Origin of the sequence: Corallococcus sp. AB011P (genome assembly GCF_003611605.1) — a bacterium.
In the GTDB taxonomy this organism is placed as follows: domain Bacteria; phylum Myxococcota; class Myxococcia; order Myxococcales; family Myxococcaceae; genus Corallococcus; species Corallococcus coralloides.
In genome coordinates this window covers 1-56856 of sequence record NZ_RAVX01000018.1, presented here as the reverse complement: position 1 = coordinate 56856, position 56856 = coordinate 1, and the positions used below count along the sequence as shown (strand labels likewise).

Sequence of the window (56856 nt, the reverse complement as noted above, 5' to 3'; positions counted from 1 at the left end):
CGCGTCGTTCGCGTTGTCCTGGCGCTGGCGCGTCTGCTGGAGCAGCTCCACCGCGCTCTCACCCGTGGGCGCCACCAGCTCGTAGCGCTGGTCCTTCGGGTGCGTGAGCGTCACCTGGTAGGTGAAGGGCTCGCCGATGTGCACCGTCTCCGGCTCCACCCGCGCGGACGCACCCGTGGGCGCCACCGTCTCCAGGGCGACGGGGGCCTTGGGCGCGCCAGGAGCTGAGGCCGGGGCCTGGGCCCAGGCGGACGGCGCGCTGACGAAGAGGACGGCCGCGAGGACGAGCGCGTGTCTCATGCCGCCATCCTCCGGGCCCGCGCGCGGAAGAAGCTCGCCAGCGCCTTGCCGTGATCATCCCCGGCGCGCAGCTCCACGTGGTCCAGCTCCAGCTTCTTGAACAGCTTGCGGCGCTCGTCGCGCTGGGCCTGCATGGCGCGCATGAACCTGCCGCGCACGACGGTGGAGCTGGTGTCCACCACGAAGCGCTCGCCCGTCTCCGGGTCCTCCATCTCCACCAGGCCGTGGGCGGGGAAGCGCTGCTCCAGCGGATCCTCGATGACCACCGGCACCAGGTCGTGGCGGCGGCCCACCAGGCGCAGCGGCTTTTCGTAGCCCGTGGCCATGAAGTCCGACACGAGGAACGTCACGGCCTTCCGCTTGGACACCTGCGTCAGGTACGTGAGCCCCGCGGACAGGTCCGTGCCGTGGCCCTTGGGCTTGAAGGTGAGGATGTCGCTCACCAGCCTGAGCACGTGCATGCGGCCCTTGCGCGGCGGGACGACCTTCTCCACCCGGTCCGAGAAGAGGATGAGCCCCACGCGGTCGTTGTTCGCGATGGCGCTGAAGGCAATCTGCGCGGCCACCTCCGCGGCGACCTCCGCCTTGGTGCGGTCCTTGGAGCCGAACTCGTTGGAGGCGGACACGTCCACCAGGAGCATCACCGTGAGCTCGCGCTCCTCGGTGAAGACCTTGATGTAGGCCTCGTTCATGCGCGCGGTGACGTTCCAGTCGATGAAGCGGATCTCGTCGCCGGGCTGGTACTGGCGCACCTCGGAGAAGGCCATGCCGCGGCCCTTGAACACCGAGTGGTACTGGCCGGCCAGCATGTCGGAGACCACCTTGCGGGTGCGGATCTCCAGCTTGCGGATGCGGCGGATGAGGTCCTTGGGCAGCACGGGCGCGCTCTTACCGGGGCCTTGTCAGGGGACTTCCACGCGGTCGAAGACGCGCTGGATGATCTTCTCCTGGGTGAGCTCCTCGGCCTCCGCCTCGTAGGTCATCGCGATGCGGTGGCGGAGCACGTCGAAGGCAATGGCCTTCACGTCCTCCGGGGTGACGAAGCCGCGGTGGCGCAGGAACGCGTGCGCGCGGGCCGCCTGCGCGAGCGCGATGGTGGCGCGCGGCGAGGCCCCGAACTGGATGTAGTCCGCCAGGTCCTTGAGGCCGTAGCGCGCGGGCTCACGCGTGGCGAACACCACGTTGAGGATGTACTCCTTCACCTTCTCGTCCATGTAGATGGCGTGGACGAGCTCGCGAGCGCGCACCAGGTGCTCCAGCGCGATGACCCGCTGGACCTTGGGCGACGAGCCACCGGACATCCGGTCCATGATGATCTTCTCCTCATCACGGGTCGGGTAGCCCACCTTCACCTTGAGCATGAAGCGGTCCACCTGCGCTTCGGGGAGGGGGTACGTGCCCTCCTGCTCGATGGGGTTCATCGTGGCCAGCACGAGGAACGGCGAAGGCAGGCCGAAGGTCTGGTCGCCGATGGTGACCTGGCGCTCGGCCATGGCCTCCAGGAGGGCGGACTGGACCTTGGCGGGGGCGCGGTTGATTTCGTCCGCGAGGACGATGTTCGCGAAGATGGGCCCCTTGCGGACGGTGAACGCGGCCGTCTGCTGGTTGTAGATCATCGTGCCGACGAGGTCGGCCGGCAGCAGGTCGGGCGTGAACTGCACGCGCATGAAGGTGGCGCTGAGCGAGTCCGCCACGGTGCGCACGGTCAGCGTCTTGGCGAGTCCGGGCACGCCCTCCAGGAGGACGTGGCCGTTGCACAAGAGGCCGATGAGGATGCGTTCGAGCATGTACCGCTGCCCGACGATGACCTTGCCGGTCTCCTGGTTGAGGACCTCGACGAAGCTGCTTTCCTGCTGCACGCGTTCGGTGAGCGCGCGAATGTCGGTGTTCATGTCCCCTCTGTCGGCCTGGGCGGCGGGCAGCCTAGGGTTCCCGGGCGTCCGGCTCAACACCGCTGTACGCCGGACATTCCGTCAAGCCGCCCTGTCCCGTAAAGGGTCATCCTCCCATGTCCCGCCCGCCCCCGCCCCGCCGCTCTCCCCTCCCCCCTCGCTGGGACGCCGCCGGCCGCCCCGGCGCCCCGGGCGCCACGCCTCCCGTGGGCCCGGTGGAGACGGGGCTCCTGGCCCAGCTGGCCCCGGCCGTGGTGCCCCAGGTGCACTGGCTGCCCGGGGGGGGCGCTGTGCGGATCCTCGAAGGGGGCCCCCCCGAGGGCGCCCGCTCCACGGTCGTCTTCCTCCATGGACGTGGGAACGCGGCGACCCACTGGTTCCCGTACCTGACGGCGCTGGCCCGGCATCACCGGGTGCTGGCCCTGGACCTGCCCGGTTTCGGTCAGTCCACCCCGGCCGACATGCACGTGAGGTCCGCGGAGGACGCGGTGCGCTTCTTCACTGCGCCGGTGGAGGAGGCGCTGGGGATGGTGGCGCCGGGGCCGGTGTCGGTGGTCGGCCACTCGCTGGGCGGACTGGTGGCGCTGGAGCTCGCGCTGCGCGGCGCGGTGCCGGTGGAGCGGCTGGTGCTGGTGGACGCGATGGGGCTGGGTCCGGAGATGCCGCGCGCCTCGCGCCTGTTCTTCCGAGCGGGGCCCGAGCGGCTGGCGCGCAACCTGGGCCCCTGGGCGATGGCGCGGATGCTGCCACCACCGCCCACGCCACTGGGAGAGAAGCTGGGGCAGCTGGGCTACGAGCTGTTGAGCGTGCCCGGCGGCAGGCCCGAAGCCGCGCAGGCCTTCAACGCGCTGGTGCCACTGACGGGGCCGCTGTTCCACCGCCGCGAGCGGCTGGGCGAGGTGAAGGTCCCCGTGCTGCTCATCTGGGGTGAGCGCGACGAGACGCTGCCCGTCTCGCTGGCCGACGAGGCCGCGCGCGGGCTTCCCCAGGCCCGGGTGGTGCGCGTGGCGTGCGGACACAGTCCGCAGTTGGAGCATCCCGAGCGCGTGCTCCCCGAGCTGAAGGCCTTCCTGGACGCGGAGCCCTCCAGTCCGTGAGCTGGCGCGGTGTCCCCGGCGTCACTTGAACCGGGTACAGTCCCCCGCCGTGCCGAAAGACTTCCTTGATCTGGAGGCGACGCCGGAGCGGCTGCACGCGCTGGCGGACGCCGGAATCCTGAGACCGAACGCGTACGGGCGCGCGCTGCACCTGGCGGTCGCCTCGCCGTCGCGGCCCGCGTGGCACGCGTTCCTGTCCACGACGTTGATGGCCCTGGGCTCGCTGCTGGTGCTGGCGGGCGTGGTGTACTTCTTCGCCTTCAACTGGGCGGAGCTGGGGCGCTTCTCGAAGATGGGCCTCATCTGCCTGGGCATGGCCGGAGCGGCGGTGGGCGCATGGCGGCTGGGCGACCGGCCCGCGGGCCAGTTCGCGCTGCTCGCCGCCGCGGTGCTGGTGGGCCCGCTGCTCGCCGTGTACGGACAGGCGTACCAGACGGGCGCGGATCCATACGAGCTGTTCATCGGCTGGGGCGTGCTCATCCTCCCGTGGGTGGCGCTGGCGCGCTTCACGCCGCTGTGGATGCTCCAGCTCGTGCTCGTCAACACGGGCGTCATCCTCTTCTGGGGCCAGCGCATGACGCGCTTCGGCTCCTACGAGGCGCGGCTCGCGCTGGTGTTGGGGCTGCTCAACGGGTTCGCCTGGGCGACGTACGAGCACTTCGCCAACCAGAAGGTCTCCTGGCTCCAGGGGCGGTGGATGCCCCGCGTGTTGTCCCTGATGACGCTGGCGCCGCTGGTGACCCTGGGCATCCTGTTCATCGTGAGCAGGCACGACCGCTCGCTCGAGTCCGGCGTGTCCCTGCTGCTGGTGGCGGGAGCGCTGGTCGCCATCTACGCCCTGCACCGGCACCTGCACGGCGAGCTGTTCCTGCTCACCGTGGGCGCGCTGAGCGTCATCACGCTCGTCACCACGGCGGTGGGCTACTTCCTCCTGGAGGTGACGCGCGCCGACGAGCTGACCCTCTTCATCCTGCCGCTGGTGCTCATTGGCGAGGTGAGCCTGGCGGTCTACTGGCTGCGCCACGAGTCGCAAGCCACGGGCGTTTCGGAGGAGACCTGATCATGGCCCTACGACCGACCATTCAAGACGTGCTGGCGGGGCTCAAGGCCGAGGGCCACGTGGATGAGGGGGTGGACGCGCGCGCCCGCACCACCCTGGAGATCCGGCAGAAGACGCTGGGGGCCTCGCCCTGGTTCGTGAAGGCGCTGGCGGGCGGCGGCGCGTGGCTGTCCGCGGCCTTCATGCTCAGCTTCTTCGCCTGCGTGGGCCTGTGGAAGGAGGAGGTGGCGCTCACCGCCATGGGCCTCGTGCTGACGGTGGCGGCGGTGCTCCTGCGCCGGACCAGCCAGGGCCCCTTCCTGGAGCAGCTCGCCCTGGCCCTGTGCATGGCGGGCGTGGGCGCGTTCCTCGTGGGGCTGGCGCAGCTGGACCAGGGCACCCTCACCATCGCGTTCGCGGGGGCGGTGGCGTCCCTCGTGCTGCTCGCCGTGTACCCGGACCTCATCCTCTACTTCCTGGCGACGGTGGGCCTCTGCGTGTCCGTCGGCGTGTTCGCGCTCGATGCCGTGGGAGGCGCGGGCGTGGACGTGTGGATGCTCCTGTGCGCCGCCGCGCTCTCCGGCATCCTGCTCTTCGAGCCGATGCTGCGGCGCGGGCAACCAGGCCCTCGCGTGGGGCCCATCGCCTTCGCGCTCGCGTGCGCCGTGCCCGGGTGGCTGCTGTTCCGCAGCTTCGAGAGCTCGCAGGAGGGCTTCCGCTACGTCTTCCGCTTCGAGAGTCAGTTCGTCCCGAGCGCGTACCTCTCCATCCTGCTGGCGATGCTCCTCGTGTGGACGGGGTGGCGGGTGCTGCGCGAACTGGGGCTGGCGCGGGAGCAGCGCGTCTGGATTCCCGCGGTCTGCGCGCTCATGCTGCTCACGGGGATGACGCTGAACACGCCGGGCGTGCTGGTGGCGGTGCTGATGCTGACGCTCGGCTTCCACCGCCGCAGCCGCGTGATGCTGGGGCTGGCGGTGGCGTTCCTGCTGACGTTCGGCGCGTACTACTACTACGACCTGCGCATCACGCTGCTGGCCAAGGCGCTCGCGCTCACGGGCAGCGGCCTGGTGCTGCTGGGCGTGCGGCAGTTCTTCCTGCGGCGGCAGTCCGCCGTCCTCACGGAGGCCCGATGAAACGCGGCGCCGTCATCTTCGGTGGGCTCGCGCTGGTGTTCGTCGCGCTCGCCTTCCTCGTCGTGCAGAAGGAGACCGTGCTCGCGCGGGGGCAGCCCGTGCTGCTGCGGCTGGCTCCGGTGGATCCACGCTCGCTCATCCAGGGCGACTACATGGTGCTCGACTACGCCATCAACCAGGGCTGGCGCGAGGGCCGCGAGCAGCCCCAGGAGGACGGCAACGTGGTGCTGCGCCTGGACGAGCACGACGTGGGCGAGTTCGTGCGCTACGAGACGCCGGGCACCCCGCTCGCGCCCGGCGAGGTGCGCCTGCGCTTCCGCATCCGCAACTCGCAGATGCGCCTGGGCGCGGAGGCCTTCTTCTTCCAGGAGGGCCACGCGGAGCGCTACGCGAACGCGCGCTTCGGCGAGCTACGGGTGACGGACAACGGCACCAGCGTGCTCGTGGGCCTGCGCGACGAGAACTACCAGCCGCTGGGCAGCGCCATCCGCTAAAAGGCGCGCCCCCCAAGTCAGTCCGCGTCCTCGTTCTCCAGCAGGTCGGAGAACGGGGAGCTCTCCTCGCCCAGCGCCTTGTAGAGGCCGTCCACCTTCTCCAGCTCGCGCTTGAGCGCCTTGTGGTGGTTGCGGTTCTTCACCAGGCTCTCGCGGCCCAGCAGGCGGAAGGCCTCGTCGCGGCCCACCTGGCGGATGGCCAGGCCCAGCACCAGCCCGCGGAAGCCGTCCGCGTAGTCCAGGTCCAGCGGCGTGCCGCGCCGGCGCGCCTCACCGACGAAGGCCTGCGCCGCGGCCCGCAGCGCTTCCGGGAGCGGACGGCCGCCGGGGGACTGTTCGTAGTCCAGCGCCCGCGCCACGTGCTTCTCCAGGAGCACCAGGTCGCCCGTGCTGCCCGCGTGCTCCACCATCGCCAGCGTGTACGCACGTCGCACGATGTTGTCGAGCTGCCGCAGGTTGCCCGGCCACGAGCTGGTGGTCAGCAGCAGCTCCGCCTCCGGCGCCAGCCGCGCCGAGCCCTCCGGCAGCCGCTCGCGGTGACGGCGGTTCACCATGTACCGCGCCCAGAGGGGAATCTCGTCCTGGCGGTCCTGCAGGGGCGGCATGCGCACCGGCAGCACGTTCACGCGGTAGTACAGGTCCTCGCGGAAGCGGCCGGCGCGCACCTGCGCGAGCAGGTCCGCGTTGGTGCCGATGATGAAGCGCACGTCCGCGAGCTTCTCGCCGGTGCCCTCGCCCAGCGGCCGGTAGCTGCGCGACTCCAGCAGGTGCAGCAGGCCCGCCTGCGCCTTCAACGACAGCTTGTCGATTTCGTCGATGAACAGCGTGCCGCCATCCGAGCGGGCCACCACGCCCGGCGCGTCGCGCACCGCGCCGGTGAAGGCGCCCTTCTTCCAGCCGAAGAGCTCCGCCATCTGGAGGTCCTCCGGCACCGTCACCAGGTCCAGTGTCTCGAAGGGCTTGCCCCGGCGGCCGGAGCGCTCATGGCACCAGCGCGCCAGGCGCGACTTGCCCGCGCCCGTGGCCCCGCTCACGAGGATGGTCTCGTCCTGGAGCGCGAAGGTGCGCAGGATGGGCAGGAGCTCCGCCATGGAGCGGCCCACCACGGGGAGGAACTCGTCCACCTGCGGCGTGGCCACCGGCCGCTGCGGCAGCGCGGTGAGGTAGGGCGCGGCGATGTCCGTGAGCAGCTGGAGCAGGTCCCCGGCATCGCGCCAGACGAACTCCTGCCCCATGGCGGCCAGACAGTCCGCCTCCAGCGAAATCATGCCCTCCATGCCCGCGGGCGTGCGCAGGGGCAGCACGCACACGTGCGTCGCGTGGCGGCCCAGGAAGCGCTGCTTGCTCTCGTTGCTGTGGAAGCCCGCGAGTCCCGGGTCGCCCGTCACCGGCGCGTCCGGCGCGTGCGGCTGCACCGTGCCGATGTTCACGTCGATGGACACCGCGCACCGGTGCTCCACCACCGCGCGCCAGGCCGTGGCGGAGGTGAAGAAGGGCGTCCCGACGCCCGCGTCCGTCACCTCGCGCGCGCCCACGTCCAGCGCCGCCAGCCGGCGGTACGCTTCGCCGGGACGCAGGTGGACGATGCCGCGCAGGACCCGGGCCCGGCCCGCATAGCGGCTGGCCGCCACCGCGGCGTCCGCCACGGACAGCATCCGGCGCAACGTCGCCGCCGCCGCGGTCTCGAAGTCCCTGGAATCCCGAAGCGCAGCCATGAGCTGCGCCAACTCGTCTTGCATCCCCTCGCCTCCCGTGCGGAAGCCGCGCCACCGCCGACCGGCGAAGCCGTCCAAAAAGCAGACGCGGACTCTATCGGAGATGGCGGGGAGGTGCGGATTCAGATGGAGAGCGCGGAAGGAGCGGCCCCTCCTTCCGCGCTCCGGGTGCAGCTGGATGCGGTACACGCCGTTGCCGGCGTATGGCCAGACGCTTTGCGGATGTCGTGCCAGCAGGGGGAGTTCAATGATTTCGCGGGGTCACGAGGAATACCCCGGCGAACATGCGTCCCACTGGAACGCAGACGCGTCCGGACAGGACGCAGACCCCCCTGACGTTCGAGCCCCAATGCCTGACGAACCGCGCCTTCCGGACAGGCAGGCAGCCGGGTCATTCCATACCAGTCAGGCCTTGGAGGACGTGTCCGGCTTCAGCACGAAGACGCGATCCAGGCGCGGGCTGCCGCGCCCCACGGGCGAGTCCAGGTCGTAGTCGAAGTCGAACGTGGCGGTGACACGCAGGCCGGACTTGCGGAACAGGCGCTTCACCTGGGCCTCGTCGTACGTGCGGAAGTACCACGTCGTCTCGATGAGCCAGTCCTTGTCGGGCCCGGTGACGCGCAGGCGGTTGCGCATGGGCGAGCGGCGCAGGCGCTGCTCCGGCAGGCCCTCGTGCGTGTTGCACACGACCTTGTCCGCGCCCACCTGCCCCACCCAGCGCTCGTGCTCAGGGCCCGAGCGCGCGTAGTCCGTGAGGTGGAAGCCCAGCACGTAGATGCCGTCCGGCTTGAGCAGGCGACGGGTGCCGGTGAGGTGCTCCACCGCGGCCTTCTCGCTGTCCAGGTAGCGGAAGGTGGAGACCAGCGTGTGGGCCAGGTCCACGCGCCCCTCCAGCGCCGGGTCGAAGAAGTCCTCCATGCGCGCCTGGGACAGCTTCACGCGGCGGCGCTCCGCGGGGGTCAGGCGCTTGCGCGCGTGCGCGAGCATGGCCTCCGACAAGTCATAGCCCGCGACCTTCAGGCCCCGGCGCGCGGCCTCCTCCACCAGCCGGCCCGCGCCGCACGCGGGCTCCAGCCACTGGTTGCCTCCCGTGCCGAAGCGCCGGCTCAGCTCCTGGAGGAAGTCCGCCTCTCGCACGGTGTCCGTGCCGAAGATGGCCTCGTAGTACTCCGGGTGCTCGTACCAGTCCTTGCGTCGTTCCATGGTGCCGTCAGTGCTCCGTGTGTCCCAGGACGCGCGCGAGCACGAACATCACCAGCAACCCGGCTGCCAATGCCACCAGGTTGCGTCCGGGCTTGTCCCGGCCGTGCTTGTTCACGTGCGGGAGCAGGTCCGACACGGCGATGTAGAGGAAGGTGCCTGCGGAGAAGGCCAGGGCCTTGGGCGCCAGCGACTGGAAGCTCAGGACCGCGTCGAAGCCGAAGTAGAGCACCGCGCCCACCGGCACCATCAGGCCGTACAGCGCGGTGTACGCCAGGATGGTGCCGCGCTTCTTTCCCTCCGCCTGGAGGATGGACGCGAGCGACAGCGACGAGGGCACCTTGTGCGCGGTGATGGCCAAAAGCGCCATGGCGCCCACGCCCTCCTTCACCGAGGAGCCCAGCGCGATGCCATCGAAGAGCGTGTGCGTGGACAGGCCCAGGAACGCGCTGAGGCCCAGCGCGTGGCCGTGCACGTGCTCCGCGCAGTCCGGCGGCTCCTCGCAGGCGTGGGCCACGAGGTAGCGCTCCAGCACCAGCACGAAGAGGAAGCCCATGGGCACGAGCGCGAAGGCCCACCAGCCGCCGCCCTCGTACGCCTCCGGGAGCATGTGGAAGAAGGCCGCGCCGAACATCACGCCCGCCGCGAAGGCCAGGAACGTCACGAGCCGAGTGGAGCGGTCATTGAAGATGACCACGCCCGCGCCGGCCAGCGCGCTCACCACGACGATGAAGGAGTACAGGAGGACTTCGGCTACGACCGGCGACATGGGGCGCGCACCCTACTCCCAAAACGACGCCGTCAGTAGCTTCGCACCACCAGCACCTCCACCCGCCCCGGCTTCACCTCCACCAGGTGTGTGGTGGGCCGGCCCGGTGCATCCACCTGGACGGAGTGTTTTCCCGGAGGAAGCCGGAAGCGCGCCACCTGGAACTCCGCCGGCAGTGAAAGCCAGGAGCGCAGGTCCGCCTGGTTGCCCGCGTTGAGCAACAGGAAGGTGAGCACGCCCAGCTCCTTGCTCTTGGTGAGCGCGCCCACGCCCGCGGCCACGCCCGCCTTCGCCACCGCGCCCGCGAGCTGCTTCGCCAGCATGCGGCCGATGCGGTCGTTCAGGTGCACCTGGGCCACGCGCGACAGCGACGTCACCGTCACCGCCTGCTCCGCCTGTCCCTGCACCGACACGCGCACCGGCGGTGTGCCACCGCGGTCCCGGTACACGGGCACCTCAATCAGGTCCCCGGAGTCGCCGTAGTCGCGCGATGCGCGCTCCTTCTGCGGCGCCAGGCCTGCCTCCACCACCACGACGAGCTGCCCTTCACCGGGGCCCACCGCGTCGTGCGCCACGTTCGGGAACTTCTGGGAGAGCATCTCGTAGGCGTCGTCGCGGCCCGTCTTCTTCGCCAGCCGCAAGAGGGGCTCCACCAGCCCGCCCAGCCGGGGCTCCAGCTCGTACGCCTTCATGTAGTCGATGAAGGCCGAGTCCCACTCGCGCTGGTCCTCGTACAGCACGCCGCCCAGGTAGCGCGCGATGGCGAGCTGTTCGTACGGCTTCTTCTCCTCGGTGATCATCTTCTCGATGCGCTCGTTGACGCGGCGGACCTCCACGAGCGCGTCCTCGTCCCGGCCCAGCTCCGCGTAGTTGAGCGCCTGGAGGACGGAGATCATCAGCTTCTCGAAGTCCTCCCCGCGGTAGGCGCGGCGCCGCTCGTTGCTGAGCAGGATGCCGGCCTCTTCACTCACGGAGGTGATGTCCAACTGCGAGCTGAGGTCGTCCGCCTGGGCCAGCACCTTCGTGCTCTCCTCCCACTGCCCGGACGCGTGCAGCACCATGCCCTTGTCCAGGAGCAACAGGAGCTGGTCGCGCTCGGGGGCCTCCTTCTGCTCGCCATCCAGCTCACGCAGGGCGCGCGGATAGTCGGAGGACTGGTACGCGGAGCGCGCGGAGGCCGTGCGCGCCACGTAGTCGCTGGCGCAGCCGGTGCCGAAGCCCAAGGCGCTCAGGGCCAGGACGAACAGCAGGCCCCAACGCGCCGCCGCCGGGGAAGCGGCGGGGACGCGCGGGGCCTGGGATGCGATGTCGAGGAGGTTGGACACGGCGGACGGCTACCAGCTCACGCCCTGCTTCTCGAACTTCTTGCGGATCTGCTTCTCGTCCGTCCACGCAATCGTGCCGGTGCGCACGTCGTTCAGCTTCGCCGTCATCTTGTAATAGACGAGCTTGTCGCGGCCGACCTCCTGGATGATGGACGCGAGGTCGCCCGTCATCAGGAAGTCCACCGACGCCTGCTGGCCCGGGGCCTTGGCGGCGTTCGGGTTCACGTAGCCGGACTGCTGGTACTCGTACTCCTCCGCGATGTCCTGGCGCGCCTGCTGGTCCACCAGCGCGAAGCGGCCCGTCTGCGCGAGCGCCGTTTGAATCTTGTCCCCCAGCGAGCGCATGTCGATGTGCTCACTGGTGCTGTTGCGCAGCTTGCCCACGAGGACGATGGGCAGGGCCGCGCCCTGCGGCGGGGCTTGAGCGAAGCGCGGGGAGTTGGCGAGCGACTCGGCCATCTTCTTCGCGATGAGCTGCAGGTCGTTCTCGTTGAAGCGGTCGCCCAGCATCTCGATGGTGTTGGGGTCCTCGTAGGTGCCGCGCGTGAAGGCGCGGGGGCCTCCACAGCCGGCGAGCGACACGGCGACGAGGGCGGACAGCAACAGGCGGCGGGTGTTCATGGTCGGGTCGACTCCTAGTTCCATTCGCATTCGAAGCGGCTGCCTTCGAAGTTCCACTTGTAGGCAAGCACCGCGTCGCGGCGGTAGCCGGCCGTCAGCCGGCAGAGGCTCTGCAAGGACGCGCGCGGATAGTCGAAGGTGTACGTCTGCGCCTTCGCGCGCTCCTGCGGGGTCAGCTGCGAGGGGTGCGTGAGCGTGGGGCTGGCGCTGGCGGCCACCATCACGCGGTGCGCACCGTACGTCTTGAGCGGCACGTGGCCCGCGAGCTGGATGCGGCGCACCGTGCGCGCCACCATGATGTCGCTGCGGTCCACCATGGTCTCGTGGCTGTTGCGGCGCTGCAGCAGCTCCGGAAGGTTCGCGGAGAACACGCGGGTGATGTCCCCGTCGTCCACGAAGAAGTAGAGGAACGCCTCGCGCGCGGTGCGGCTCTCCCCGGTGAAGTCCAGCGTCACCAGGATGTCCAGCTGCCGGTTGGGCGCCAGGCCATGGCGCGACACCGCCGCCAGCACCGTCTTGTCCACGCCCGCCTTCTTCAGGCGGATGAGGCCGTCCGCGCTCGCGTCGCAGGCGCAGCGGCGCTCTTCAATCATCTTCACCAGCTGCGCGGGCTCGAAGCCGGCCTGCGACAGCTTGGTCAGCTCCTCGTCGGTGAGCGGGAGCTGGTCCGACCGCTCATAGATGCGCGGCAGCGCGTTCGGGTCCCACTGGATGATGTTGTAGGTCTGCACGTCCCCCGACGGGAACGGCAGTGCCACGGACGGCGAGGCGGCGCGAGGCGCCTGGGCCGTGGTCAACGCGACAGCGGCGGCGAGCAGTTGAGCGATCATGGCGTTTCCGTCAGAACCGGTATCCGACGTTCATGAACAACCGGTTCGTGACTCCTCCTCCCCCAATGGGGATGTCCGGCGAGTAGTGCAGACCCATGAGCACGCGGTCGCGGCGGTCCAGGAAGAGCTCCGCGCCCACCTGCGGCGACAGGGCGAAGCGAAGGCCCTCGCCCTCCGGGATGACGATGGCGCCCGCCTTGAGGCCGAGGGTGAAGGCCAACGGCCAACCCCAGGTGCGGAACGTGGGGCCCACGTTGCCGACGAAGCGCCCACCGTCGAAGACGTACGCGCCGCTGACGTCCAGGCGGTACCAGTCATCACCCCAGAGGGACACGGTGGCGCCCACGAACAGCGGCGGGCCTTCCGGCGCGCCCCGGGGGTTCTCCCCGGAGTTGATGGCCGCGCCCCAGTCGAACTGGAGCGACACGCCGCGGCGGTTGTCGCCGTAGCCACCCTTGCCGTACTCCGACTCCTCGGGCCCGTCGGTGCGGCCCCGCTCCTGGGCGCTCGCGGTGAGCGGCGCGGCGACGGCCAGGAGCGCCAGGGCTCCGCACAACGTGACAGGACGCTTCATCTGATGGACTCCCCAGCTTGGGTGCGAGTGCTCTTACGCGCGTCATACGCCGCGTGGGCCGACATATTCATCGCGCGGCGAGCGTCCGTGCAAGCGCCCGTTTTCCCAGGCGCTCTTCTTCAGGATCGGGGCTCGGGAGCGCCCTGGATGGCGTCCTCCTGGTCGTCCCGGGAGGGCGGGGGCTGCGCGGGACGGGACTCGCTGCGAACCATGGGCAGCCAGTGGGGCTTCGAGCGCAGGAAGACGACCAGCCGCTCGCGCACGAGGAAGCGCAGGTCGCCCAGCTTGCTGGAGTTCGCCGCGCTCACCAGGGCGCGCACGGTGAGGGTCTTGTCCATCACGTCGAAGACGACCAGCGTCTTCACCCGCCCATCCCACAGGTCCTTCGCCTCGTTGGCGAGGATGCGGTCCAGCTCCGCGCGCAGCGCGTCGATGTCCGCCATGTAGTCCACCTGGAGGATGACGGTGCCCATGATCTCCGGGGACCCCTTGCTCCAGTTCTGGAACGGCTTGTCCAGGAACTGGTTGATGGGGATGACCATGCGCCGCTGGTCCCAGATGCGCAGCACGACGTACGTGAGGGTGATCTCCTCCACCGTGCCGAACTCGCCCTCCACCAGCACGTTGTCGCCAATGCTGACGGGCTGGGTGATGGACAGCTGGATGCCGGCGAGCAGCGAGGACAGCGATTTCTGCGCGGCGAGACCGATGGCGAGGCCGGCGATACCGGCGGAGGCGAGCAGCGACACGCCCACGTTGCGCACCACCTCGAACTGCATGAGCAGCAGCGCGGCGGCGATGACGTAGGTGGCGACCTCGAAGACAGCGCGCAGCACGGCCAGCTGCGTGCGCAGCGAGCGCGCGCGGCGGTGGGGGCTGGACTCGGAGGTGACGCGGCTCTGGACGTAGGCCTCCGACACGCGGAGGAAGCGCAGGATGAACCACGCCACCGCGACGATGGTGAGTGAGTAGCTCACCCGGTCGCTCAGCAGCTTCAGCTTGGGAGGCAGGAGCAGGAACGAGGTGCCCAGCGCCAGCAGGATGGCGAAGAAGGGCAGCCGCAAAGGTCCCCGGCCCGCGTTGACGATCTGGTCGTCCCAGGAGATGCGCGTCCAGCGCGCCACCCGCAGCGCCGCGGCCAGCAGGAGCTTCTCCAGGAGATAGGAGAGGACCCACGCGCTCAGGAGCGTCACCACGAGTCCCAGCCACTGCCACGGCTCCAGCCCCAACACCGTGCGGTCGAAGAAGACGGCCGGGAGCGTTTCGGTGAGCAGCGGGCCGTACTCCTCGAAGAGCGGGTCCACCATCTTCACGGTGGGCTCCGACACCACCCAGGTGGGCGTGCCCTCCACGGCGATGCGCTGCAGCCGGATGGGCACGCTTTCGCCCTTGAGCGGGATGGCCCCCAGCGACACGAAGCGCGAAGTGGGGGACTCGCCCTCCGGCGTCTTCGGCAGGACGGACGTGTCCACCGACAGCTCGCGGTCCAGGACGAACTTCAGCTTCCGCGCGAGCTGGGCGCCCTGCGCGGGCTGCTCGGCCGCCGGAAGGTGGTCCAGGTATAGGTAGTGGGCGGCGCGGGGGTAGTCCCCACGATGCACCGCGTCCAGGAAGCCCTGGGCCGTGGCGCGCGGCGACGTGCGGTCCAGGTCCTGTGGGACCTGCCCCAGGCCGTTGTTGAGGGCCAGCACTGGGAGGCCACCGAGGACGCACCCCAGGAGAAGGAGGACCACCAGGACCCGGGAGGCATGGCGCTTCATGGGCGCCTCCATACTCCGTGTGCGGTCGGTTGTCCGGGAAAGACGGTGGGTGTTTCCGAGCCCGCCCGGCCGCTGGGAAGCCCGGGGCCGGGGACAGAAAACCCATGCTGGAACGCGACACGGGAAAGCATTGGTGCGCCGCTGGGTGGTGGGCTAGAACCGACCCCCAAGGAAGGTCGCCGTGTCCGAAGAGAAGCGAAGAATCCTCCTCATTGACGACAGCGAGATCACCCTCGCCATGGAGAAGGCCGTCCTGGAGGCGCGGGGCTATGAGGTCGTGGCCACCTCCACGCTCATGGAGTTTGAGAAAACGCTTCAGAGCTGGCGGCCGGACCTCATCCTCACGGACATCCACATGCCCGAGGCGAAGGGCACGGACATCTGCCGCACGCTGAAGAACGAGTACAACACGCAGGACATCCCCATCGTGTTGTTCTCCAGCCTGCCGGACGACGAGCTGTCGAAGCTGGCCGAGCAGGTGGGCGCGGACGGCTCGCTCTCCAAGGTGAACGGCCTGGAGGCGATGGGCGAGAAGATCGACGAACTGGTGCAGAGCATCCTCTGGTGATGACGATGCGCGCGGCCGTCCTCGCGGTGCTCGTGAGCGCGCTCCTCACCGGTTGCAGACGCCAGGAGCCGCGCGCCCCGGAGAGCGGCGCGGGCAGCGCTCCCGGGCAGCAGCAGGCTGTCTCCCCCACTCCCGCCGCGCCTCCGGGCGCCGTGCTGTTCATCTCCGCGGACACGCGGGGATACCTGGGCCCGTGCGGCTGCAGCGAGAACATGCGCGGCGGCATCGGCCGGGCGGCGTTCCAGGTGCAGCAGGCGCGCCAGGGCGGCCAGCCGGTGCTGTACATCGACGGCGGCAACAGCCTCTTCGGGGAGACGCACCTCAAGGCGGAGCAGGTGCCGCAGGAGGAGCTCAAGGCGAAGGCGCTCGCGGACGCGTTCCGCACCATGGGCATCGCCGCGCGCGCCACGGGCGAGCTGGACGACACGCGCGGCGCGGCCTTCCGCCAGGGCCTGGGCCTGCCGGAGCTACCGGCGGGCGGCGTGAAGGTGCTGGACGCGGGGACGCGCAAGGTGGGCGTGGTGGCGGCGGCGTCCGGCGAGGCGCTGGTGAAGGCGAGCCAGCAGGCGCGCGAGCAGGGCGCGGACTTCGTGGTGGGCCTGTTGGACCAGCCGCTGGAGGCCGCGCAGGCCGCCGCCGCGTTGCCGGGCCTCGCCGCGAACCTGGTGGTGGCCACGCACAGCGCCGGTGAGTTCTCCGCGGAGGAGAACCGACTGGTGCGCTCCGACGTGCCGGTGGTGGCGCTGCAGAGCAAGGGACGCTCGCTGTTGCGCGTGGACCTGACGTACGCGCCGGCGAAGGGGCCCTTCATCCCGCAGCGTTCGCAGGGGGACGTGGAGCGGGAAGTGACAGCGCTGGAGCAGCGCATCGCGCTCCTGGACAAGGAGATCGCCCGGCCCGGCATCGACCCGAACCTGAAGACGCTGAAGCAGGGCAAGCGCGACGAGCTCTCCGCGCGCAAGCAGGGCATGCTCACCGCGCCGCCCGCGCCCACCGACGGCGTCAACGGCTTCGCGCTGCGCTTCCTGCCGCTGGAGTCGAACCTGCCCACCGCGCCGGACGCGCAGGCGCTGGTGAAGGCGTACGACGCGAACGTGGGCCAGCTGAACCTCGCGTGGGCGAAGGAACACGGCCAGGACTGCCCGGCGCCTCCGAAGGGCCAGGCGGGCTTCGTCGGCAGCGCGGTGTGCGCGGACTGCCACCCGGACGCGACCGGCGTGTGGGAACGCACGAAGCACCACCACGCATGGGAGACGCTGGAGGAGGTGGGCAAGCAGCACCACCTCAACTGCGTGGGCTGTCACATCACCGCCTGGCAGAAGCCCGGCGGCGTGTGCCGGCTGGACAAGGTGGCGGGCCGCGAGGACGTGGGCTGTGAGAGCTGCCACGGTCCAGGCTCCAAGCACGTCGACGCGCCGATCCCGGCCACCATCGTGGGCAAGCCGGGACAGGCCGTGTGCGTCACCTGCCACAACACGGAGAACTCGCCGCACTTCGACTTCGCCACCTACCTGCCTCGCATCCTCGGTCCCGGCCATGGCGGAACGGGGAAGAGCGGGCAGGCAGGAGAGCCCCCGGCTAAATAGGGTCGCTCGCTCCTACGGTGGGTCCTTCCCGGGGGCATACCGAGCGACTTGTTGTTTGACTGTCAAGAAAGCTGGCGAATACTGCGAGCTTCGCCTGCTTCTGGGCGACCTCGCCTGGCGTTCCCATGCCGCTTTCTCTGCTCCTGCTTGCCCTGGCCTCGGTTCCCTCCTCGCAGGGCGTGGCGCCGTCACTGGTGCCGCCTCCCGGCGTGCGTGCGGTGCCCTCCTCGCAGGCCCCCTCGCTGACGGCGGATGGCAGCCTGGCCACGCCCCCCGCTCCCCTGGAGGAAGGCGAGGAGACGGAGGAGGTGGAGAACGAGTCCGCCGAGTTGGAGGAGCTGCGTGCGCTGGAGGGCGCGACGCTGGACCCGGAGGCGAAGCCGAACGCGGAGATGATGCAGTCGCTGCGGCGACTGGGCCTGACGAACCCGTTGCGGCTGCGAATGTTGGACGCGCTGGAGGAGCCCACCTTCCGCGAGGACGACACCGCCCCGCCGCTGGCGCGCATCACCGACCTGGCGAGCTTCGATATTTCGCAGGTGAAGGACCGCTACGACATCCCCGTGGACATGCAGCCGCGGGTGGCCGAGTACATCCAGTTCTTCCAGGGCCCCGGCCGCAAGTGGTTCCGCAAGTGGATGGCGCGCTCCACGCGCTACCTGCCGGTGATGCAGCCCATCCTGGAGGCGAAGGGCCTGCCCCGGGACACGGTGTACCTGGCGATGATTGAGAGCGGCTTCTCCGCGAACGCGTACTCGTGGGCGCACGCGGCCGGGCCGTGGCAGTTCATCTCCAGCACGGGCAAGCAGTACGGCCTCAAGCAGGACTTCTGGGTGGACGAGCGGCGCGACCCCATCAAGGCCACGCACGCGGCGGCGTCATACCTGAAGGACCTCTACGGCGAGCTGGGCCACTGGTACCTGGCGTGGGCGGGCTACAACACGGGCTCGTACCGGGTGCGCAAGATGGTGGCGCGCTACGGGACGAACGACTTCTGGGTGCTGGCGGAGGAGCCCGGGCTGGCGAAGGAGACGAAGCACTACGTGCCCAAGCTCATCGCCGCGGCGCTGGTGGCGAAGAACCCCACCGCGTTCGGCTTCTCCGAGGAGGAGTTCCAGTACGAGTCCACGCTGGAGTACGACGAGGTGAAGCTCACGGACGCGACCGACCTGGACGTGGTGGCGCGCGCGGCCGGGGTGAGCGTGACGGACGTGCAGGAGCTGAACCCGGAGCTCAAGCGCTGGTGCACGCCTCCGGCGACGGCCGCGAAGCCCTACACCCTGAAGCTGCCTCGCGGCACCACGACGCTCTTCGCGCAGAACCTGGCGAAACTGTCACCGGCGGACCGGCTGACGTTCCGGGTGCACACGGTGAAGAAGGGCGACACGCTGTCGCAGATTGCCCAGAAGTACGGCACGGCGGCGGAGGCCATCCTCCAGATGAACCGGCTGAAGAGCGCGCGGGTGTTGAAGGTGCGCGCGGAGCTGGTGATTCCGGTGCCGGCGAACGGCCGGGGTGGCAGCGGTGACGCGGGGGTTGGCGGCGCGCTGGCGGCGAAGGTGGCGCAGGCGCGGCGCAGCGGCGTGGTGGCGACGCGGCCGGAGGACGAGGTTCCGGCGGGCACGCCCCGGGGCCCCGTGGCGGCCGGTCCGGTGAAGACGGAGAAGGTGGATGGCAAGACGCGCATCACCTACGGCGTGCAGGAAGGCGACAGCCTGTGGCTCATCGCCAACCGCTTCCAGGTGTCGGTGGACGACCTGAAGAAGTGGAACAACCTGCCCAAGCGCAACCGCACGCTGTCGCTGGGCACGCTGCTCGCGGTGTGGCCGACGGAGTCCAAGGGCGCGGCGCCGGCGAAGGTGGAGGAGCGCGGCGGCACCATCGTGGTGGCCAACGCCGTGGCGGGACAGGCGCCCGTGGGCCCCAAGGGCAAGGTGCACACGCTGGCCGAGGGCGAGACGCTCTGGTCGGTGTCGCAGCGCTACAACGTGTCCGTCCAGGACATCATGAAGTGGAACCACATCAAGGACCACCGCACGGTGCCCACCGGCAAGCTGCTGTCGCTGAGCGCGCCGTAGTGTGGCACCCGGGCATGGCGCGACGGCCGGGACCTTGCAGTCCCCGGCGCCATGCTCGCATCCGCACTGCTTCGAGAGTCACCGCTTCTTCCCTCTGAAACGCCCGACACGCGTGAGTCCTCGCCTGTCTTGTCCGTCCTGCCCCGTGGAGTCGAACGTCCGGGGGACAGGACGGTCTCTGGTGGCAATTCGCTGACGCGCTTCAGCGGGCCCGTTCCGGCCGCGGGCTCTGTATCGCGGGGGCTTTCCGTCGCCCCGCTGTCCGACGGGGTGTCCGTGCAGGAGGAGCGCGCTCGCGACATCGCGACAAGCACGGCGGCGACCGTCGTCACGCAGGAGGAGGCGCGGCGTGCCTCGCGGGTGACGGCGCTGGCCGCGCCGGCGGCGCAGGTGGATGCGGCGCGTGCCTCACGGGTGACGGCGCTGGTTGCACCGGCAACGCAGGTGGATGCGGCGCGTGCGGTGACGGTTGGTACCGCGACCGAGACGGTGCCCGGGATCGCTCTCTCGCGCGCGGCGGTTCCGGTGGCAGGCGGCCTGGAGCATCCCCGCTTCGCAGGGTCGCCTCAGCTCGCGGACGTAGCGTCCGGCGCGACGGTGCTGGGCACAGGCTCGAAAGGAGACGGACTTCGCTCGGTGCAGGGCGCGCTCATGGACATGGGGTTCGCGCTGTACGGCGGCGCGGACGGACGCTACGGCCCGGACACGGCCCGCGCGCTCCGCAACTTCCAGGTGCATGCGGGCCTGCGCTCCAGTGGGCTGCTCGACGCCGCCACGCTGAAGGCCCTGGAGGTGCTCGCTCCGGCTCCGGGCTCACGGGGACAGTCGCGCGCCCTGCCCTCTCCGTTCTACGCGGGCCAGCCCGTGCGCGTGGTCATCGCGCTGCGCGAGCACCGCACCTTCCTCTTCGACCCGACGGGGCAACTCGTGGACATCTTTCCCAACGCGGTGGGCACCGCCGCCACGCCCACGCATCCGGGCCTCAAGGTCGTCCGCGCGAAGTTGGATCAGGTGGCAACCGAGGACGCGGGCGCTCGGCTGTGGAACGACCGGCACGTGTTCGGCTCGCGGCTGTTGGACCTGTCCTGGGCGGATGGACAGCGCAGCGGAGAGGAGCTGCACGGCACCAGCGCCCCTGCCCTGCTCGGCGGCGACGTGTCCCACGGCTGCATCCGTCACGCGAACGAGGACATCCTCGTGCTGCATGACGCGCTCGCCGTGGGCGACCGCATCGCGGTGGTGGAGACGCTCCAGGACCCGCACCTGGGCGTCCCCGTCACCGTTGGCTAGCGCTCTACTGTTCTTCGAGGAGCATCTTCAGCTCCCGCACGCGCTTGCTGATGTAGTCGCGGTCCAGCTTGCGGAAGTTCTCCGGCAGCAGCGCCCGGCTGGTGCACTCCTGCACCGCCACCAGATTCTGCATCTCAATCTCCAGCGGGTAGCTGGGCGGCACGAAGTCCGCCAGCACCGCGGCCAGGTCGTCCTTCGTCACCTGGTCACGTCCCTCCGCCAGCGCGCGGAACTTCGAGCGCACCATCACCGCCTCGATGTCCGCGCCGCTGAAGGCGCGCACGCCGCCGGGAATCAGCGCGGCGAAGGACTCCACGCCCTCCACGGACACGCCGGTCTTCTTGCTCATCGCCTGGAACAGCTCGTTCCGCTCTTCATCCGTCTGCGGATAGAAGAGCGCGAGGTGCTCCTCCGCGCGGCCCTGGCGCTTCAGGTCGATGGGCAGCAGGTCCGGGCGCGCCGTCAGCAGGAACCAGACAATCTTGCCGCGGTACTGCGTGTTGCCCATGAAGGACGCGATGGAGCCGAAGATGCGGCTGCTCGTCCCGGAGTCCCCGCCGGAGTCGCGGTTGCCGAGGAAGGTGTCCGCCTCGTCCACCATCACCGCCACCGGCCACAGGGCCTTCAGCAGGTTGAAGATCTTCTCCAGGTTCGATTCCGTCACGCCCTGCCACTGGCTGCGGAAGTTCAGGAACTTCACCACCGGGATGCCAATCTCCCCGGCGAAGCAGCTCACCATGAACGTCTTGCCCGTGCCCACCGGTCCGCTCACCAGGTAGCCCATGGGCATGACCTCGATGCGGCCCTTCTTCAGCGCGGACGCCGCCTGCCGCAGCATCTGCTTGGCGGGCGCGTGCCCCGCCACCGCGTCCAGCGTGTGCGCGGGCTCGATGAACTCCAGCAGGCCGTGGCACTCCGCCTGGATGAGCTCCTTCTTCTTCTCCTTGAGCATCTCCGGAGTGATGCGCACCTCCCGCTCCAGCGCCTCCGTGAGCACGCGGTCCAGGTTGATGCGAGACAGGCCGGCCGTCATCTTCGCCAGGCCCGCGACCGGCACCTCCGACACCGACTGGAGCTTCTTGCCCTCCAGCTTGGAGCGCACGTACTCCAGGCGCTCCTCCTCCGTGGGCAGCGGCAGCTCGATGGGCGCGACGTACGGGTTGCGGCTGATGCGCGGCGACACGTCCGACAGGTTCTCCGCCAGCAGCACCACCGACACGTCGCCCGCCAGGAACTGCGGGTCGTGCGCCCACTTGTCCAGCGTGGCCACCACGAAGCGGTCCTCCGCGGACAGGTGGCTCATCTCCCCGCCCGGGACCAGCGTCTCCGCGTAGTCGATGATGAGCGCCAGCGAGCGGCCCTCGCTCAGGCGCATGCGCAGGAAGTTCTCCAGAATCTGGAGCGCCCGGCCCGGGTCGCGCGGCATGACCTTGGCGTAGTCCGTGCCGTACATGGCGTCGTAGCCGGTCATCGCCCGCGCCAGGTCCTTCTGCGTCTCCGGCGTCGCGGAGCGGATGCCAGACGAGCGGTCGTAGAAGAGGACGTGGTCGCGCCCGCCGAACAGCTCCTCGGACAGGAACGTCTTCAGCGTCCCGAAGCCGCGCCCGCCGTCTTCCAGCTGCAGGGGCTGCAGGTCCCTCACGGCCCCGTACAGCAGGAAGGTGCTGACCGTCTTCGTATAGTACTTGCGCGCCAGCTGCTGCGCCCACCGGGGCAGATCCGCCAGCGGATCCGCCTTGTTCACCTTACGCACCTTCGTCACGGAAATCCCTCCGGCGCCGCTCCCCCCCAGGGACATCCGGGGGGAGGACCCCCAGGCTACCTCTTAAGTGTCAGGACCGCGGTGCCGCTAATCGCGGCAGCGCGCCTGCTTCTTCAGGGTCGCATCCACCTTGACCGTGGAACCCGCCGGGGACGGCGTGCCCACGGATACGTCCTCGTCCGCGTGGCATTTCGCCTTCAGCGTGAGCCTACGCGTGTCCCACGGCACCCGGATGGTGGCCGGGGTGACGGCGCCCAGGTCCTTGTTGCCCTGGTAGATGGCCGCGCCCTCGGGCGTGGACTCGATCCGCACCTCCACGGGCGCGCGCTCCAGGTTCGCCAACACGTCCAGGCCGTTGTTGTTCACGGCCATCTTCTTGATGAAGGGCACGTAGCCGGGGGCGGTGACCTCCACCAGCGGAGCGTCGTTGCTGAGCGAGAAGTCCCGGAGCACCTGCTCGCGAACACCCTGCTTCCGGGCGACCTGGTTGTCGATCTTCACCTCGGCGTCTTCCGGCTGGGTCTTGAAGACCACGACCACCGAGCGCGCCTGCCGCCTGAGGACCACCGGCACCTGCGTGGCGTTGGTTCCCTCGGACACCATGACGGACTGGTTGAAGGCCTCGTAGCCCGGAGCGGTCACCACCACCAGCACGTTGCCCACGGACATGGGCTTGAGGGCGAAGCCGTTGGGGGGGAACTTCTCCGGAAGCCCCGCGTTGATGGACACCATCGCGGTGTCCTTCGCCTCCAGCGTCTTCAGCTCCACCATCACGTAGCCCTGCGCGGGCTTGCTCGGGGAGAAGACCAGGGCCACGCCCACCAGCAGGAACAGCGAGGCCAGACCCACGGCGCCGTAGAGCAGCCGCTTGTCCATGCCCTTGAAGCCCAGGCTCCGGGCAGGCGCCTCCGGCTCGGGCGCGTTCCTCTGGCGGCCTTCCTTCACGGGCGGACGCGACGCGTTCCCGTTGTTGACGACGGGGGGCGCGGGCGGACGCGGCATCGTTTCCGGCAGCGGGTCCGGCCGGTGGAGGCGCGGCGGTGGACCGTCGCTGCCCCGGTTCGGCGTCGGACGGGGCATGGGCCCGTCGTTGGCCATCAGCGTGGGCACGTTGGTCAGCGACGGACGCGGCGGCGCGGCGCTCAGCACCGGCGCGCTGTTCTGCGACAGGCGCGGCGGCGCCGGAGGCTGGGGCAGCGACGAGGGCGGCGGGATGACCGCGGTGCGGCCCGCCACGTCCTCTCCGTCGTCGTCGGGCGCGGCCGGGGACTCCAGCGGCGTGATGGCGCGGCCAATGGCGGCGCCCGGCTGGGTGGTGGGCTCCGGCGAGTCGTTGAAGACGGCGTCGCGGTCCACCATCTGCGTCGCCAGCTCCTCGTCCTCCTTGGGCGAGGGCGCGGCCGGCGCGGCGGTCAGCTTGGGCAGCGCCGCGAGCGTGGGCGAGCGGCGCGCGCCCTGCGCGGTGCCACCGGAGTTGGAGGCGCGTGGCGGCGGCGCGGACACGGGCTCCACGGGGGGCGCGGAGGGCGCCACCGCCGGGATGTTGGTCATGCTCTGCGTGGGCACCGGGGACGGGCCGCTGAAGCCCGCCTCGATGGCCGCCAGCATGCCGTCCGGCGCGCGGATGTCCGCGTACTCAGCCAGGCGCTGCTTCTCGCGTTCCACCTCTTCGGCGAACGTGGACTTCATGTACTGCATGAGGTCCTTGCGGCCGAAGATGGAGTCGTTCGTCAGCAGGAAGCGCTGCAGGTCGTCGCCCAGCTCGCTGGCGTACTGGTAGCGCTCCTCCACGTCCTTCGCGAGCGACTTGAGGACGATGCGCTCCAGCGCCTCCGGGATGCGCCGGTTGTACGTGGACGGCGACGGCACCTCCGCCTTGCGCACCTTCTCCAGCACGCTGAAGTCGCTGTCGCCCACGAAGAGGCGCTCGCCGGTGAGCATCTCGTAGAGGCACACGCCGATGGCGAACACGTCCGAGCGGCGGTCCAGCGGCAGGCCGCGGATCTGCTCCGGGCTCATGTAGCCGAACTTGCCCTTGAGGATGCCGGCCTGCGTCTTGGTGGCCTTGCCCGCCGCCTTCGCGATGCCGAAGTCGATGACCTTGACCTCGCCCTCGAAGGACACGAGCACGTTCTGCGGCGAGATGTCGCGGTGGACGATGTTGAGGTCGCGCCCCATCCCGTCCTTCTTGCGGTGGGCGTAGTCCAGGCCCTCGCACATCTTCGCCACGCAGAAGGCGACCAGCGGCACCGGCGCGGGCTCACCCTTCTTCCGGCAGCGGTCGAAGATGGCCCGCATGTCCTTGCCGGGGATGTACTCCATCGAAATGAAGTAGCTGCTGGCGATCTGCCCCAGCTCGTAGATCTGCGCGATGTTGGCGTGAGTCAGCTGGACGCTGATCTTCGCCTCATCGATGAACATCGAGATGAATTCTTCATCCTCGGCGATGTTCGGCAGGATGCGCTTGATGGCGACGAGCCGCTCGAAGCCACTGGCGCCGAACTGTTTGCCGCGCCAGACCTCCGCCATGCCGCCGATGTTGACGCGGTCCAGGAGGAGATACTTCCCGAACGGGATGGGTTGCCGCTTCGGTTGAGAGGTCGTCACTGTGTGTGGGGGTCGAGTCCTTGCAGGGAGCCTATCGATCGCGGCTCCAAAGGGTCAACCGCGCGCGCGGACCTATTTCCGCCCGCTTGCTCCCCAGGCGACCCCGACTCAGGGCGAAGGGGACGCCGCCGCGCCCCCATCCACGGTGGGGATCTCCAGGTCAAAGCCCGGCAGGACGTCATTTTCCTCGGGATCCGCGGGGAGCTGGGCGCGCACGACGGCGACGCGCGGCTCTCCCCGGTGGGAGAGCACGGCGGGCGCACCAAAGCGCACCTCGGCGGGCAGCCCCACCAGCGTCACCCAGGCCTGCTTGCCGTCCCGGGCCACGCAGTAGAGCAGCGTACCGGCCCGGGTGCCGGGCGCGTCACGGACGGGGCCCTCGCAGTCCGTGCGCACCTGGAGTGTATAGGCCGGCACCGACGACCCGCGCTCCAGGTACGGCGGTGAGCCCAGCGCGTCCACCAGGGGCTGTAGCACCTGGGATCGCGCGGGCACGGCCTCCACCGTGGCCAGCTTCTGGGCCTCGCCCTGGAAGCGCTGTAGCGCCACGGCGGCCATCTCCGGCGAGTCCAGCGGCGTGCGGCCCTCCGCGAGCACCATGTCCAGGAAGAGCGCCATCACGAGCAGGATGGGCAGCAGCCGGTAGCCCTTGAAGCCCTCCGGCCTCTTTCGCAGCAGTCCAGCGAGGAACACGGCCAGGCCCACGCCCGCGAGCCCCAGCACGACGCTGGCGCGCACGGCGGACGGCGGCGTCAGGAGCGCGGAGACCTCCGCGGTCCGGGCGCTCAGTGCATCCGAGAGGTCGCCCCCGTAGATCCACCCGAGCGCCCCCAGGCACAGGACGTTGGTCAGGAGCGACTTGCGCGAAGGGCCGCTCATCCCGCCAGCGTCCTGGCCGGATCCGTGGCGGCGGCGCGGCGGCTGGGGAAGTACGCCCCGGCGAGCGCGGCCACGAGCCCCAGCAGCACCCCGCCCAGCACCACCGCCGCGGGGAAGGAGAAGAAGCTCTCCGGCTTGAAGGGGAAGTTGGGCAGGTAGCCCTTCGCGAGCCGGTCCACGATGAAGGCCAGCACCAGCGCCGCCGCCGTGCCCGCCGCGCCGCCCAGCACGCCCACCACGCCAGCCTCCGCCAGCACGATGGCGCGCACGTCCGCGCGAGAGGCGCCCACCGCCTGCATCACGCCAATCTCCTTGGCCCGCGCGCGCACGGACGAGGACATGGCGTGGGCGATGTTCACCGCCGCCAGCACGCAGATGAGGATGGAGAGCAGCGCCAGCGCGGACGTGGTGAGCGCCACCGCCGCGCCCGCGTTCTCCGCCAGCCGGCGCTCCTGATCATCGATTTCGAAGCCCATCCCCTTCACCGCCTCCACCAGCTCCGGGACGCGTGAAGGGTCCGCGGCCACCAGCGTGACGCCGGAGTAGCTGTCCGCGTCCGCGCCAGAAGCGCGGTTGATGCGCACCGCCGTATCCAGCGGGATGGTGATGCCCGCGAGCATGGCCCGGTCGGACGCGCCCACCACCTGCGCCTGCTGCGTGGTGGTGGGCCCGCCGGACGTGGCCGCCACGTAGGAGCGGTTGAACTCCACCGGGAAGCCGAAGCCGATGAGCATCTCCGCGGACAGCTGCGGCAGCTTGCGCGCGGGCGCGAACGTCTTGTTGTACAGCTCCAACAGGCGCGTGGAGATGAGCGCGGGGATGGCCTTGCCCTCCCCCGGGTCCTTGAAGTCCTTCGCCTCCGGCAGCCCCACGTCCTTCTGCACCAGGCCGGGGTCCACGCCCACCGCGAGCACCTCCATGCCCATGCGCAGGCGAGAGCCGAAGAACACGCCGTCGTAGCGCGTCACCGCCGGCACGCGGACGTTCATCTTCCGGTACGTCGTCTCCACGCCGGGCAGCGCGGCCAGGCGCTCCACCGCGGCCGCGTCCAGCTTGCCGCCGCCCAGAAGGCCCAGCGACACCGCCGGGGGCACCACGTCCACCAGCCGTGAGTCCGTAGGGAAGATGCGCTCGCGGATGACCTGACCCACGCCCAGGCCCAGGCCCACGAAGAACACCAGCGCGCCCACGCCCATGGCCACGCCGAAGGCGGAGAAGAACGCGCCCTTGCGTTCACGCGCGAGGGACAACCTCACCAATCGCGACAGTGCGTCGAACCTCACGGGGCACCTCGCGACGCCAGGGCTTCCGACGCGGGGGATTCCTCCACCAGCCGTGCGTCCTTGAGCCGCAGCACCCGCCGCGCCACCGCGCTCATGCGCTCCTCGTGGGTGACGGTCAGCACCGTGAGCCCTTCCTTGTGCAGCTCCTGGAAGAGCTGGATGACGCCCGCGCCGGTGGCCGCGTCCAGGTTACCCGTGGGCTCGTCACACAGGAGCAACTTCGGGCCGCTGAAGAGGGCCCGGGCGATGGCCACGCGCTGGCGCTCGCCGCCGGACAGCCGCACCGGCGCGCGGTCCTGCTTGGAGCCCAGACCCACGCGCTCCAGCAGCTGGCTCGCGCGCTTGCGCCCGTCCGGCGTGGCCGGACCGAAGTGCGAGGGCAGGAGCACGTTCTCCAGCGCGGACAGGTTGGGGATGAGGTGGAAGGACTGGAAGACGAAGCCCACGTGCGTGTTGCGGAAGCGCGCCAGCTCCTTGTCGCGCAGGCCGGTGAGCTTCACGCCGCCCACCTCCACCTGCCCCTGGTAGTGCACGTCCAGGCCGCCCAACAGGTGCAGCAGCGTGGACTTGCCGCTGCCAGACGCGCCCACCACCGCGACGAAGTCCCCGGCCTCCACGTCCAGCGACACGCCGTCCAGGACGCGCACGCGCGAGCCATCGCCGTCCTCGTACTCCTTCACGACATCGCGCGCGTGGATCAAGGCGTGGCCGGGGTGGTCGTGGTGGTGGCGGGAGCGGGCGTGAGCCGCAGGGAGATTTCGGCCTGCAGCGCCTTGTCCTTGCGCGACAGGGCCATGGTCACCGCGCGCAGGTCGTCCGTGGCGTCCAGCCAGCGCACCGTGGTGGCCTTGATGGCGAAGCCGCCAATGCCCCACGCGGCGGACGGCAGCGCCTTCACCGCGTCCGCCAGCCGGCGCAGGTCCAGCAGCACCACCAGCGCGGCGTCCTTGCCCACGGACTTCAGGTCCTCGGACACGGGGCCCGTGCCCGCCGGCTGCGCGAGCGAGGCCAGGGTGGACTCCAGGCGCGCCTTGGGCGCCGCGAGCAGCAGCTTGCCGTCCTTGGACAGCGCGAAGTGCGCGCCTTCACCCGCGCGGTACGACGTGAGGTACGCCTTCTGGCCGCTCACGTCCGTGGGCTCCACCTTCGCGCCGAAGCCGCCCGCGAAGCCGGGCACCTTGTCCAGCGTGGCCTGCCCCCTGGCCACGTCCTTCACCTCCGCGAGCGCCACCAGGTTGACGAAGCGGAAGGGGTTGGTGCGCCGCAGGTCCAGGTCCGGCATGCCCGAGGACAGGTTGACGTTGGGTGACAGCGACAGCGCGAGCACCATGCCCGGCTTGAGGTTGTCCAGCACCTCCGTCTTCACGTTGAAGCCCGCCTCCTGCACCGCGCGCGTCACCTGCGAGCCGGCCAGGTACGGCCACACGCCGTCCAACTGCGCCGGGTCGCCGCGGAAGCGCGCCACGAAGAAGCTGTCCTGCGGCAGCCAGCCCGCGAGCGACTCGCCGCCCTTGGGCTCCAGCGCCGCGAGCGACGCCTGCGTGTCCGGCCACGGCGCGTCCGCGCGCAGCGTAACCGCGCGCTCCTCGATGTGGCCCGTGAAGGTGATGCCCTGCACGCTGCCCGCGGGCAAGAGGCCCCTGCCGCCCGGCAGCCACACGTGGAAGTCGCGGTCACCGGAGAGCCGCTTGAGGGACGCCTCCAGCACCGGCTCCTTCGCCAGCGACTGCTCCTCCGGCATCACCGCCAGCTCCGACAGCCGAGACACCGCCGCGCCCGCGGACAGGAGCACCAGGTCGTGCTTGAGGAAGAGCATGCCCAGCAGGGGCTCCGTGGAGCCCGGGCGGTTGAAGGTGACGAGCCGCCCGGCGTCCACCTTCGCGTCCTTCTCTTCCGTCGCACCCAGGCGCGTGCGGGCGAAGGTGGCGAAGGTCGTCTTCAGCTTGTCCGCGTCCTTCACGCCCAGGACGGACACCGCCTGCGTGCCGCCGAGGAAGGCCGCGCCCGCGCCGCGCTTGGGGTCGATGCCCGCGTCCTCCAGCGCCTTCCGGCTGCGCAGGTCCACGCCCACCTGCCGCATCACCGCGGACACGTAGCGCTCCGCGGAGGGGAAGTTCTGCAGCTGCGCGACGAACGAGGCCACCTTGAGGTTCTGGAAGCGCGCGAGCTTCTCGCCCAGCGTGCCCAGGTCGTCGATGACGACGGCCGCCTGCGCGGTGCGCGGCAGGTAGCGCGACACGCCCCGGGGCGAATCCGCGGGCCCGGCCGCCTCCTTCCCGCAGCGCGAGCAGCCGGCGAACACGACCAACAGCAGGACCAACGGGAGGAATCCAACGCGGCGGAGCATGGGCGTCAGGACAGGATGCCTGCGCCGGAGAGTCAATCTATTCGTGCGCCGTCCAAGGCCCCCGCCAGGGTCGCAAGGTGCCACGGTGAACAGGTGCCCGTCCGGGCCCGTGCCCGCCCTACCGCACGCGAGTGCCGCCGTGCGGCAGGGGCGCGGAGGTCTCCTCGGTGAAGTCGAGGAAGCGCTCCATCTGACGCACGGTCTCGTCCGTGGCCTCCGTCTCCGCGGAGAGCACGTCCAGCTGCCGGTTGACGCTCTCCGGGTCTCGGATGGCGATGGACTGCTCGTGCGTCAGCCGCAGCAGGTCCTCGATGCCCGCCAGCTGGTGGCTCACCACCTCGCGGCTCTCGCCCGCCTGCTCGAAGCGCATCAGGCGCTTGCGCAGGATCTCCACGCGCTTGCCCTTCACGTCCTTGAGGCGCGGGTTGGCTTCGTCCGCGACCTCCGCCTCCAGCGCCGCCACCTCGGAGGTCAGGTGCTCCCGGTCGGACCCGCTGAGGTACGTGCGGTACTGGTTGAGCGCGGAGATGAGCCGCAGGAAGGACGTGAGCAGCGCGTCCAGCTTGGGCTCACTGCTCGCGGCCAGCACGCGCCCGGCGGGCAGCTTGCGGTAGTTGGCGAGGATCTTCTCCTTCAGCCCCACCAGCTGCTGGTAGTGGTCGCGCTGCGACGGCGCCAGGTCCGCGAGCAGCGAGTCCACCGCCGCGCGCGCGGCCTCCGGGTTGTCCGGCTGCTGCGCCCGCACGGCGCGCTGGAAGCGCTTCATGGACGACAGGACGGCCAGGTAGACGCCCTCCACGCCCAGCGCCACCATCATGGGCAGCGGCTCCTGCGTCACGGCGCTGGACATGGCCGCCGTCGTCAGCCCCACCAGGTTGGCCGGCAGGAGGAACGCGGCCTTGATGTAGTTCGGTGTCTTCGCCACGTCCGACTCCCCTTCCCTCTTCCGGCCCCCTTCAGGGCCCCCGCGCCTCGGAGACGTACTTCAGCGCGCCCAGGTCCCGCGTGTCCTCCGCCGGAGGGGGCGCCGTCCCGCGATTGAGCTTCTGGAAGAGCGCCGCGGCGCTCTGGAAGAGCTCGTCATAGGTAACCGGCGCCTCGCCGGAAAGTCCGAAGAAGGCCCGATTGTCCGCCAGTGTCGCGGGCGGCGCGCTGCGGATGGCCTCCGAGGGGTCCCCCAGGTAGGGCGCCACCTCTCCCAGGAGCCGCGCCCCGGCCGCCGGGGACTTGAGCACGCCCTGCCCCGTGTCCAGCAGCCCCCGCAGCACCCGCCGCACCGCGTCCGGATAGCGCGCCGCGAAGTCGCCCCGGGCCACCAGCACCGTGGCCAGCAGGTGCGGGGCGTCCGCCGTGGTGGCCAGCACCTTGCCGCCCCGGTCCCGCGCCGCCAGCTCCACGTCGCCCCAAAGCCCCACCACCACGTCCGCCCGCCCCTCCCGCAAGGCCCGGCCCGCATCCAGCGTGGAGGGCAGGTCCACCCAGCGCACGTCGGAGGTGCGCAGCCCCGCCCGCGCCAGCACCCACAGTGCGAAGTAGTGCGACGAGCCGCCCGGATACACGCCCACCCGCTTGCCGCGCAGGCTGGCCAGGTCCGGCACGCCCACCGCCGCCATGGCCTCCTGGCCCCGGCTGCGACCCACGAGCATCACCGTGCGCGGCGCCGCGTCCCTCAAGGTCGGCGCCCACGACGCGAGCCGGTCCACTGACAGAGCGGCCATGTCCACGCCGCCGTTCTCCGCGCCCACGGACAGGGCCTGCTTCAGCTCCTCCTCCCGGGCGAAGAGCACCGCGCGGGCGTCCAGGGCGTAGGCCGTCTTGAGCAGCCCCTGCGCGGCGCCCGGGGGCGTGGCGGGGTTGTCCAGGGTGGTGGCGCCGCCGGTGGCCACGAGCAGCGCGGAGGCGGAACCGCGCGGGGTGAAGCCGATGAGCACGGGCCTGAGCGGCACCGACGCCACGTCCGCCACCGGGGCCGCGACGCCCGCCGGGAAGTCGCCCGGGGACAGCCGCACCGCTTCACGGGTGGAGGGAAAGAAGCGCGCCTGCAGGCGGTCGAGGTAACCCGCCCGCGAGGCGAACACGTACCCCGCGCCCAGGACGCAGAGCGCGAGGAAGAGAAAGAGGCCGGGTCCGCGGTGCAGCTTCATCCGTGTGCGCCGGCCCCTTTCATGGGGGGAGACCTACTTGATCTCCACCTTCTTGCCGATGGTCTTTTCCGGACCGGCGCCCACGTCCGACACCGGCGCGGGGCTGTCCAGCAGGCCCATCTCCATCTTGAACTGCTTCACCAGCTCGTCGCCCTGGATCTTCTCCGCCTCTTCCTCGATGGCCGCGGCCTGGTGGTCCACCGACTCCAGCGCCATCTGCATGCGCGCCTCGTTGATGGCCGTCTTCTCCTGGACCTTGCGGAGCATCTCGTCGTGCGTGGAGTCCACGCCCGCGACGGTGAAGGACTCCATCGTGTCGGCGACCTTCGCCTGCCACTTGGCGCGCCGCGCGTCCCGGACGGCGTTCATCGCCTCCTGGGTCTTGCGGTCCTTCTCGCGCATGAACGCCTTCTTGACGTTCAGGGCCTTCTCATAGGCCTGCTTCGCGATGTCCAGCTGCTGCTGGTTGCGCGCGAGGGCTTCCTTCTCCCCCTGGAGCTTGGTCGCGTAGGTGCCGGCCAGGTCGTCACGGCCCGCCTGGATGGCGGCCTTCACCTTGGCGGTCAGCTCCCGCACGTCCTGCTGGTACTTCATGTTCTCCTTCTCGAGCAGCGTCACATTCGCCCGGACCATGGCGATGGACTCGTTCATCTTGGGGACCTGATCGTTCAGGTCACGGATGTTCTGCTCGAGAATCAGCTCCGGATCCTCGATGGAGGAGACGAAGAAGCCCGCGAAGCTCCGCATCGCTCTCTTGAATCGCTGCCACATGTCGGCTCTCACCTCCGCCTGTGCGTAATCCCAGTCACCTTACACGAACTCCGACGCCCACAAGCATCCAGCCGCAAGGCGCGTGTCACCGTGACTACGCCCGCCCGGAGCGGATGATTGCCCCCAGAACAGCTACCGCCTGGCCACCGCCCGCCAGCCCGGCCGGGTCCAGGGCCACCTGTCGGCCCCCGCCCGCCACTCCCTGTCCCTTAAAGGGGCCACCCGGGGTCGCGAAAGACGCTGTGGCCATGAACTTGCCGGGTGGGGAGGAAGCGGGGAAAACAACCGTGTCGCATGGAACCAACCCCTCCCGTTGCCTTTGAAGACGAGCTCGCGCGGGTGGTGGCCGCCCAGCGCCGGCGCGTCGTGGGCGCGGGGGCGGCGGTGCGGCTGGTGGGCACGGTCGTGTTCTTCGCCGTCAGCCTGGGGCTGTGGCTGACGGGCGCCCGGGACTGGGCCCACTACCCGCCCCTGCTGCTCTGCTACGGCGGCGTGGTGGCGCTGCTGTTCGCGCTGCGCTCCAGGCCCCTGACGAAGCAGTTGGGCATCGTGCAGTCGCTGGTGGACGTGGGGCTGGTGTTCGGCCTCCAGCAATTGGCCCTGCCGGTGTCGCCCTTCCCGGCGGGCGTGGCGGGCTTCAGCCTGGGGCTGTTCGCGCTGGTAGTGGCGCTGTCCGGCCTGGAGCTGATGCCCTGGCTCGTCTACGGCACGGCGGGGCTGGCGTCGCTCTCCCAGGCCGTCCTGATGGACCAGGCGGGCGTGGGCCCGGGCGCCATGGCCGTGGCGGCGGTGACGCTGGTGCTGGTGGCGGCGGTGAGCCACTACGGCACCGGGCGGCTGCGGCAGTTGGCCATGGACCTGTCGCACGCGGAGGTGGCCCGGCAGCTGGAGGCCCGCCGCACCCACGACGTGGAGGACGCCCACCGCACCATCGAGCGGATGCTGGCGGAGGCCCACGCGCGCAACGCCCAGCTGGAGGCGCTCCAGGCCCACCAGGAGCAGCTGATGCAGTTCCTGGTGCACGACCTGCGCTCGCCGCTGTCCGCCGTGACGCTGTCGCTGTCGTGGATGGAGCAGGAGCTGCCCATCGGCACGCCGATGGTGGAGTCCGTGCGCACGGGCCTGGCCGTCACCGCGCGCCTGGACCGGATGATCTCCGACCTCTTGGACGTGCCCCGGCTGGAGCAGGGCCGGCTGTCCCCGCGCAAGCAGGCCTTCCCGGTGGCGCCCCTCTTCGACGAGGTGCGCCGCTCGCTGGATGGCGCGGCCCGGCTGCGCAAAATCAGGCTGGAGCTGTCGTCCCCTCCGGGCTTCCAGCTGGTGGGCGACGCGGGCCTGCTCATCCGCGTGGTGGAGAACCTGGCCACCAACGCGCTCCGCTACGCCCCGTCTGGCGGGCGGGTGCGCCTGGAGGCGGGTGAGGCGGAGGGCTTCCAGTGGCTGGCGGTGCGCAACGACGGCATCGCCATTCCGCCGGAGGCGCGCGAGTCCCTCTTCGACAAGTACGTGCAGGGCCACCGCGAGAAGGAGGGCCGCCGGGGCTACGGCCTGGGGCTGTACTTCTCCCGGCTGGCGGCGGAGGCCCACGGCGGGCGGCTTGCGGTGGAGGACGCGGAGGGCTGGTCCACGTCCTTCGTGCTGCGCCTGCCACGCGTGCAGCCGACCTCGCAGCCGTCCCTGGATCCGACGGCCGCCTGGCGCCGCTAGGACGCCTTCAGCTTCGCGCGGGCGAAGAGCTTCGTGGCCTGCGTGCGGGCGTTGGCCAGCACCGCGTTCGCGTCCAGCGTCGTCAGCTCGCCCTCGCGCAGCACCAGCTTGCCGTCGATGAGCACGTGCGACACGTCCGTGGAGCGCGCCGAGTACACCAGCGGCCCCGTGACGTCCTCCGGCAGCGGGCAGAAGTGGAAGCCGCGGGTGTCCACCACGGTGAGGTCCGCGCGCTTGCCGGCCTCCACGGAGCCCACCTCGTCCTCCAGGCCCAGGGCGCGCGCGCCGTGCAGCGTGGCCATCTCCAGGACGTGCATGGGCGTCATCGCCACCGGGCCCACGCGCGGGTTGTGCAGCACGGACGCGAGCCGCATCTCGTGGAACAGGTCCAACGTGTTGTTGCACGGGGCGCCGTCCGCCCCCAGCGCCACGGGGATGCCGTCCTTCAAGAGCTCCGGCACGCGCGCGTAGCCGGACGCGAGCTTCAGGTTGGAGCCCGGGCAGTGGCACACCACCGTGCCGGACTCGCGCAGCAGGCGCTGCTCCTCGCCCTCCACCCACACGCAGTGGGCCAGGGTGACCTGGGGGCCGGTGAGCCCCAGCCCGTGGAAGAAGGCGATGTTGTCCTGGCCCGTCACCTGGCGGACCACGTCCGTCTCCGTGCGGTTCTCGCTGGCGTGCGAGTGGATGCGCACGCCCTTCTCCCGCGACAGCCGGCCCACTTCCCGCAGGAGTTCCGGCGAGCAGGACAGGGCGAAGCGCGGCGCGAACGCGTAGCGCAGGCGGTTGTCGTGGGTGCCGTGCCAGCGCTCCATCAGCGCCAGGCTCTCCGACAGGGAGTCCGCCGTCGTCTCACGCAGGCCGGCGGGCACCTCCGCGCCGGAGTCCATCATCGCCTTGCCACCGACGAGCCGGAAGCCGCTGTCACGCGCGGATTCGAAGACGGCGTCGTAGTGGTGCACGGTGCCCATGTCGAGCGCCGCCGTGGAGCCGGAGCGGATGAGCTCCGCGAAGGTGAGGTCCGCGCTGGCGCGCAGGGACGCCGCGTCGTGCGCCGCCTCCATGGGCCAGATGCGCTCCTTCAGCCAGTCGAGCAGCTCCCGCTTGTCCGCGTGGCCGCGGAACAGCGTCTGGCAGGCGTGCAGGTGGCCGTGGATGAGGCCGGGCATCACCACCTGCCCGGTGAGGTCCAGGACGCGGCGGGCGCCCTTCACCTTCAGGCCCCGGCCCACCTTGGCGATGCGCCCGTCCTGCACGAGCACGTCCGCGCGAGGCAGCACCTCGCGGTCGCGGTTCATGGTGACGACGGTGGCTCCAGTGAGAAGCAAGTCCACGCGGAAATGTCCTAGAGGAAGGAACGGGTGAAGGCGTGCGGCAGCAGCTCGCTGAGCGGGTAGCGCGCCTCCTGCCCGTTGAGGGTGCGGCTTCGCACCGGAAGGTCAGGCCCGGCGAACTCCGCCATCACCTGGCGGCACATGCCGCACGGGGGACAGGGCTCCGGGGTGTCCACGACGACGGCCACCGCCACCGGCTTCTCGCGGCCCTGGGCCACGCCCGCGGCGAACGCGTTGCGCTCCGCGCAGACGGTGAGGCCATAGGTGGCGTTCTCCACGTTGCAGCCGGCCACGATGGAGCCGTCCGCGTACAGCACGGCGGCCCCCACGGGAAACTTCGAGTACGGCACGTGCGCGCGCTGACGCACCCGCAGGGCCTCCTCGAACAGCCGCTCCCAGGGAATCTCCTCCGCCATGCCGCCCTCCTTCGCGGGACGCCGGCCACCGGCGCCCGTCCATCCGGGAATGCCCTAGCGGGCGCCCCGGGGTTCGTCCTTGCTCTGGTCATCCAGGTGCCGGGCGATGGCGAGCTCCAGCTCCACCGGCAGCTCCAGGAAGCGCACGCGCACCACCGGGCCCGTCATGCCGGCCTTGGGGGGCAGCACCTCGCCGCGCACCTGCACCTCTTCCAGGGACGGGGGAAGCGCGAAGCGCACCTCCACGGTCTGGCCCGGGTCCAGCGCCTCTCCCACCCATCCCACGCCGCCCAGGGACAGGTCCCCCGCGCGGTCCAGGAAGGCTTCCGTCCCCTCCCGGCGGACCTTCAGACGCATGGGGACGCGGGGCGAGTCGCGCCGGTCCTCTCCCGTCCTGGTGTCCTGGTTCTCGTTCTGCTCGGACATCGCCGTCGTCTCCCTGCCGCTGCTGCTCTCGTATCCCACCCGGGTCGCGTTCCACCACCGCCCCGGGTCCCAGGCCGGCGCATCATACGCGGGCCCGTCTACCCAGTTGCTCCTGAAAATGCATCCCCCAGGGTGCTCCGACGCCCGCTCAGGCCCCCGTGGCGCAGAACTGCTCGTAATCGATGAGCTGGACCTTCGCTCCCGGCGCGCACACCGGGCACTCCGGGTCGCGGCGCAGTTTGAGCTCCTGGAAGCGGGTGCCCAGCGCGTCGAAGGTGATGAGCCGCCCCACGAGCGACTCCCCCACCCCGAGCAGCAGCTTCAGGGCCTCCGTGGCCTGGAGCATCCCGATGAGGCCGGGCAGCACGCCCAGCACGCCCGCTTCCGCGCACGACGGCGCCAGCTCCGGCGGGGGCGGCGCGGGGTAGAGGCAGCGGTAGCAGGGCCCCTGTCCGGGCAGGAAGGTGGTCACCTGCCCCTCGAAGCGGAACACGGAGCCGTGGATGTTGGGCTTGCCCATCAGCACGCACGCGTCGTTGAGCAGGTAGCGCGTGGGGAAGTTGTCCCCGCCGTCCAGCACCAGGTCGAAGTCCGCGAGGATGCGCTCCACGTTGGCGGTGGTGAGCCGCTCCTGGAACGGCACCACCTTCACGTCCGGGTTGAGCGCCTCCAGGGCGGCCTTCGCGCTCTGGACCTTGGGCTGGCCCCGGCGCTCCAGGGTGTGCAGCACCTGGCGCTGGAGGTTGCTCAGGTCCACCACGTCCGCGTCCACCACGCCCAGCGTGCCCACGCCCGCCGCCGCCAGATACAGCGCCGCCGGAGAGCCCAGCCCGCCCGCGCCCAGCAGCAGCACCTTTGACTTGAGCAGCCGCGCCTGTCCCTCCTCCCCCACCTCCGGGAGGATGAGGTGGCGGCGGTAGCGCTCCTTCTGCTCGGCGGAGAGGACGACGGGCTTCTCCACCGGGAGGGCCGCGTCACTCCAACGGTTGTAGCCGCCCGCGAGCGAGGACACGCGCGTGTAGCCCATCTCCCGCAGCGTCCGGGCCGCGAGCGCGGACCGGGTGCCGCCCGCGCAGTAGAGGACCAGCTCCTCGTCGCGGTCCGCCTTCTCCTCGATGCGCAGCTCCAGGTACCCGCGCGGGATGTGCACCGCGCCGGGGAGCCGGCCACCCGCGTATTCGTCGGCCTCGCGCACGTCCACGAGCTTCACCTTCGAGCCCGAGCCCAGGAGCGTGTGGACGTGCTCATGGGAGACCTCGCGGATCTCCTTCTTCACTTCCGACAGCAGGTCGCGGAACGTGGAGGCCATGGGGATTGCGTAACTACTCCAGACGCTCCAGCACCAGCGGGCGGGCCGCGGGCGCCCGGTCGCCGAACTGGTAGGCCGCGAGCAGCCGCGCCTTCACGCCCTCCACCGGACCGGCGTCGTTGTAGTGCACCTGCACCACGGGCTCGCCCTGCTTCACCGCGTCGCCCACCTTCTTGAGCAGCGTGAAGCCCACGGCCGGGTCGATCTTGCTGTCCACCCGCTGCCGGCCCGCGCCCAGCGCCACCGCCGCCAGACCCACGCCCTCCGTGTGGATACCGGAAACGAAGCCGTCGCGAGGCGCCACCACGTCCGTCGTGGCCTTCGCCGTGGGCAGGAGCGAGTAGTCGTCGATGGAGCGCGGGTCTCCGCCCTGCGACTGGACGATCTCCTTGAGCTTCTTGATGGCGCTGCCGTCCTCCACGGAGCGGCGCAGCATCCCGCGCGCCTCCTCCACCGTGGCGGCCTTCTTGCCCAGCACCAGCATCTCCGCCGTCAGGGCGTAGGTGATCTCGGTGTAGTCGTCGGGCGCCTCGCCGCGGAGCATGTCCACGGCCTCGCGGACCTCCAGGGCGTTGCCCACCTGGCGGCCCAGGGGCTGATCCATGTCCGTGAGCAGGGCCACGACCTTGCGGTTCATCTCCGCGCCCAGGCCAATCATGGTGCGGGCCAGCACGCGCGCGTCGTCCGCCGTCTTCATGAAGGCGCCGCTGCCCACCTTCACGTCGAGCACCAGCGCGTCGATGCCCTCCGCCAGCTTCTTGCTCATGATGGACGACGCGATGAGCGGGATGCAGTCCACCGTCGCCGTCACGTCGCGCAGCGCGTAGAGCTTCTTGTCCGCGGGGGCCACCTGGGCCGTCTGGCCGATGAGGCAGCACCCCACCTCGCGCACCAGCCGGCGGTAGTCCGCGGTGGACAGGTTCACGTTGAAGCCGGGGATGGACTCGAGCTTGTCCAGGGTGCCGCCGGTGTGGCCCAGGCCGCGACCCGAAATCATGGGCACGGGCACGCCGCAGGCCGCCGCCAGGGGCGCCAGGCTCAGGGACACCTTGTCGCCCACGCCACCGGTGGAGTGCTTGTCCACCTTGATGGCCGGCGTGTCGGAGAGGTCCAGCACCTCACCGGAGTGGAGCATGGCGCGGGCCCACGCCCCCAGCTCCCGGGAGTCCAGCCCCTTGAAGAAGATGGCCATGCACATCGCGGCCATCTGGTAGTCGGCCACGGTGCCGGCGGTGTACGCCTGGATGAACGCCTGGATGTCGGACGGGTCCAGCTTTCCGCCGTCGCGCTTGGCCTTGATGAGCTCGTAGGGTTGCACGGGGCAAGGCCATAGCAGGAAGTCCCCACTCCATGCACTCCCCTCGCAGGAAAGGGAAAGCCCCGGCGGCATCTGGTAGATACCTGCCCCCATGATGCTCCGCCGACTCCACGTGCTCGCCCTGGCCGCGCTCCTGTGCGCCTGTTCCAAGAAGTCCGAGGACGCCCCCAAGGCCCCCTCCCAGACTTCCACCGCCACGAAGCCCCCCGAGGGAAAACCCGTGGTCGTGGGGCTCGTCATCGACGTGGGCGGCCGGGGTGATCACTCGTTCAACGACGCGTCCCTGCGCGGCCTGGAGCTGTGGGCCGCCGGCAAGAAGTACGAGGGCGGCAAGTACGTGGACGCCCCCGCTGGCGAAGTGCGTCAGTCCATCTCCTCCGACCTCGCGGCGCTCGCACCGGAAGTGAAGCCGCTGCCAATCCAGCCGCTGGTGCTCCAGAGCAAGGCGCAGGAGGACTACGCCCCCAACCTCCAGCTGCTCGTGGAACAGGGCGCGAAGCTGACCATCGGCAATGGGTACCTGCTGGCCAACGCGGTGCGCGACGTGGCCACGGAGAACCCGGAGGCGAAGTTCCTGCTCATCGACAGCCAGCTGCTGGACGCGCAGGGCAAGCCCAAGTCGCTGCCCAACGTGCGCACGGTGCTGTTCAAGGAGCAGGAGGGCAGCTTCCTGGTGGGCGCGCTGGCGGGGCTCGTCACGAAGACGAACAAGGTGGGCTTCGTGGGCGGCATCGAGGTGCCCCTCATCAAGCGCTTCGACGTGGGCTACCGCGCGGGCGTGCGCACCACGAACGCGAAGGCGGCGGACGCGCTGATGGCCGTGTACACGGGCAGCTTCAACAGCGTGTCCGCGGGTAAGGAAGTGGCGCAGGACCTCATCGCCAAGGGCGCGGACGTCATCTTCCACGCGGCGGGCACGGACGGCCTGGGCGTCATCCAGGCGGTGAAGGAGGCGCGCGCGGCGGGCAAGACGGTGTTCGCCATCGGCGTGGACTCGGATCAGTCGCACCTGGCGCCGGACGCCATCCTCACGTCCATGGTGAAGCACAGCGACCTGGCCGTGTACCAGGCGGCGAAGGAGCTGGTGGACGGCAAGCTGACGGCGGGTGAGCAGGTGCTGGGCCTGAAGGAGAACGGCGTGGGCATGGCGGACGTGCGCGTGGAGTTCCCGGGCAAGGCGGAGGCGCTCCAGAAGGTGGAGACGCTGCGGCAGCAGATCCTCGCCGGGAAGATTGTCGTGCCGGGCACGCAGGCGGAGCTGTCCTCCTTCCAGGTCGCGCAGCCCTGATTTCCCTCCAGCACATCGCGAAGCGCTTCGGGTCGTGCGTGTCCCTGGAGGACGCGTCGCTGGACATCGTCCCGGGGGAGCTGCTCGCCGTGGTGGGCGAGAACGGCGCGGGCAAGTCCAGCCTGATGAACGTGCTCTACGGGCTCTACCACCCGGACGCGGGCACGTTCCTGATGGACGGCAAGCCGGTGCGCTTCAAGAGCCCGCGCGACGCCATCGCGAAGGGCATTGGCATGGTGCACCAGCACTTCATGCTCGTGCCCACGCTGACGGTGGCGGAGAACGTGGTGCTGGGCCGAGAGCCCACGAAGCGCGGCCTGCTGGACCTGGACCGCGCCTGTGACGAGGTGGCGGCCACGGCGAAGCGCTTCGGCTTCCAGTTGGATCCGCGGGCCCGCGTGGACACGCTCACGGTGGGCTCGCAGCAGAAGGTCGAAATCGTCAAGGCGCTGCACCGGGGCGCGCAGGTGCTCATCCTGGATGAGCCCACCGCCGTGCTCACGCCGCAGGAGTCGGACGAGCTGTCGCAGGTGATGCGCGGGCTGGTGGCGCAGGGCCGCACGGTGGTGCTGATCAGCCACAAGCTGAAGGAAGTGCTGGGCGTGGCGGACCGCGTGGCGGTGATGCGCCGGGGCCGCACCGTGGCGGAGGTGCGCGCCAGTGAGACGACCGTCTCCGCGCTGGCCGCGCTGATGGTGGGTGAAGGTTCCAAGGGCGCCGCGATGACGGGCGTGCCCGCGACGGCCGTCGCGACCACTGGCCTGTCGGGCACCGGCACCACCGGCGCGACGGAGGCGCGGCCTCCCGCGCCCGTTGAACCGGACGCGCTCACGACTTCGACGGGCCCGGTCGTGCTCGAAGCGAAGGACCTGCGGGCCACGGGCGACAACGGCCGTCCCGCGCTCCAGGGCGTGAGCCTCACCGTGCACGCGGGCGAAATCGTCGGCATCGCCGGTGTCGACGGCAACGGACAGCGCGAGCTGGCCGAAGTCCTCACGGGCCTGCGCAAGCTGGACGGCGGCGAAGGCACGCTGCTCGGTGGCCCCCTGGCGGGGCTCACCCCGGCGGTGGCGAAGGCGCGCGGCGTGGGCCACGTCCCCGAGGACCGCCTGGCCCGCGCGGTGGTGAAGGCGATGACGGTGGAGGAGAACGTGGCCCTGGGCCGCCACCGTCAGCCGCCGTTCGCTCGCGGGCCGTGGGTGGATTTCAAGGGCCGCCGCGAGCGCACGAACCAGTTGCTGACCTCTTACGACGTGCGCCCGAACGACCCGGTGGTGGCGCTCCAGGCGCTGTCCGGCGGCAACCAGCAGAAGGTCGTGGTGGCGCGCGAGCTGGACGCGGATCCGAAGCTGCTCGTCGTCGTGCAGCCCACGCGCGGGCTGGACATTGGCGCCGTGGCGCAGGTGCATGAACGCCTTCGTGACGCGAAGGCGCGGGGGGCGGGAGTGGTGATGGTGTCGCTGGACCTGGAGGAGGTGCTGGCCCTGTCCGACCGCGTCTATGTCCTCTACGAGGGCCGCGTGACGGGGCACTTCCCGCGCAAGGACCTGGACGAGCGCGAACTGGGCCGCCGAATGCTGGGCGCGGAGGGAAGCCATGGGTGAGCGGACGCGGCAGGTGCTGCCGTCGGTGCTCTCCGTGCTGCTGGCGCTCGCGGTGTGCTGGCTGCTCATCGCCATCACGCGCGACGTGGACACCGCCACGCGCGCCTACATCCAGATGCTCTGGGGTGGCGTGGGCAACTGGCCCGCCTTCCTGGACGGAGGCAGCGCCACCACCGTGGTGCGCCCCCTGGGCGAGGCCGCGATGAAGGCCGCGCTGCTCACCCTCACCGGCCTGTCCGTGGCGGTGGCCTTCAAGGTGGGCCTGTTCAACATCGGCGCGCAGGGACAGATGATCTGGGGCGCGCTGGCCGCGGCGCTCGTGGGCGCGCACGTGTCGCTGCCCGGCCTGCTCCACGTCCCGCTGGCCCTCATCGCGGCGGCGGTGGCGGGCGCGGCGTGGGCGAGCATCGCGGGCGTGCTGAAGCTCAAGCGCGGCGTGCACGAGGTCATCTCCACCATCATGCTCAACTGGGTGGCGGTGAGCCTCGTGGACAACTGGCTCGTCATCGGTCCGCTGCGCGCGGTGGCCGAAGGCGCTTCGTCCATCACCGGCACCGCCGAAATCCTCCCCTCCGCGCAGCTGCCCCGGCTGCTGGGTGACAGCTCGCGCCTCAACCTCGGCTTTCCTCTGGCGCTCGCCGCGGCGCTGGGCGTCTGGGTGTGGCTGACCCGCATGCGCTCCGGCTACGAGACGCGCGCCGTGGGCCTCACCCCGGAAGCGGCCCGCGCCGCCGGCATCCCCACGCTGTGGCGCGCGGGCGGTGCCATGGCGCTCGCGGGCGCGCTGGCGGGCCTTGCCGGCGCGGTGCTGGTGCTGGGCACGGAGGGCCGCTATCCGGGCTCGCTGGGAGCCCCGTACGGCTTCGACGGCATCGCCATCGCGCTCATCGGCAACAACCACCCGCTGGGCGCGGCGCTGTCCGCGATCGTCTTCGGCGTGCTGCGCGCGGGAGGCACGCGCATGCAGCTGCTGGGCGTGCACAAGAGCTTCCCGGAGCTCATCCAGGGCTTCGCGCTGCTCTTCGTCGCCGGCCGCATGGTGTGGCTCGCCCTGCTGGCGCGGCGTCAGAAGCGGGCCCAAGCCCCGGCCCAGGGGCCGGCCCAGGCCGGAGCGGAGGTGCCCCGTGTTTGAGGTGCTCCACTCGCTCCTCTTCTCCACCCTGGACGCGGCCCCCGCCCTGGTGTTCGCCGCGCTGGGCGCAATGCTCTCCGAGCGCGCCGGAGTGGTGAGCGTGGGCGTGGAGGGCATGATGCGCACCGGCGCCTTCTGCGCGGCGGTGGCGGCGCTCGTGATGCCCACGCCGCTCGCGGTGGGGGTGGGCATGGCCGGGGGCGCGGGCATCGCCGCGGTGCATGGCTTCCTCAGCATCCGCTGGCGGTCGGACCAGGTCGTCTCCGGCATGGCCCTCAACCTGGTGGCCATGGCCGGAGGCACCTACCTGCTGGAGTCGTTCTTCGGCCCCAACGGCACGCCCTCCATCACCCAGCTGTCGCGCTGGAACGTCCCGGGCCTGTCCCAGGTCCCGCTGCTGGGCGCGCTGTCCGGCCACGCGGCGCCCACGTACCTGGCGCTCACCCTGCCCTTCGTCTTCCACCTGCTCCTGTCGCGTACGCCGCTGGGCCTGCGCCTGCGCGCCGTGGGCGACAAACCGCACGCGGTGGCCACGCTGGGCCTGTCCGTGCCCGCCCTGCGCTGGGGCGCGGTGCTGGGCGGCGGAATGATGGCGGGCCTGGGTGGCGCGGTGCTGTCCACCACCGTCCTGGACCGCTTCGAACAGCACACGCCCTCGGGCCTGGGCTTCATGGCCCTGGCCGCCATGGTCTTCGGCCGCTGGACGCCCCTGGGCGCCTTCGCCGCCGCGCTCTTCTTCGCCGCCGGCAACGCGTTGAGGATCGGCCTGGCCTCCAGCGCTCCCTGGCTCCTCGACCTGGTTCCCCAGGGCTTCCTGCTCGCCCTGCCCTACCTGTTGACCCTCCTCGTCCTCGCCCTCCAGGGCCAGCGGGGCCATGCCCCCGCCGCGCTGGGCGTTCCGTTCGAGCAGGAATCCCGCTGACCATTTTGAGAGGGAAAGGGTAATCCTGGACCCGGGTCGCAAATCACTTTTGGTCAGGTTCGACCTGCCAAATCTGAAGCGCTCACCTGCCCTGATGCGTCTGGTCATTGTCCGGCGGGCCGCCAACCCCCTGACCTTATTGGATCACGCTTTTCGGACTTTCCAGTGTGGGCTGATCTGCCGTTGGGTGGACGTCCGGCATGCCGCTGGCATGGGAGTGTGACCATGTCGGATTGCGTAGCGGATACCGAGCAGGCGCAGCATCCAGGCCTGAGCGGTTCCGGGACGCGGTCCCCCGGGTTCAGGACAGCGCCTGCGGGCGTTGGCCGATCCGGTTTCCAGGCTGGGGTGGCATGAACATGCAGACGACGGGAACAGGCTCGACGTCACCCCAGCGCCCGCGGGTCATCGCGGTCGACGTGGAGTCCGGCGGAATCGAGCGGGTGCGCTCCATCCTGACGCCGGCCGGCTACGACGTGCTGCCCGCGCGAGGGACGACGGCCGCGCTGGAGGCGGTGTCGCGCCACTCCGCGGACCTGGTGCTGCTGGACGTGGAGCGGGCCCGCACGGTGGGCCTGGCCGCGTACCGGCGCCTTCGCGAGGAGCTCTCCCCGCCGCAGTTCCCCATCCTCATGCTCACGCCTTCCGCGGACCGCCAGACGCGCCGCGAGGTGATGGAGGCAGGTGTGGACGACTTGCTGACGACTGAACCGCTGGACCCGCTGGAGCTGAAGGTGCGCGTCCACACCCTGCTGGAGCTCAAGGCGCACCGCGAGCAGGGCGGCCTCCAGGAAGTGCTCCAGGACCCGCGCACGCGTTGGGTGCGCATGGAGCGCCTGGCGCGCGTGGGCACGCTGGCCGCGGACCTGGCCACGCAGATGGACCAGCTGGGCGTGGGCCTGCAGCGGGCGCTGGAGCACGTGCGCGCCCGCGCCGCCCAGGGGCTGCCGCCGGACTCGGAGGAGCTGCTCAAGCTGGGCGTGGCGGGCGAGCAGATGCGCCTGCACGGCCAGCACCTGCTGTCCCTGGGCCCCACGGGCCCCAAGGACATCCAGCGCTTCGACCTGCGGGAGGTGGTGCCGGAGGTGGTGTCGCGCCTGCGCGCCGCCGGGCGCCTGGGCCGCGCGGACGTGCGCGCGGTGCTGCCGGAGGACCCCATCGCCGTCGTCTTCAACCGCCGTCAGGTGGAGCAGGTGGTGACGGAGCTGGTCTGCAACGCGGTGGACGCCGTGGAGGACGTGAAGGACCGGCCGCGCGTGGTGCAGGTGGGCGTGGAGATGCCGGACATGTTCGGCGAGTTCGGCCCCCAGCTCTTCGTGAAGGACACCGGCATCGGCATCTTCGAGGACGAGCTGCAGGCCATCTTCTCGCCGTACTACACGACCAAGGCCCCGGAGAAGAGCGTGGGCCTGGGCCTCACGGTGGCGCGCACCCTGGTGGAGAGCATGGGCGGCAAGCTGACCGTGAAGAGCCGCGTCAACCTGGGCAGCACCTTCACGGTGGAGCTGCCCGAGCAGACGTCGTCCTGGTAGCCGCTTGAAAGCCACCACACGGGCGGGGAACACCTCCCCGCCCGCGTGACGCCGGCTAGAAGCGGTAGGCCACGCCCGCCAGCGCTTCCATCGTGAAGTAGCTGTCGTCGAAGCGCGGGACGATGGAGGGCCCCAGCCGCAGGTTGAAGTTCACGTTGAGGTTGTTGTTCACGTAGTACTCCAGGCCGCCTCCGAAGAGGATGGGGATGACCGGCCCGATGCCCTCGCCGAAGTAGACGTTGAACGGCACGTCGAGGCCGGCGTTGATCATCAGCGCGCTGCCCACGGGGATGCCCACCACGAACGCCACCGGCAGCGCCATGCCGAACATCGTGTTTCCCCGGGGGAAGTAGACGAACGGCCCCGGCTGGAAGGTGATGCCGAAGGACACCTTGTCCGTCCGGGCGATCATCACCCGCAGCCAGCCCTGGAGCTTGAGGCCCGCGTCGGACGCGTCCACCAGGCCCTCACGGCCCCAGTTGAAGCTGAACTTGCCGCCGATATCGACGTTGTCCGAGCCGCCGTGGAGCAGGCCCAGCGACAGGCCCGGGAAGCCGATCTGCGCACTGAACACGTTGCGGCCCGAGCCGACGGTCTCCGCCGCCAGCAGGGACCAGCCCTGACCGCGAGCCATCGCGGTGCCGGGGACGGCCAGGAGCACGGCCAGGAGGAAACCAGGAATCAAGCGCTTCACGAGGTTCCTTTCAGCGAAGGGCCGCGGCACGGGAGCCACGACCCGTTGGGTTGAGTTGAAGGGTGATTCATGACTCAGGCCGGCTGGCCGCGCTCACGGGCCAGGGCCAGGAAGGCGTCGATGAGGGCGGCCAGCTTCGCTTCCGCGCGCTGGCGGGCCTGGGGGAGCGGCTCGCCGGGGGCGGGCGTCTCCTTGTGCTCGAAGTAGTATTTGATCTTCGGCTCGGTGCCGGAGGGGCGCAGGGTGACGCGGCCGCCGCCCTCCAGCGCGAAGGCGACGACGTTGGACGGAGGCAGGCCGCCCTCGCCCTTCTGGTAGTCGCGCACGGCGCTCACCGGGGTGCCGCCGATGTTCGCGGGCGGCGACGCGCGGAAGGCCTGCATGATGGCGCGGATGGTCTGCGCGCCGGCCGCGCCGGGCAGCGTCACATTGCGCTGGGCGCCCACGTGCAGGCCGAAGCGGCGCTGGATCTCTTCCAGGTAGCCCAGCACCGTAACGCCTCGCGCCTCGCACCACGCGGCCATGTCCGCGACCACCAGGGCCGCGCCCACGCCGTCCTTGTCGCGCGTGGCGGTGCCCACGGTGTAGCCGAGCGCCTCCTCGTAGCCGAAGACGAACTGCGTGCCTTCCTTCGCCGTGCGCTCCAGGGCGCGGTTGGCGATCCACTTGAAGCCGGTGAGCACCTCGTCGTACGCGGCGTCCAGCCCGCGTGCGATTTCGCCCAACTGCGTGGAGGACACGATGGTGGTGACGACGTGCGGGCGCGCGCGCTTCGTCCCCTGCGTGAGCACGTAGTGGCCCAGCAGCACGCCCACCTCGTTGCCGGTGAGCAGGCGCAAGCGCCCGGAGGCATCCCGCGCCATCACCGCCAGCCGGTCCGCGTCCGGGTCGTTGGCCAGCACCACGTCAGCCTTCACGCGCTCGGCAGTGGCGATGGACAGGTCCATGGCGCCCGGCTCCTCCGGGTTGGGGAAGCGCACGGTGGGGAAGCGGCCGTCGGGCTGCTGCTGCTCGGCCACCGGCGTCACGCGCGGGAAGCCCGCCTCCTTGAGCGCGAGCGCCGCCCACGCGCCGCCCACGCCGTGCATGGCGGTGTAGACGATGGACAGCGTGTCACTGCCCTTGCGGTACAGGCGCAGGTCCAGGATGGCGCGCAGGTACGCGTGGCCCACGTCCTCCGGAAGGTCGCGCCACAGCCCCTTCGCGCGGCCTTCAGCGGGCGTGAGCAGGGGCACTTCATTGGCGGGCTCCACCTTCGCGATGGTGTCCGCGATGCCCACGTCCTGCGGCGGGACGATTTGAGCGCCGTTGCCCCAGTAGACCTTGTAGCCGTTGTACTCGGGGGGGTTGTGGCTGGCGGTCACCATCACCGCCGCGGCGGCGTTGAGGTGCAGCACGGCGAACGCGGTGACGGGCGTGGGCACCGGCTCCGGGAAGACGTGCGCGGGGATGCCCTCCGCGATGAACACGGCGGCGGTGTCCTCCGCCAGCTCCTTGCTCAGGCGGCGGGCGTCACGGCCCACCACCACGCCGCGCGTGGTGACGTCCGGCACGGTGGCCTTGAGGTAGCGCGCCAGGCCCGCGGTGGTGCGGCGCACGACGGCGCGGTTCATCCGGTTGGGGCCGGCGCCCAGCACGCCGCGAAGGCCGGCGGTGCCGAACTCCAGGTCCTGCGCGAAGCGGTCCGCCAGGTCCGCCCAGTCCGACGTCGCGAGCACATTGGCCAGCTCCGCCTGGGTCTCCGGATCCGGATCCGCCTTGCGCCAGGCCTCCGCCCGCTCCCTGAGTCCGGTCGTGTCCATCGCGCGTTGCCTCGTGGTTGAAGAGGGGCGTTCAGCCCTTGTAATCGGTGAGGTGCTTGCGGCGCACCGGCCCCTTGGGGCCATCCTTGTTGTTCTGACACGCGACGCAGAACTCCGCGTAGGGCATGGCCTTCAGCCGGCCCATGGGAATCTCGTCGCCGCACTCCTCGCACTCGCCGAAGGAGTCCGGGTCCTCGCGCAGCTTGCCCAGGGCCTTCACCACGCGCGCCAGCGTGCCGTCGGTGTTGCGGTTCCGGCTGGAGGCGATGGCCTGCATCATCTCGTTGAGGGGCTGCTCGTCCTCGTCGCCGCCTACGCGCGCCTCGTCGGTGCGGTTGGGCTCGATGCGCATGGGCGTCTTCCCGGTCAGCTCCGCGTGGAGCGCGAGCAACTGCTGCAGGAAGTCCTCTCGCTGCTTCGGGGTCACGGTGCGCGTCTCCGTAAAAAGGTCAGTACTGCGCGGTGGAGATCTGCCCGGTGACGATGGCCACGGACGCGGAAGCACCCAGGCGGTTGGCGCCCGCGCGGATGAGCTTCACGGCGTCCTCCGCGGAGCGCACGCCGCCGGAGGCCTTCACGCCCACCTCGTCGCCCACCACCGCGCGCATCAGCTCGATGTCCTTCACCGTGGCGCCGCCGGGCCCGAAGCCGGTGGACGTCTTCACGAACGCGGCGCCCGCGGCCTTGGACAGCGCGCACGCGACGACCTTCTCCTCGTCCGTGAGGTGGCCCGTCTCCAGGATGACCTTCACGGGGATGGGGTGGCTGGCCTCCACCACCGCGGCGATGTCCTGGTGCACGCGCTGGTAGTCGTGCGCCTTGAGCGCGCCCAGGTTGAGCACCATGTCGATTTCACGCGCGCCCGCGCGGATGGCCTCGCGCGCCTCGAAGGCCTTCGCGGACGACAGCGCGGCGCCCAGGGGGAAGCCCACCACGGCGATGGGCACGGCGGTCGCGCCGGCCAGCACGCGCGCGGCGGTGGCCACGTGGCAGCTGTTCACGCACACGGTGGCGAAGCCGTACTGGCGGGCCTCCTCGGCCACGCGCACCACGTCCTCGGCGCGCGCTTCCGGCTTGAGCAGCGTGTGGTCGATGTACGGGGCCAGGTCCGAGGCCTTCACGAGGGTGGCCGGGTCCACGCGAGCGGTGGCGGTCTTCACTCCGGGCGGGCGCGGGGCTTCCGGATTCAGGACGGCGGCGGGCGCGGGCGGCGCCGCCTCCTGCTGGAGCTTCCAGGCGTGCAGACGATGACGGGCCTGGTCGACCAGCTCTTCCAGGACGGTGAAGAAGGCTTCGGCGTCGGACGGCATGCCGCGCCCCTTAGCCCACTAACGGCCCTCGGGGAAGCGCTCGCGGGAGGTGGGGGCGCCCGGTCAACGCACGGGGTGCCGCGAAGGGGAGCGGGGCTGTAGAGTTCCAACCCGTGAAGGTCTTCGCGCGACTGCTCGCACTCCTTGTCCTCTTCCTCGCGGCGGTGCCGGGCTACGCGGCGGCTCCCGCGGCCCTGCCCTCCCCTGCCCCGGGCCGGCTCTCGGTCTACTTCCTCGACGTGGGCCAGGGGGACGCGGCGCTCATCGTGTCGCCCACGGGCAAGACGGTGCTCATCGACGGCGGGCCTCCAGAGGCCGGCACGCGGCTGGCGGCACGGCTGCGCGAGCTGGTGAAGGGCCCGTTGGACCTGGTCATCCTCACCCACCCGCACCTGGACCACCTGGGCGGACTGCGCGCGGCGGTGAAGGCGGTGGGCGCCAGGCGCTTCATGGACCCCGGCTTCGACCACCCGAGCGAGGCGTACCGCGACCTGCTGGACTTCGTGGGCCGCGAGGTGGGCCAGGTGATGAGCCCGGAGCCCAACCCCAACGCGCCCCAGACGCTGCTCACCGTGGGCCTGGGCGAAGGCGTGGCGCTCACCGTGCTCTGGCCGCGCGTGCCACAGGAGACGTTCCTCGCGAACACGCGCTCGGACGCGAACGCGAACTCCATCGTCACCAAGCTCACCTATGGGAAGACGGCGTTCCTCTTCACGGGGGACTCGGAGCCGCCCACGGAGGAGGTGCTGCTGAGGAAGCCGGTGGACCTCACCGCCACGGTGCTGAAGGTGGCGCACCACGGCGGCAAGCACTCCTCCACCGCGGCCTTCCTGGAGCGCGTGAAGCCGCAGGCGGCGGTCATCTCCTGCGGCGCGGGCAACGACTACGGCCACCCGAGCCCGGAGGTCCTGGGCCGCCTGCGCGACGTGCGCACCCGCACCTTCCGCACCGACCAGGACGGCGAGGTGCTGGCGGTGAGCGACGGCACCACCGTGACGCTGCGCTCGACGAAGGGCGGCGCCGGGGCCACCAGCCTGTCCGGCACGCAGCAGGCGGGAAGCCCGGTGGCGCTCGGCCCCATCGAACCCACGCCCCACGGCCGCTCCGGCCGCTCCACGGAGAAGGAGCCGGAGCCCGGCGCTTCCCGGACGCGGAAGCCGGTGGAGCCCACGTCGCCCACGGGCACGTCCGAAGCCACGGGCGAGCGCTACGTGTCGCTCAAGGGCAGCAAGGTGTTCCACCGCGAGAGCTGCAAGACCCTGAAGCGCTCGAAGAACGAGCGCACCGTCTACACAAGCCGCGCCGACGCCCTGCGTGAGCGCCGCCCCGCCGAGGATTGTCATCCATGAAGGCCCGCATCGCGCTGGGAGTGGGGCTGCTGCTCGCCTCCCTGGCCTGTCAGCAGCAGCCGTCCGCGCCGCCCGCGCAGAAGCCCCCGGAGAAGTCGCGCTACTTCGGCGGCGCGCCGGACGGGAAGCTGCACGTGTACTTCTTCGACGTGGGCGCGGGGGAGGCCGCGCTCATCGTCACGCCGCGGGGCAACACGGTGCTGGTGGACTCCGGGCCCGCTTCCGCCGAATCGCACCTGGTGAACCGGCTGCCGGAGCTGCTGCGCCGCGAGCTGGACCTGGTGGTCCTCACCCAGCCGGATCCGAAGCACCACGGCGCGCTGGAGGCGGTGCTCAAGCGCGTGGGCGCGCGGCGGTTGATGGAGCCGCAGTTGCCGGACACGTCCAAGGCCTACGACGCGCTGCTGACGGCGGTGGGCTCGCGAGGGGTGCAGATCCTCTCGCCCGCGCCGCCGTCGTCCGCGCCCAAGGAGCTGGTCCGGCTGACGCTGGAGGACGGGGTGAACCTCACGGTGCTCTGGCCCCGGGCGCCCGCGGAGCCGCTCTTGAAGGAGGCCCCGGACGCGGAGGGGCGCAACGCGGCGAACTCCATCATGCTGCGCCTGACGTACGCCGACACGTCGGTCGTCTTCGCGGGCGGCGCGCGAGGAGAGACGGAGGCCCGGCTGCTGGAGCGCGGGCTGTTGTCCTCCGCCACGCTGCTGAAGGTCGCCTCGCCCGGCGTGGAGGGGGCGAACTCGCAGGCGTACCTGGAGGAGCTGCGGCCGCAGGCGGCGGTGATCAGCGGGGATGACAGCCTGGGCAAGAGCCCGAAGGTGAAGGAACTCCTCGCGCGCCTGCGCGGCGTGGACTCACGGGCCTTCCGCACGGACGTGAACGGAGAGGTGCACGCGGTGAGCGACGGCAAGCAGTTCGAGCTGTCGCTCCAGCGTCCGACACCGGGAGAGCCCGGCGGCACGCGGCGCGTCTTCCCGGGGTTGGATCCGCGCCCGGCGCTGGTGCGGACGGCGAAGCCCGCGCCCGTGGTGAAGCCGGCACCCACCGAACCGCCGCCCGCCATCCGGACGGAGCCCGCGCGGGTCGTCGAGGCACCGCGTGACAGCAAGGCCCGCGTCAGCAACGTGACGGACGTGGATGACCTGCCCGTCGCGCGCAAGGGCACGCGGACGGTGGAGGCCCCTCCGAAGGCGGTGCGCTCCTCCTCCAGCGCCAGCACGTCCATGACGGGCAACTACATGGCGAGCAAGAACAAGCGCATCTTCCACAAGTCCACCTGCCGGAGCGTGAGGCTCATCAAAGATGAGAACCTGCTCACGTGGAGCACGCGTGACGCGGCGCTGAAGTCGGGCCGCGAGCCCGCGGGAGACTGTCACCCGTGACGAAGAAGAAGACGAAGGCCCGGTCCAGGGCGACGGTGGACCGCATCGAGGACGACGTCGCCGTGCTGGTGGTGGACGGCCAGCAGGTGACCCGCGCGCTGGACACCCTGCCGCCCGGCGTGCGCGAAGGGGACGTCGTGGACCTGGAGACGGGGACGGTGGACGCCGAAGCCACCGAGTCCCTGCGCGCCGACGTCCGCGCCGCGAGGGAACAGGCGATGCGCGGCAAGAAGCCGCCCGCGGGCGACTTCGACCTCTGAACCGAAGCGTCCTGCTCGACGTGCCGGAGCACCCGGCCGGAGCAGGACGTGGCGGGAGGGCCTGCCCACCGCGTCGCGCGGAGGCAGGCCCACCTCACACGTGGGCTACGGCGTGGAACCTTCCGCCGGAGCCGTGGCCTCGCCACCCGCCGCGGCGCCCTGCGGCGGTGTCGCGGGCTCAGCGGCGGCCGGAGGAGGCGCCACGGGTTCGGCGGCGCCCGTAGGAGCGGGAGCGGCCTGACGCGGGGCCGGAGCCGGGGGCGGAGCCTTGCCGGTCACCTTGTTGACCATGTCCGCGAGGGCGGGAGGCAGCATGCCCGCCGCGGACAGGCCGAACAGCGCCACCACCGGCAGGACGATGAGCAGCACCAGCACCAGCGCCACCACCTTCAGCGGGCTGCCACGGCGGGCCGGCACCACCGGACGCTTGCGCGCGGCCTTCGAGTCCTGCACCTGACGCGCGTCCTCTTCCTCCTCGTCGTCGCGAGGGTCTTCGCGCGTCTCGTCCTGACCGGGGTCCTCCTCGTCCGAGCCGTCGCCCCGGTTACCGGGCAGGTCCAGGTCGGAGAACAGCTCGTTGAGGGGCGCGCCGCTCGCCGCGGGGGCGTCCTCCACGGGCGGCGCCATCGCGCGGCGCGGGGCGGGCGTGGGCACCGGGGCGGGCGCCGCGCGGTTGTTGCCGAAGAGCGTGCCCTCCTCCTCGTCGCCGTCGCGCTCGAAGCCGCCGTCGTCCTCGGACGGGCCGGGCTCGTTCTCCGCGTAGAAGGGCTGCTGGGGCTCCGGCTCGCGGCGGGCGGGCGCGGCGCGCGCAGGCGGCGCGGCGACCACGGGCGGCGGCTCCGGGGGCGGAGGCGGCGGCTCCGGCGCCGCGGCGGGCGCGAGCAGCGCGGCCAGCTCCGGGATGTCCGAACCGCGCTTCCAGTCCGGCATGCCCTGGCGCCAGAAGAAGCTGCGCGCGCTGATGGTGCCCGCGGCCATCCACTCGGCCACGGCCGACTCGTCCAGCGGGCCCTCCTGCTTGTTGCGCACCATCACGAACCACGGTGCCCCGGCCGTCTGGCGGGGAGGCGCGGTGCGCGTGGGCTCATCGTCCCAGGGTGTCTGGGGGGCCGACGCAGGAGGTTTGGCCAGGGGCGCGGGAGCTGCCACGGCGGCCACCGGTGCCGGAGCGGGCGCAGGCGCGGGCGCGGCGGCGCCTCCCGCCAGCGAACGCTCCTGGGCCCGGATGCGCTCCACGTCGGCGAGCGACACCACGCGGGTGCTCTCCTCCTCGGCGGGCCCTTCCACGGTGATGACGTTCTGGCAGTTCTTGCAACGGACCTTGACCGTCTTGCCGCGGACCTTCTCGTCCGCAATGGAGTACCGCTTCTGGCAATTGTCGCAGGTGAAGTTCAAAGGGGGCGTCCGGCTCTCGGGGGAAACCGGCGGGGATGCTACCGCCAGAAATCTCCCACGCAAACACACGGTTGACTCTGTTCTTCGGCCCAACTATTCAGCCGCCCTCGGTTTCACTCCAGGCTTCTACGAGGGTGGCGCATGCCGGCGAAGGATCTCGGAACCAAGCACTCGTGCTTCAAGTGCGGGACGAAGTTCTACGACATGAAGAAGCCGGACCCCATCTGCCCCAAGTGCGGGGCGGATCAGCGGGAGAACGTGGTCGCCAAGCCCACCGAGGGTCGGCGTGGCCGCCTGGCCGCCGCTCCGAAGGTCATCGAGCCCGAGCCCGAGGAGACGCCCGCGGCCGAGGAGGACGAGGAGAACCTCGACTCCTTCAGCGATGACGAGGACGCCGAGGCCACCACCGAGACCTCCGAAGAAGACGACCTGTAAGGGTCGCCCTCACACGCTTGCCGCATCAGGGGTCCCCCGAGCTGCTCGGGCGGGCCCTGTTGTCGTTTCCGCGCTCCCACCGGGCTCAAAAACGGCCTGCCCGGAGACGGGAGCCCCTCCCCAGGGGCCCACACCGCTCCGGGACGTGACTTCTCAGGTACCGCTCAGGCGCTCGTGCGAGGACGCCAGCGACAGCTCGGTGAGCGCGCTCTCTATCTTCTCGTAGAGGTTGGGCCCCATCTCCTGCATGCCCACCGGCCGGGTGTCCTTGCGGCGCGCCCCCATGGGCAGGCGCTCCGCCTCCGCGGACACCGTGGATTGCTTCCTGGTCTGATGCATGACGACTCCCCCTCAGGCGGAAGTGTTGGCTTCCGAGAAAGCAATTTTGCCACCAAGACAGAAGTCTGAACAAGGGGCGTGCTTCCAGGCACTTATACGGAACCCCTGGCCGGCGATTTCGTTGCACCGGGGCCGGACGCGACAACCGTGTCAGGGGCGCCCTATTTCCCCGAGCCGGCCTGACGCAGTGCTTCCACGCCCCAGCTCTGATCGACCTGGACGGTCTCCCCGGCGCGGACGGTGACGGTCCGGGACGCTTCGGGCAGCCGGTCGTGCCAGAAGACGAGCGTGTGGGCCCCTTCCGGGACGCGCATCCGGAAGCGCCCGTCCGGGGCGGTGGTGGTGAAGTACGGGTGGTTGAAGGTGCGGACCACCGCGCGCATCCAGGGGTGCACGTCGCAGCGGACCTGGACGGTGCCGGGTTCGGCGGGCAGGGGGCGGCGCAGGGTCATGCCCTCCAGGGGCATGGCCACGTTGAAGACAGAACGGTTCGTCCCGGACTGGGCGCGCACGTTGTGCACCAGCGGGTCGGAGTTGCGCAGCAGCAGCTCACCGCCGGCCTTCGCCGCGAGCGCGGGCGGCTCGTAGTGACACTGCTTCTGGTCCAGCACGGGCTGCGGCGCGGGTGTCTCCGGCTCGGCGAGCGAGGCGCCGTCCTGGAGCGAGACGACGGCGTGGGCCAGGGCGCCCTCGCCCCCCACCACGAGCGAGCGATCCTCCGCCTGGTCGCCGCACACGCTGGCGACGGTGGCGGTGGTCGGCGCGCTGGGGGCCTGGGGAGGCGTCCCGGTCAGCAGCACCCGCCCCTCGATTTCGCCCCACTTCACCGGCCCGGAGGGGCGCGGCGCGGAGGCGGAGGGAGGGGGCGTGGCCGGGGGAGCCGGCGGGGGCGGCGGTTCGCGGCAGGCCGTGGCGGCGAGGAGGAGCGCGGGGGCCAGGAGGGGTCGGAGGCGGAGGCTGGACACGTGCCCCGTCTAACGGGTGCGTGAAGCGGATTCAAACGCTCAAGGGGCAGGCGGAGAACACGGGGATGGAGGCTTCCCCATTTACGCGTTGGAACCCCAGCACCCTTGTTGGTACAAGAGCCGAGCCGCGCGTCGGTGCGGCCGTGTGGGAGGCAGCAACTTGCGGGAGAAACTGAAGGCCTTGGCGGAGCTGCAGAAGGTTGACCTCGAGGTCGCCTCGCTCCGAAAGGCGGCGGACGTGCATCCCCGCCAGATTTCCGAGCTGGAGCGGGAGCTGGGGGTCGCGCGTAATGGCATCGAGGCCGAGCGGACACGCGTCGCCGACCTCGAGAAGCAGAAGGCCCTGCTCGAGCAGAACATCACGGACGAGAAGGACAAGGTGAAGAAGTGGGAAGCGCGCCTGTCCGACCAGCGCTCCACGCGTGAGTACTCGGCGCTCGCTCGCGAAATCGACATCGCGAAGAAGGGCATCCTCACCCAGTCCGAGGCGCTCACGGAGAAGGTGAAGGAGCTGGGCGGCGCTCGCGATGCCATCAAGGGCAAGGAGACGGACTACGCCACCAAGCAGCAGGGCCTGTCGGGCCGGATGACGGAGCTGCGCGGGAAGCTGGGCGAGTCCGAGTCCCAGGTGAAGGACCTGGAGGGGCGCCGCGCGGAAGTCGCCGCGAACGTGGATGCCAACCTGCTTCGCCGCTACGAGGTCATCCGCAAGAAGAAGCTGCCCGCGATGGTGGGCGTGGTGGCGGGCACCTGCCAGGGCTGCAACATGAACCTGCCCCCGCAGATGTACAACATGCTGCGCACCTCGCTGGGCACGGACGTGTGCCCCTCGTGCAACCGCATCATCTTCGCCGTCGAAGCGCTGCAGGAGCCGAAGGACACCGCCGAGAAGTAGCGGCGGCGCATCACTTCGGTCCCCTTCCCCATGCCGACCCCTTCGCTCGTCGACGTTCTCCGTCACATCGCCCGTGAGGAGCCGCTGACGGCGACGGTGCGAGCCTTTCGCGGGCTCACCCGCGAGCACCTGGGCCAGCTGCTGGACGAAGCCGCCGGGCAGTTGGACGGCGGGCCACGCGAGGCCGAGGCTCCCGCGGCAGAGCCCGCCTCGCGGACGGCGTCCGGGTCCACCACGCCAGGCATCGAGGTCGTGACGCCCGCGGCGGGTGGAGCGCTGAACCGCGTGCGCGTCTATTCGGACGGCGCGGCGCGGGGCAACCCGGGCCCTGCCGGCGCGGGAGCGGTGCTGATGAACGCCGAGGGCGCGGTGGTGGCGCGCCTGGGCAAGTTCCTGGGGCACCAGACGAACAACTACGCCGAGTACATGGGCCTGCTCATCGGCCTGCAGCACGCGAAGAGCCTGGGCGCCCGCGAGGTGGAGGTGTTCGCGGACAGCGAGCTGCTCATCCGCCAGCTGGGTGGGAAATACCAGGTGAAGAGCCCCACGCTGAAGCCCCTGTTCCAGGAGGCGCAGAAGCTGCTGGCCACCTTCGGCAAGGTGAGGCTCGCCCACGTCCCCCGCGCGAAGAACGCGGAAGCGGACGAGATGAGCAACCGGGCGATTGACGAGCGGATGTAGCCCGCGTCAGGGCACCGTGTCCCTCGCCGCTGCTGCGTAGCGCGCAGACGTCCTCGGAGCCCTGACGGCAGTCCAAGCGCGGTCCCCTGTCTGTAACGCCGTGTAATCGCCCAGGCGGGGACGTAAGCGTTCACGGGGGCCGAAGGCCGCGGAGCGTGAGCTGAGATTATGTGCCGGGCAGGAGCGAGGGCGCGGGAGTGCCGTGGAGATGGGCTTCGAGGGACGCCGTGAGAGCGTCGAGCACGTTGCGCTCCTGCTTGCGGAGGGTCATCACGGCCGTGAGGATACGCTCGACGAAGC

General features: G+C 70.8%; 52 protein-coding genes (1 of these 52 only partly in view). 20 read left to right on the top strand and 32 right to left on the bottom strand.

Features of this window, described 5'->3' with window-relative positions:
- The 3 genes in view from D7X30_RS31955 to D7X30_RS31945 are tightly spaced (at most 24 nt apart) and all read right to left on the bottom strand, a layout consistent with a single transcriptional unit that may run on beyond the window.
- Positions 1-300 carry the start of a hypothetical protein gene (locus tag D7X30_RS31955; protein WP_120566760.1) on the bottom strand. Its footprint begins 705 nt before the window's first position, so 300 of the gene's 1005 nt are visible here — the first part of the coding sequence; its start codon is at positions 298-300; its stop codon lies beyond the left edge, outside the window.
- Positions 297-1178, bottom strand: a complete 882-nt coding sequence (locus tag D7X30_RS31950) for a DUF58 domain-containing protein (RefSeq protein WP_120566759.1) — start codon at positions 1176-1178, stop codon at positions 297-299. Before D7X30_RS31950 ends, D7X30_RS31955 begins: the two co-directional genes overlap by 4 nt.
- Before the next feature lie 24 nt (positions 1179-1202).
- Positions 1203-2192, bottom strand: a complete 990-nt coding sequence (locus D7X30_RS31945; RefSeq protein WP_120566758.1) for a MoxR family ATPase — start codon at positions 2190-2192, stop codon at positions 1203-1205.
- Positions 2193-2308: 116 nt separating this feature from the next.
- On the opposite strand from D7X30_RS31945, the gene D7X30_RS31940 reads away from it, so the two are divergent.
- The 4 genes from D7X30_RS31940 to D7X30_RS31925 are packed head-to-tail and all read left to right on the top strand — an operon-like array spanning position 2309 to position 5955.
- The gene (locus D7X30_RS31940; RefSeq protein WP_233591905.1) at positions 2309-3289 is read left to right on the top strand and encodes an alpha/beta fold hydrolase; all 981 of its coding nucleotides are present in this window, start codon (positions 2309-2311) and stop codon (positions 3287-3289) included.
- A gap of 49 nt (positions 3290-3338) precedes the next feature.
- On the top strand, positions 3339-4349 hold the full coding sequence (locus D7X30_RS31935) for a DUF2157 domain-containing protein (RefSeq protein ID WP_120566756.1): 1011 nt from the start codon (positions 3339-3341) through the stop codon (positions 4347-4349).
- A 2-nt stretch (positions 4350-4351) separates the two neighbouring features.
- On the top strand, positions 4352-5461 hold the full coding sequence (locus tag D7X30_RS31930; RefSeq protein WP_120566755.1) for a DUF4401 domain-containing protein: 1110 nt from the start codon (positions 4352-4354) through the stop codon (positions 5459-5461).
- Positions 5458-5955: a GDYXXLXY domain-containing protein gene (locus tag D7X30_RS31925; protein WP_120566754.1), complete on the top strand. Its 498-nt coding sequence runs from the start codon at positions 5458-5460 to the stop codon at positions 5953-5955. Before D7X30_RS31930 ends, D7X30_RS31925 begins: the two co-directional genes overlap by 4 nt.
- A gap of 17 nt (positions 5956-5972) precedes the next feature.
- Here the strand turns inward: D7X30_RS31925 and D7X30_RS31920 are convergent, their stop codons facing one another.
- The 8 genes from D7X30_RS31920 to D7X30_RS31885 all read right to left on the bottom strand — a co-directional run bounded on the left by D7X30_RS31920 (position 5973) and on the right by D7X30_RS31885 (position 14749).
- Positions 5973-7694 carry a sigma-54 dependent transcriptional regulator gene (locus D7X30_RS31920; protein WP_120566753.1) on the bottom strand — a complete coding sequence of 574 codons (1722 nt, stop codon included), beginning with the start codon at positions 7692-7694 and terminating at the stop codon, positions 5973-5975.
- A 381-nt stretch (positions 7695-8075) separates the two neighbouring features.
- A complete protein-coding gene (locus D7X30_RS31915; RefSeq protein WP_120566752.1) occupies positions 8076-8873 on the bottom strand; it encodes a bifunctional 2-polyprenyl-6-hydroxyphenol methylase/3-demethylubiquinol 3-O-methyltransferase UbiG in 798 nt (265 codons plus the stop codon).
- Positions 8874-8880: 7 nt separating this feature from the next.
- Positions 8881-9639, bottom strand: coding sequence for a ZIP family metal transporter (locus D7X30_RS31910; protein WP_120566751.1), 759 nt, complete (start codon positions 9637-9639; stop codon positions 8881-8883).
- Positions 9640-9671: 32 nt separating this feature from the next.
- Positions 9672-10964, bottom strand: a complete 1293-nt coding sequence (locus tag D7X30_RS31905; protein ID WP_199724607.1) for a COG3014 family protein — start codon at positions 10962-10964, stop codon at positions 9672-9674.
- 9 nt (positions 10965-10973) lie between these two features.
- Positions 10974-11585: a penicillin-binding protein activator LpoB gene (gene lpoB, locus D7X30_RS31900; protein WP_120566750.1), complete on the bottom strand. Its 612-nt coding sequence runs from the start codon at positions 11583-11585 to the stop codon at positions 10974-10976.
- Positions 11586-11599: 14 nt separating this feature from the next.
- Complete coding sequence (locus D7X30_RS31895; protein WP_120566749.1) at positions 11600-12415, bottom strand: hypothetical protein; 816 nt, start codon at positions 12413-12415, stop codon at positions 11600-11602.
- Between the two features lie 10 nt (positions 12416-12425).
- Complete coding sequence (locus D7X30_RS31890; protein WP_014398955.1) at positions 12426-12989, bottom strand: hypothetical protein; 564 nt, start codon at positions 12987-12989, stop codon at positions 12426-12428.
- Positions 12990-13108: 119 nt separating this feature from the next.
- The gene (locus D7X30_RS31885; protein WP_120566748.1) at positions 13109-14749 is read right to left on the bottom strand and encodes a mechanosensitive ion channel family protein; all 1641 of its coding nucleotides are present in this window, start codon (positions 14747-14749) and stop codon (positions 13109-13111) included.
- A 181-nt stretch (positions 14750-14930) separates the two neighbouring features.
- Between D7X30_RS31885 and D7X30_RS31880 the strand changes: the two genes are divergently transcribed.
- From D7X30_RS31880 to D7X30_RS31865, 4 genes are all read left to right on the top strand, one after another.
- Complete coding sequence (locus tag D7X30_RS31880) at positions 14931-15317, top strand: PleD family two-component system response regulator (protein WP_014398957.1); 387 nt, start codon at positions 14931-14933, stop codon at positions 15315-15317.
- Positions 15317-16903, top strand: a complete 1587-nt coding sequence (locus D7X30_RS31875) for a multiheme c-type cytochrome (RefSeq protein WP_370051848.1) — start codon at positions 15317-15319, stop codon at positions 16901-16903. Before D7X30_RS31880 ends, D7X30_RS31875 begins: the two co-directional genes overlap by 1 nt.
- A 125-nt stretch (positions 16904-17028) precedes the next feature.
- A complete protein-coding gene (locus D7X30_RS31870) occupies positions 17029-18981 on the top strand; it encodes a LysM peptidoglycan-binding domain-containing protein (RefSeq protein WP_120566747.1) in 1953 nt (650 codons plus the stop codon).
- A 276-nt stretch (positions 18982-19257) separates the two neighbouring features.
- Complete coding sequence (locus D7X30_RS31865) at positions 19258-20271, top strand: L,D-transpeptidase family protein (RefSeq protein WP_233591904.1); 1014 nt, start codon at positions 19258-19260, stop codon at positions 20269-20271.
- Positions 20272-20275: 4 nt separating this feature from the next.
- Here the strand turns inward: D7X30_RS31865 and D7X30_RS31860 are convergent, their stop codons facing one another.
- The 9 genes from D7X30_RS31860 to D7X30_RS31820 form a co-directional block, all read right to left on the bottom strand.
- A complete protein-coding gene (locus D7X30_RS31860) occupies positions 20276-22033 on the bottom strand; it encodes an ATP-binding protein (RefSeq protein WP_120566854.1) in 1758 nt (585 codons plus the stop codon).
- Between the two features lie 87 nt (positions 22034-22120).
- Positions 22121-24640 (bottom strand): serine/threonine-protein kinase, encoded by a 2520-nt coding sequence (locus tag D7X30_RS31855; RefSeq protein ID WP_120566746.1) that lies wholly within the window; start codon positions 24638-24640, stop codon positions 22121-22123.
- Positions 24641-24748: 108 nt separating this feature from the next.
- Positions 24749-25519 (bottom strand): hypothetical protein, encoded by a 771-nt coding sequence (locus D7X30_RS31850; protein WP_120566745.1) that lies wholly within the window; start codon positions 25517-25519, stop codon positions 24749-24751.
- Positions 25516-26802 carry an ABC transporter permease gene (locus tag D7X30_RS31845; protein ID WP_120566744.1) on the bottom strand — a complete coding sequence of 429 codons (1287 nt, stop codon included), beginning with the start codon at positions 26800-26802 and terminating at the stop codon, positions 25516-25518. The genes D7X30_RS31850 and D7X30_RS31845 overlap by 4 nt, the downstream gene beginning before the upstream one ends.
- Positions 26799-27503 (bottom strand): ABC transporter ATP-binding protein, encoded by a 705-nt coding sequence (locus D7X30_RS31840; protein WP_120566743.1) that lies wholly within the window; start codon positions 27501-27503, stop codon positions 26799-26801. The genes D7X30_RS31845 and D7X30_RS31840 overlap by 4 nt, the downstream gene beginning before the upstream one ends.
- Positions 27500-29149, bottom strand: coding sequence for a hypothetical protein (locus D7X30_RS31835; RefSeq protein WP_120566742.1), 1650 nt, complete (start codon positions 29147-29149; stop codon positions 27500-27502). Before D7X30_RS31835 ends, D7X30_RS31840 begins: the two co-directional genes overlap by 4 nt.
- Before the next feature lie 118 nt (positions 29150-29267).
- On the bottom strand, positions 29268-30074 hold the full coding sequence (locus tag D7X30_RS31830; protein WP_120566741.1) for a hypothetical protein: 807 nt from the start codon (positions 30072-30074) through the stop codon (positions 29268-29270).
- Positions 30075-30105: 31 nt separating this feature from the next.
- Positions 30106-31293 (bottom strand): ABC transporter substrate-binding protein, encoded by a 1188-nt coding sequence (locus tag D7X30_RS31825; RefSeq protein WP_014398968.1) that lies wholly within the window; start codon positions 31291-31293, stop codon positions 30106-30108.
- A 33-nt stretch (positions 31294-31326) separates the two neighbouring features.
- Positions 31327-32064, bottom strand: a complete 738-nt coding sequence (locus D7X30_RS31820; protein WP_120528049.1) for a PspA/IM30 family protein — start codon at positions 32062-32064, stop codon at positions 31327-31329.
- A gap of 294 nt (positions 32065-32358) precedes the next feature.
- Between D7X30_RS31820 and D7X30_RS31815 the strand changes: the two genes are divergently transcribed.
- Entirely contained in the window at positions 32359-33771 is a 1413-nt protein-coding gene (locus D7X30_RS31815; RefSeq protein ID WP_120566740.1) for a sensor histidine kinase KdpD, read from the top strand.
- Here D7X30_RS31815 and D7X30_RS31810 read toward each other — a convergent pair.
- The 5 genes from D7X30_RS31810 to D7X30_RS31790 form a co-directional block, all read right to left on the bottom strand.
- Positions 33768-35105, bottom strand: coding sequence for a 5'-deoxyadenosine deaminase (locus D7X30_RS31810; protein ID WP_120566739.1), 1338 nt, complete (start codon positions 35103-35105; stop codon positions 33768-33770). The two genes, D7X30_RS31815 and D7X30_RS31810, sit on opposite strands and share 4 nt — an antisense overlap.
- An 11-nt stretch (positions 35106-35116) precedes the next feature.
- Positions 35117-35521: a cytidine deaminase gene (locus tag D7X30_RS31805; RefSeq protein WP_120566738.1), complete on the bottom strand. Its 405-nt coding sequence runs from the start codon at positions 35519-35521 to the stop codon at positions 35117-35119.
- Positions 35522-35575: 54 nt separating this feature from the next.
- The gene (locus D7X30_RS31800) at positions 35576-35947 is read right to left on the bottom strand and encodes a PilZ domain-containing protein (protein ID WP_120566737.1); all 372 of its coding nucleotides are present in this window, start codon (positions 35945-35947) and stop codon (positions 35576-35578) included.
- Positions 35948-36095: 148 nt separating this feature from the next.
- Positions 36096-37256, bottom strand: coding sequence for a molybdopterin-synthase adenylyltransferase MoeB (gene moeB / locus D7X30_RS31795; protein WP_120566736.1), 1161 nt, complete (start codon positions 37254-37256; stop codon positions 36096-36098).
- A gap of 13 nt (positions 37257-37269) precedes the next feature.
- Positions 37270-38574 carry a thymidine phosphorylase gene (locus tag D7X30_RS31790; RefSeq protein WP_120566735.1) on the bottom strand — a complete coding sequence of 435 codons (1305 nt, stop codon included), beginning with the start codon at positions 38572-38574 and terminating at the stop codon, positions 37270-37272.
- 94 nt (positions 38575-38668) lie between these two features.
- Between D7X30_RS31790 and D7X30_RS31785 the strand changes: the two genes are divergently transcribed.
- The 5 genes from D7X30_RS31785 (at position 38669) to D7X30_RS31765 (ending at position 45052) form a co-directional block, all read left to right on the top strand.
- Complete coding sequence (locus D7X30_RS31785; RefSeq protein ID WP_120566853.1) at positions 38669-39862, top strand: BMP family protein; 1194 nt, start codon at positions 38669-38671, stop codon at positions 39860-39862.
- A gap of 38 nt (positions 39863-39900) precedes the next feature.
- Entirely contained in the window at positions 39901-41466 is a 1566-nt protein-coding gene (locus D7X30_RS31780; RefSeq protein WP_120566734.1) for an ABC transporter ATP-binding protein, read from the top strand.
- Positions 41459-42598, top strand: a complete 1140-nt coding sequence (locus D7X30_RS31775; RefSeq protein ID WP_120566733.1) for an ABC transporter permease — start codon at positions 41459-41461, stop codon at positions 42596-42598. The genes D7X30_RS31780 and D7X30_RS31775 overlap by 8 nt, the downstream gene beginning before the upstream one ends.
- On the top strand, positions 42591-43520 hold the full coding sequence (locus tag D7X30_RS31770; protein ID WP_120566732.1) for an ABC transporter permease: 930 nt from the start codon (positions 42591-42593) through the stop codon (positions 43518-43520). The genes D7X30_RS31775 and D7X30_RS31770 overlap by 8 nt, the downstream gene beginning before the upstream one ends.
- 353 nt (positions 43521-43873) lie before the next feature.
- Positions 43874-45052 (top strand): sensor histidine kinase, encoded by a 1179-nt coding sequence (locus D7X30_RS31765; protein ID WP_120566731.1) that lies wholly within the window; start codon positions 43874-43876, stop codon positions 45050-45052.
- Between the two features lie 55 nt (positions 45053-45107).
- Here D7X30_RS31765 and D7X30_RS31760 read toward each other — a convergent pair whose 3' ends face one another.
- The 4 genes from D7X30_RS31760 to deoC all read right to left on the bottom strand — a co-directional run bounded on the left by D7X30_RS31760 (position 45108) and on the right by deoC (position 48858).
- Positions 45108-45746 (bottom strand): hypothetical protein, encoded by a 639-nt coding sequence (locus D7X30_RS31760; RefSeq protein WP_199724606.1) that lies wholly within the window; start codon positions 45744-45746, stop codon positions 45108-45110.
- A gap of 74 nt (positions 45747-45820) precedes the next feature.
- Positions 45821-47548 carry a phospho-sugar mutase gene (locus D7X30_RS31755; RefSeq protein ID WP_120566729.1) on the bottom strand — a complete coding sequence of 576 codons (1728 nt, stop codon included), beginning with the start codon at positions 47546-47548 and terminating at the stop codon, positions 45821-45823.
- Positions 47549-47579: 31 nt separating this feature from the next.
- A complete protein-coding gene (locus D7X30_RS31750) occupies positions 47580-47975 on the bottom strand; it encodes a TraR/DksA family transcriptional regulator (protein WP_120566728.1) in 396 nt (131 codons plus the stop codon).
- Between the two features lie 22 nt (positions 47976-47997).
- Complete coding sequence (gene deoC / locus D7X30_RS31745) at positions 47998-48858, bottom strand: deoxyribose-phosphate aldolase (protein WP_120566727.1); 861 nt, start codon at positions 48856-48858, stop codon at positions 47998-48000.
- A gap of 113 nt (positions 48859-48971) precedes the next feature.
- Here deoC and D7X30_RS31740 point away from each other — a divergent pair, with 113 nt between their 5' ends.
- The 3 genes from D7X30_RS31740 to D7X30_RS31730 are packed head-to-tail and all read left to right on the top strand — an operon-like array spanning position 48972 to position 51846.
- Positions 48972-50207, top strand: a complete 1236-nt coding sequence (locus D7X30_RS31740) for a ComEC/Rec2 family competence protein (protein ID WP_120566726.1) — start codon at positions 48972-48974, stop codon at positions 50205-50207.
- Entirely contained in the window at positions 50204-51586 is a 1383-nt protein-coding gene (locus D7X30_RS31735; RefSeq protein ID WP_120566725.1) for a ComEC/Rec2 family competence protein, read from the top strand. Before D7X30_RS31740 ends, D7X30_RS31735 begins: the two co-directional genes overlap by 4 nt.
- On the top strand, positions 51583-51846 hold the full coding sequence (locus D7X30_RS31730; protein WP_120566724.1) for a DUF3006 domain-containing protein: 264 nt from the start codon (positions 51583-51585) through the stop codon (positions 51844-51846). Before D7X30_RS31735 ends, D7X30_RS31730 begins: the two co-directional genes overlap by 4 nt.
- A 105-nt stretch (positions 51847-51951) precedes the next feature.
- Here D7X30_RS31730 and D7X30_RS31725 read toward each other — a convergent pair whose 3' ends face one another.
- Positions 51952-53241, bottom strand: a complete 1290-nt coding sequence (locus D7X30_RS31725) for a GYF domain-containing protein (RefSeq protein ID WP_120566723.1) — start codon at positions 53239-53241, stop codon at positions 51952-51954.
- A gap of 141 nt (positions 53242-53382) precedes the next feature.
- On the opposite strand from D7X30_RS31725, the gene D7X30_RS31720 reads away from it, so the two are divergent.
- A complete protein-coding gene (locus D7X30_RS31720) occupies positions 53383-53676 on the top strand; it encodes an FYDLN acid domain-containing protein (protein WP_120566722.1) in 294 nt (97 codons plus the stop codon).
- A 153-nt stretch (positions 53677-53829) separates the two neighbouring features.
- Here the strand turns inward: D7X30_RS31720 and D7X30_RS31715 are convergent, their stop codons facing one another.
- The gene (locus D7X30_RS31715) at positions 53830-54015 is read right to left on the bottom strand and encodes a hypothetical protein (protein ID WP_120566721.1); all 186 of its coding nucleotides are present in this window, start codon (positions 54013-54015) and stop codon (positions 53830-53832) included.
- A 161-nt stretch (positions 54016-54176) separates the two neighbouring features.
- Positions 54177-54980 (bottom strand): carboxypeptidase regulatory-like domain-containing protein, encoded by an 804-nt coding sequence (locus D7X30_RS31710; RefSeq protein ID WP_199724605.1) that lies wholly within the window; start codon positions 54978-54980, stop codon positions 54177-54179.
- Positions 54981-55140: 160 nt separating this feature from the next.
- Here D7X30_RS31710 and D7X30_RS31705 point away from each other — a divergent pair, with 160 nt between their 5' ends.
- Both D7X30_RS31705 and D7X30_RS31700 read left to right on the top strand, forming a co-directional pair.
- Positions 55141-55875: a zinc ribbon domain-containing protein gene (locus D7X30_RS31705; RefSeq protein WP_120566720.1), complete on the top strand. Its 735-nt coding sequence runs from the start codon at positions 55141-55143 to the stop codon at positions 55873-55875.
- A 30-nt stretch (positions 55876-55905) separates the two neighbouring features.
- Positions 55906-56556 carry a ribonuclease HI family protein gene (locus tag D7X30_RS31700; RefSeq protein ID WP_120566719.1) on the top strand — a complete coding sequence of 217 codons (651 nt, stop codon included), beginning with the start codon at positions 55906-55908 and terminating at the stop codon, positions 56554-56556.
- Positions 56557-56856 lie beyond the last annotated feature (300 nt).

Coding starts and splice junctions, on each gene's coding strand:
- D7X30_RS31785 (WP_120566853.1), top strand. CDS start 38,669: ATGCTCCGCCGACTCCACGTGCTCGCCCTGGCCGCGCTCCTGTGCGCC.
- D7X30_RS31755 (WP_120566729.1), bottom strand. CDS start 47,548: ATGGACACGACCGGACTCAGGGAGCGGGCGGAGGCCTGGCGCAAGGCG.
- D7X30_RS31775 (WP_120566733.1), top strand. CDS start 41,459: ATGGGTGAGCGGACGCGGCAGGTGCTGCCGTCGGTGCTCTCCGTGCTG.
- D7X30_RS31835 (WP_120566742.1), bottom strand. CDS start 29,149: ATGCTCCGCCGCGTTGGATTCCTCCCGTTGGTCCTGCTGTTGGTCGTG.
- D7X30_RS31945 (WP_120566758.1), bottom strand. CDS start 2,192: ATGAACACCGACATTCGCGCGCTCACCGAACGCGTGCAGCAGGAAAGC.
- D7X30_RS31850 (WP_120566745.1), bottom strand. CDS start 25,519: ATGAGCGGCCCTTCGCGCAAGTCGCTCCTGACCAACGTCCTGTGCCTG.
- D7X30_RS31820 (WP_120528049.1), bottom strand. CDS start 32,064: ATGTGGCAGCGATTCAAGAGAGCGATGCGGAGCTTCGCGGGCTTCTTC.
- D7X30_RS31815 (WP_120566740.1), top strand. CDS start 32,359: ATGGAACCAACCCCTCCCGTTGCCTTTGAAGACGAGCTCGCGCGGGTG.
- moeB (WP_120566736.1), bottom strand. CDS start 37,256: ATGGCCTCCACGTTCCGCGACCTGCTGTCGGAAGTGAAGAAGGAGATC.
- D7X30_RS31735 (WP_120566725.1), top strand. CDS start 50,204: ATGAAGGCCCGCATCGCGCTGGGAGTGGGGCTGCTGCTCGCCTCCCTG.
- D7X30_RS31765 (WP_120566731.1), top strand. CDS start 43,874: ATGAACATGCAGACGACGGGAACAGGCTCGACGTCACCCCAGCGCCCG.
- deoC (WP_120566727.1), bottom strand. CDS start 48,858: ATGCCGTCCGACGCCGAAGCCTTCTTCACCGTCCTGGAAGAGCTGGTC.
- D7X30_RS31805 (WP_120566738.1), bottom strand. CDS start 35,521: ATGGCGGAGGAGATTCCCTGGGAGCGGCTGTTCGAGGAGGCCCTGCGG.
- D7X30_RS31720 (WP_120566722.1), top strand. CDS start 53,383: ATGCCGGCGAAGGATCTCGGAACCAAGCACTCGTGCTTCAAGTGCGGG.
- D7X30_RS31715 (WP_120566721.1), bottom strand. CDS start 54,015: ATGCATCAGACCAGGAAGCAATCCACGGTGTCCGCGGAGGCGGAGCGC.
- D7X30_RS31890 (WP_014398955.1), bottom strand. CDS start 12,989: ATGAAGCGTCCTGTCACGTTGTGCGGAGCCCTGGCGCTCCTGGCCGTC.
- D7X30_RS31800 (WP_120566737.1), bottom strand. CDS start 35,947: ATGTCCGAGCAGAACGAGAACCAGGACACCAGGACGGGAGAGGACCGG.
- D7X30_RS31700 (WP_120566719.1), top strand. CDS start 55,906: ATGCCGACCCCTTCGCTCGTCGACGTTCTCCGTCACATCGCCCGTGAG.
- lpoB (WP_120566750.1), bottom strand. CDS start 11,585: ATGAACACCCGCCGCCTGTTGCTGTCCGCCCTCGTCGCCGTGTCGCTC.
- D7X30_RS31910 (WP_120566751.1), bottom strand. CDS start 9,639: ATGTCGCCGGTCGTAGCCGAAGTCCTCCTGTACTCCTTCATCGTCGTG.
- D7X30_RS31875 (WP_370051848.1), top strand. CDS start 15,317: ATGACGATGCGCGCGGCCGTCCTCGCGGTGCTCGTGAGCGCGCTCCTC.
- D7X30_RS31920 (WP_120566753.1), bottom strand. CDS start 7,694: ATGCAAGACGAGTTGGCGCAGCTCATGGCTGCGCTTCGGGATTCCAGG.
- D7X30_RS31885 (WP_120566748.1), bottom strand. CDS start 14,749: ATGAAGCGCCATGCCTCCCGGGTCCTGGTGGTCCTCCTTCTCCTGGGG.
- D7X30_RS31825 (WP_014398968.1), bottom strand. CDS start 31,293: ATGAAGCTGCACCGCGGACCCGGCCTCTTTCTCTTCCTCGCGCTCTGC.
- D7X30_RS31925 (WP_120566754.1), top strand. CDS start 5,458: ATGAAACGCGGCGCCGTCATCTTCGGTGGGCTCGCGCTGGTGTTCGTC.
- D7X30_RS31895 (WP_120566749.1), bottom strand. CDS start 12,415: ATGATCGCTCAACTGCTCGCCGCCGCTGTCGCGTTGACCACGGCCCAG.
- D7X30_RS31930 (WP_120566755.1), top strand. CDS start 4,352: ATGGCCCTACGACCGACCATTCAAGACGTGCTGGCGGGGCTCAAGGCC.
- D7X30_RS31870 (WP_120566747.1), top strand. CDS start 17,029: ATGCCGCTTTCTCTGCTCCTGCTTGCCCTGGCCTCGGTTCCCTCCTCG.
- D7X30_RS31915 (WP_120566752.1), bottom strand. CDS start 8,873: ATGGAACGACGCAAGGACTGGTACGAGCACCCGGAGTACTACGAGGCC.
- D7X30_RS31940 (WP_233591905.1), top strand. CDS start 2,309: ATGTCCCGCCCGCCCCCGCCCCGCCGCTCTCCCCTCCCCCCTCGCTGG.